A 46,902-nucleotide genomic window follows, 5' to 3' on the forward strand; every position below is an offset into this window, starting at 1 on the left:
GTTGAGTAGGGCTGTAAAAGCTGATGAAATCAGCGTAGTAGAGCCCACTCAACCACTGCGTCTTGCTCGACAATCCAAAGACAATTTAGAGGCTAGGACTTTTGTCCCAGCCTCCTTTTGTCAGCTATCTTCCTTTGAAAAGTCTGAAAGTTTAATTTACATTCTATTTTCATAATGCTATAATAAATAAAGCTAAGTATAGAAAAATAGCATAATACATTACTTCTTGGCAGTGCTGGATTTTGCCCATGCCGAGGAAAGTTGCTTTAATAAACAACTAGTTTTCCTAGGAAGAAAGCTTATCAAGGATGCTAGATCTACAAACCTTGCTAGAACTTCCTCCTGCAGGAAGGATGGCAAAGCATGAAATGCGCATTTGCACGTATCAAGGATATAGCTATCAATAGTTTTATGAAGTTTTAACTTCAAAATTAGAAAGGATTCGATAATGACATCGTTAACACTGAAAGAGTTGAAATGGACGGGAGTCTTTGCTTTGCTCTACTTTCTCTGTGTCGGACTAGGAGTACTAGTAGGGCACTTTTTTGACAATGCTGGCAATATGCTCTATGCTCCAGTATTTGCTGCAGTTTTTGGCGGAAGCGTTTATATGTTGCTGCAAAGCAAGATTAAAAAATTTGGAGCGATCAGCTTAGTAGGCCTAATAATGGGAGGCTTTTTCCTCCTGTCTGGTCATTTTATGATTGCTGGTTTGCCGGGCTTGGTGTTCGGTCTCTTGGCGGACACGATTGCAGGCTTGGGCAAATACGAAAATAAATTCTGGAGTCTGCTTTCCTTTGTTTGTTTCTCTTTTGTTAATTCAGGCCCTATTATCCTCATGTGGTTAGCGCGTCAAGCTTATATTGATAGCTTGGTGGCGCGTGGGAAGACAGCGGAATACATCAATCGGATTTTGCTGCCGTTGGATTTTCCGACCATCGCTAGTTTTATCGTGATGGTAGTGGCAGGTGCTTTAATCGGTGGCCTGCTCGGTCAATATCTGGTAAAAAAGCGCAGTGCAAAAGCTGCCTCTCAGTCATAAAAAGTCAAGCCAGATGAAAGTTGCTGGATTTTCCTATCCTAGCTTGCTCAAGGAATTGTTCTGGCATAAGTTTGATCCAGAAATGCCCTAGCTTGCGTGCTATATCTTTGAGAAATAGACGGTTATAAAAAAATTCTATGCCTCCAGCTCTAGCGAAAAGAGCCTAATTTTGGTAAGATTAGAAGACTTGGAGAATATCAGGCTTAGGGCCTGGGAGGATTAAGATGAACAACATATTAGTGCTGCAGTCGGACTTCGGTCTGGTAGATGGAGCAGTGTCGGCTATGATTGGAGTGGCTTTGGAGGAATCACCAACGCTGAAAATCCATCATTTGACCCATGATATCACCCCTTACAATATTTTTGAGGGTAGTTATCGTCTCTTTCAAACGGTAGATTATTGGCCAGAGGGAACAACTTTTGTTTCAGTCGTGGATCCGGGAGTGGGCTCCAAGCGGAAAAGCGTGGTTGCTAAGACCAGCAAAAACCAATATATCGTGACACCTGATAATGGTACTCTGTCCTTTATCAAAAAGCATGTCGGTATCGTAGCTATTCGTGAGATTTCAGAAGTGGAAAATCGCCGCAAGAATACCGAGCATTCTTATACCTTCCACGGGCGAGATGTCTATGCCTACACAGGTGCCAAGCTGGCTAGCGGCCATATCAGTTTTGAGGAAGTTGGCCCAGAGCTGAGTGTCGAAGAAATTGTTGAAATCCCTGTTGTCGAAACAAGGCTAGCAGATAATTTGGTCAGCGGAGCTATTGACATTTTGGATGTTCGCTTTGGTTCCCTTTGGACTTCGATTACGCGCGAGGAGTTCTGCACCTTGGAGCCAAGCTTTGGCGACCGTTTCGAAGTCACTATTTACAACAATGATATGCTGGTTTATCAAAACCAAGTGACCTACGGTAAGTCCTTTGCGGATGTCCGTATCGGTCAGCCGATTTTGTACATCAATTCCCTCTATCGGGTGGGCTTGGCTATCAACCAAGGTTCCTTTGCCAAGGCTTATAATGTTGGTGTCGGTGCTCAATGGCATATTGAGATTAAACGTATAGAAAATTAAAGGAGAACATTATGAAAAAGAAATTGTTAGATACAAAGTTTACCATTAAAGAAGTCGTTGCAACAGGGATTGGAGCTGCACTTTTTGTAGTTATCGGAATGATTAGCATTCCAACACCTGTTCCAAATACCAGCATTCAGCTGCAATATGCGGTTCAGGCCCTCTTTAGTGTCGTTTTTGGTCCCTTTGTTGGCTTCCTGATGGGCTTGATTGGTCACGTTATCAAAGATGCTATGGCTGGCTACGGTCTCTGGTGGTCATGGATTATCGCTAGTGCCTTCTTTGGTTTCATTCTTGGTTTGTTTAAAAATCGCATCCGTGCAGCAGAAGGTGTTTTTGAAGTGAAGGACATCGTCAACTTCAATATCTTCCAGCTTTTGGCCAATGCTTTTGTCTGGCTCTTGGTCGCTCCGATTGGCGATATCTTGATTTATAGCGAGCCGGTCAATAAGGTCTTTGTGCAAGGCTTTGTGGCAACTCTGTCCAATGGAGTGACAGTTGCTGTAGCAGGAACCTTGCTCTTACTAGCCTACGCCCGTACTCAGACTCGCTCAGGCAGCCTTAAGAAAGATTAATCAAATTAGATAATTAAAGATTGGGAAAGTCCCAATCTTTTTTTATACAAAATAAAAAACAAAATGTAATTTATATATTGCATTATTTAAAATATATTGTATAATGTACTTATAAAGACGAAAGGAGCGCAAATATGAATAAGAAAGTGAATGCTCAGTTTATTTGTCTTGTATCGGCGATAGTTCTACTAGTTGTTGGCATAACTCAGAAAAATCAAAGCTTTATCATACTTGCTTGTACTGATGTCGTCCTTGGCTCTATTTTCTACGCCATAGGCGGGCAAAAGAAATACGAAAAGGATGGTGACTATGGCAAAAAATCTTAGGTTAAAAATGGCAAGGGCTGAGCATGATATGACTCAAGGCGACTTGGCTGATGCTATTGGCGTGACCCGTCAGACCATTGGCCTGATTGAGGCAGGCAAGTACAATCCCAGTCTTAGTCTATGCTTGGCCATTTGCAAATGTCTCAATAAAACGCTGGATCAGTTGTTTTGGGAAGAATAGGAAGAAAGTGAGAAAGAAAATGAAGGACAAACCACAAAAAGTCTATACAGACGAGCGGACTCTACAACTTGAGCGAAAATTAGGCAATGAAGTTGCATTTTTTGCGATCATTTTACTCCTTATTTCTATTTTTATCAAAATCATGATTTGGCATGTGCCAGTCGAAGGCTACTTACCAGAAATTCTGATTATTTTGAGTATGGAAATTTATGCTGGCATTCGTAGCTGGCAGTTGGGCCTCGATATCAGACGCTACAAGCCATCTGTTGGGCTTAAGAGTTTTAGAAGTCGTTTGGTTAACGGAGCTAACCTAGCGATTATAATCGTAGCTGCTCTGATGTGGAGTGGAAATTCAGTTATTCGACTATTCTTTCAACATTACCCAATTTTGCAATTTATTTTTATTGTAGCTTTGCTAACTGCCTTTTCTAGTATATTTGATCAGTTGGTCGATTATTTTTATCAGAAGAGACAGGTTTTATTAGACCAAGAACTAGAAAATGATGAGAATTAGAATCAATGAATCTTCAACTTATAAATAAGAAAGGGAGTAAAAAATGAAGAAGCAGCCTGTTATAAAAGATGAACGAACAGAAAAATTGGACGGCAAAGTTGCAGGAGAGTTAGTACTAGGAATGTTTCTCTTCTTAGCTATCTCTGTATTTTTCAAAGCCTATATCCTCCGTCTAAGCTTGCTGGCCTATCTGCCAGAAGGGATTCTGCTTACCCTAGTAGGTCTATATGCCTTGCTTCGTCGCATAAGCCTAGGCGTTGATGTTGGTGATATGGTGAGAGAGGAAAAATGGCCAGAGCGTTTTGGCGGTGGAATTGTCTTTGTTCTGATCGTTATAGGCATTGATTTCTTGGGTCAGCGAGAAAGTCTGGCTAGCATGTTCAGCATTTTGTATCTGCTCAAGCTGGCTCTTGCAATGATACTGTTTATGCTTGGAAGCTTGACCATGGACAAGATCAGTCTTTATCTAAACAGTAAGCGTCAGGCGAAGCTAGATCAGGAATTGGAGGATGAAGAATGACTTGGTGGAAACGATTGATCTGGGGTAGTTGCGCTTTCTTAGCCTTGGCTTTGTATATCCTCCCTATGCTGTTTCAGCAGCTAGCAATAACTTATCAATTTTCCAAACAGTGGACCATTGGTCTTGGGCTTTTGCTGATAATCTTCATTTTACTGGTCTTTGTCGTGGCAGCAAAGGAAACTGCCATCGTATCTCTGTCTGGAAAAATTTTTCAAAAAGGAGATGGGAAGCGAATTGCTCTAGGCCTCTTAGGCATGATGCTCATATCTGTCCTTGGAACGGTACTACTACGGTGGCTACATGGAGAAGTGACAACGGCTAATCAGGCATCTTTGATAGAGGAGTTTCGAAGAGGAGATATCATTTTATTGTCCATCATGCTTGGAGTTTTAGCGCCTATCGCAGAAGAAATTATTTTCCGTGGCATCATTCCTCTAAAAATCTTTAAAGGCTATGAAAGCTGGGGCTACATCATAGGCGGACTGCTCTTTGCGATTTTTCATGGCTCAACCAATATCATGTCTTTTGTGATTTATGGTGGTGCCTCTGTGATTTTGACCTTGCTGGCTTATCGAACTCGGCGCTTGGAAGTCAGTATCGCAGTTCACATGATCAATAACGGACTTCCTGCCATTCTTATGTTATTAATCCCTATTTTTGGAGTAGAAGTATAGGAGCTTGAAATGAAAATGAAACTTATTAAACGTCAAATCTTAGACGAACGGGAAGAGCAGCTGGTCAACAAAGCTGGTATGGAGAGTTTCAGTCTCATGCTATGTGACAGTTTAGCTTTATATATGGGTTCTGTAGCTATGAATGGGGGAGTCGTTCACTATCAGCCCTTCTTGATTTTGATTCTCATCAGCAGTTTTTAGTTCATGTGTCGAACTCAGTATTTGGGAGCCAATTATTACAATAGTTTCAGTCTGACTATCTGGGGGGGTACTGGTTGCGACAGGCTTTCTGACCCTTTTGATTGCCTGCCAGAATTTCCAGCTCAATCATACTATTTATCATAATAGTATTTTTCACCCCATGTTTCTTTTGGTCATTTTGGTTACATTTTGCATTCATCTTCCCTTGATGCTGCTGGTCAATATTCTCTTGGAGAGTCTCAGCAAGTGGCAGAAGAAGCGCTTGGAGAAGTATTTGGAAGAATTGGAGAAAGAGGGCTAACCTGCTTTTCTGCGTAGAGATTCCAGCTCTGCTATTTTCCAAACAAATTTTTTGCCCAGTTTTTTCAATCAGGTTATAATAAATAGATGAATTAAAAAATTCAGAAAATTTATAGAGAAATGAGAGTTGAAATCTTATGGCAAAAGATATTCGCGTCCTACTTTACTACAAATATGTTCCGATTGAGAATGCTGAGAAATTTGCAGCTGATCATCTGGCCTTCTGTAAATCTATCGGTCTGAAAGGCCGTATCTTGGTGGCAGATGAGGGAATCAACGGAACGGTTTCTGGTGATTATGAAACCACTCAAAAATACATGGATTATGTGCACAGCCTTCCAGGCATGGAAGACCTTTGGTTCAAGATTGACGAAGAAAACGAGCAAGCTTTCAAGAAAATGTTTGTTCGCTACAAGAAAGAAATTGTGCACTTGGGCTTGGAAGACAATGACTTTGACAACGACATCAACCCACTGGAAACGACAGGAGCTTACTTGTCTCCAAAAGAGTTCAAAGAAGCCCTTCTTGATGAAGACACTGTTGTCCTAGACACTCGTAACGACTATGAGTACGATCTAGGTCACTTCCGTGGAGCCATTCGCCCAGACATCCGCAACTTCCGCGAATTGCCGCAATGGGTTCGTGATAACAAAGAGAAGTTCATGGACAAGCGCGTGGTTGTTTACTGTACCGGTGGTGTTCGCTGTGAGAAATTCTCAGGCTGGATGGTCCGTGAAGGCTACAAGGATGTCGGTCAGCTTCATGGCGGTATCGCGACTTATGGCAAGGATCCAGAAGTTCAAGGTGAGCTTTGGGACGGTAAGATGTATGTCTTTGATGAGCGTATCTCGGTTGATATCAACCATGTTGATCCAGTTGTGATTGGGAAAGACTGGTTTGACGGTACTCCTTGCGAGCGCTATGTCAACTGTGGCAATCCAGAGTGTAACCGCCGCATCCTGACTTCAGAAGAAAACGAAGACAAGTACCTCCGTGGCTGCTCTCACGAATGCCGTGTTCACCCTCGCAACCGCTATGTGACTGAAAACGGCCTGAGCCAAGCTGAAGTGATAGAGCGCCTGGCTGCGATTGGAGAAAGCTTGGAAACACTAGTAGCTCAGTAATTGAATCGTGAAGATGAAAAACTTTAGGCGGATAGCGTCTAAAGTTTTTTCATTATTTATTTGCAGCTTAGCTCTTCTTTATTCAGGTTTTGATTTTTTGTCCTTTCTTTTTGATGTGATATAATGGGCTTAAATAAATGGGAAAGGAGCAAGTCTATGTCTAAAGCTATCATGGAAGAAGTGGCAGCCTATCTGCGTCAGCATGCAGATGAAGAGTTGAGTCTGACTGATTTGGCTCAGTATTTCCATTATAGTCCTTCCCATCTATCCAGAACTTTCAAGAAAAAGATGGGCTTTTCTATCAAGCAATATGTGGAAGCTCTTAAGATGGAAAAAGGTATTCAGGAGATTGTAGAAGGTCGGCAAAATGTGACCGAGACCTCTATGGAAGCTGGTTATGATAGTCTAGGCAGTTTTTCCAATACTTTTAAGCGGCATACTGGACTTTCGCCTAAAAAATATTATCAGGAATCAACCAAGGCTTATGATTTCATGATTAAACAGCTAGATGAGAAGGGAGCTTTGTTGCATCAGGATCCCGACTGTAAAAGTAGCAATCGGTTGACTGTGGCGCTATCTTATCCTGAGGGGTATGAACCACGCATTAGCTGTATTGGGCTTTTTAAAACCCGCATACCTAAAGAAGAGCCAGTTATCGGAGTAGCACTGAGTCAGGAGGGACAGTTTACTTTTGAAAATGTACCCGATGGTCACTACTATCTTTTGGCCTGTGAATTGCTGGAGGATTTACGCCTGTCTAAAAATTATATCTTGAAGCATAACTTTCGCTGGGGCAGCGATGAGCCTCTCACTTTTTCAGGCGATAGCATCTATCAGGAGGAAATCAGCATGCGCAGGCCCTTGCCCAGCGATCCACCTATTACAGTTAATCTTCCAGTTTTAATCATGCGTTCCCTAGCCAAACAAGCGCAATTGAGAATAAGAAAATTTTTATCTTAATTGATAAACTGATACTAGAGATTTATTCTCAGTTATAAACAATTGGAGGAACAATAATGAAATTAGACGTGTTTTTAAGTTTTAATGGTCAGGCCGAAGAAGCTTTTCGTTTCTATGCAGATCTTTTTCAGACAGAGATAAAGGGACTTGTCCGAGCCAGTGAGATGATGGATCCAGCTGACCTTCCTGCAGAAAAACGGGATAAGCTTGCCTGGATTGCCTTAGATTCGGGAAACTTGACCCTGAATGGAGAGGATGTAGGTGTTTTTAATGAGCTATCTATTCCTAGCAATCATCAGCCCAATCAATGGTTGGTTCTGAGTCCAGATAGTAGAGAAGAAGCCGATGAGCTCTTTGCTAAGCTTGCTGAAGGTGGTCAAATTCTCTATCCTTTAGAGGAACAAGCTTTCGCAGAGTTTTATGGCCGCTTGATTGACCGTTTTGGTATCGGCTGGGATGTGATGAAATGAGGTAGAAGGATGGCTTATAGTGAATCCTTAGCCCAGCAAGTCCGTGCCATTTTAGCTACTGAACTTCCTCCTCATGTTTTTGAAGAAGAGGTAGAAGAGAAGAAGATGTTTGGTGGCTTGGCTTTTATGGTCCGTGGTAAGATGACCGTTACTGTGAGTTCAGAAAGAGGACAGGAGCTTGTCATGGTGCGCATCGGTAAGGAAATGGAAAAGCAGGTTCTGCCTAAAAATGGTGCTAGTGTGACGTTAATGAAGGGCAGGCTTTACCATGGCTATATTGATTTAGATGGCGAGGGACAAAAGGAACTGTCTTACTGGATCAAGCTAGCTTTGGACTACAATCAGGAGCTGACGCAAAAATGAAGTGATAGAGCGCCTGGCTGCGATTGGGGAGAGCTTAAATGAAGTAAGTCCTGCATAAAGAATCAAAAACAGTCCACTGGGGCTGTTTTTGATATGGAAAGATAACCTGTTTAGTAATGGGGCTAAGCGTTATGTATTTTAGGATGATGGTATGGCAAGCTAGTATTTTTAGAAATAAATCTAGAAAATCTCTTATAGTTCTATTTTTCTAGTTATAGGTCTTTATTTTACATTCTTGTAGCATATGTTATAACATAACAAGATAATATAAGGATGTTTGCTTTATGAGTATTACATTTTCCATTCCAAATAAACGGGGTTTTCTAGGATTTCAGAAAGTTTTAAAAATCAGTGAATTGCTTGGATTTGTTGATGGACTTGAACCCCACCCTATACAGAAAGAGTTTGTGTACCTTGGACTAGATAAGCTTGCTCCATTGAGATGCTGGGTTCCTGCAAAGTCTGGCCGCTATATTGACTTGGAATATGATAAGACTCAACAAACTTACAATGTGCGGATTCTGACTCCTTCAACACTTGCTGATTGGTCTCAGGCCCTTACTTTGATTTCTAAGTTATCAAGTCGTTTGGGGACAAGCATCCGTGATGAACATGGTAGAGAATATAGCAGTTCAAGTGTCTGGGACTACCCTTATCAAGAGGACATAATTTTTGGCTTGGAGGACTTTCTAAAATCAGGCTATGAGCTTGTGTATCAAGATGGTATTCGGAGAACGCTTGCCCTGAGTCCACATCTGGTGGAAGGTTTCTTGAAGGCAGATAATCCTGCTCAGAGTTATAGCGATTTTTTCACCACTCGACAGTATATTGGTGCCTATGACGCTCAAAGTAAATTTTATGGAAGTGAGCAGAATGAAAAAATTTTAGGGACCTATACGCTAACTGCTGGTGTTGATACAATCCTTCCTCTCGTACCTACCCTCGCACCAGAAGATACTGAATATATTGATGAATCAAAACTTAGCTGGTGCTGTAATCTGGTCGGATGTGATGATGCAGACCCGGACAATCTGGAGAAATTCTTTATTTACAAGAGAATTTCATATTCAGATTTTTTGGACAAGCTTCCTGAAAATATGACACAATTATTTGATGCTGATAAAGTTCTTGTTTCTGCTATGACTTTTGCCCAAATGAAAGCTCTCTTTGAAGATTGCCAGGAGCTTATTTACTAGTCTTTGTTCATGCCAAGACTGGACTCAGCCAGTTTAGCTTCCATTTATGGATGAATAATCTTTTTATGTGAAAACTCTCATTCAGATTGAATGCCCTCCGATAGCTAGATATTAATCTAGCGCTTGGGGGGCAGTTGCTTTATCCCAATCTTTTTTGTTTTAAAATACATTTGACCCCATCCTTGCTATAGAGTCTGCCTATATCCTTGGCTAGCTAGAAAATATGCTGGTGATAGTCAGTAGACTGCCTTTTTATGATACAATAGTAGGATAGAGTCAGTGGACATTAGCTGGCTATTTCATGCTAAAGAAAGGGACAAAACAAGTCGATGATTCTTGAAGAGTTTGACCAAAATTGCAAGGCCATCATCAATCCAGAGGATTTGATAGAGCCTATTGAAGGCTTCCCACAGACGGCAGTGTCCTGCTTTGCTCGGGAGACCTTTGCCCGAATGCTGGCGGATTTTGACCATGAGTTGATTACGACGACATCTATGGCCAACATTGAAATTCCTATCTATCGGGTTTTTGCAGATGGGCAGGAGCTGGCTCTTTTCAATGCACCAGTTGGAGCTTCCGCTTGTGTGGCTATTCTGGAGGATTTGATTGCTTTTGGTATGAAGAAGCTGGTTCTCTTTGGGACTTGTGGTGTGCTGGACGAGGATATCAAAGCAACATCCGTCATTATTCCAACAGCAGCCTTGCGTGATGAGGGGACTAGCTATCATTACCAGCCGGCTAGTTCGGAGATAGCGGTCAATGTCGGTTTGCAGGATTTTCTGGTAAATTTCCTTGAGCAGCGAGGGATTTCCCATAGCTTGGGCAAGGTTTGGACGACCGATGGTATTTTCCGAGAGACTGCGGACAAGCTGCGCAGGCGAAAAGAGGCGGGAGCTATCTGTGTGGATATGGAGTGCTCGGCTGTAGCGGCTTTGGCGGCCTTTCGTGGCATTCGAGTTTGCCAGTTCTTTTATGCGGCGGATCATCTGTCTGAGGAGGCTTGGGATATGCGCAATCTGGCTAATCATGCGGACTTAGACGAGAAAGATAAGGTGGCCAATCTGGCGATTCAGATCGCTCTGGCCTTATAGAAAAACATGAAAAAACCAATTATTCAATTTGAAGATTTTAGTTTTCAATATCAGGCTCAGTCGGATCCAACTTTGAAGCATATTAATCTGACCATTTATGAGGGGGAAAAGGTGCTGTTGATTGGGCCGTCTGGCTCTGGTAAGTCAACCTTGGGTCAGTGTCTCAACGGCATTATTCCTAATATTTACAAGGGTCAGGCCAGTGGACAACTCTTAATTAAGGAGCAGCCAGCTTTTGACACCAGCGTTTATGACAAGTCAAATCTTGTCAGCACGGTCTTGCAGGACACGGATGGTCAGTTTATCGGACTCAGTGTGGCAGAGGATTTGGCCTTTGCCTTGGAAAATGATATGGTGGACCTGCCCTTGATGCGGGAGAAAGTCCTGCGTTGGGCCAAGCAGCTGGACCTAGAGCAGCTTTTGGATCACCGTCCTCAAGACTTGTCTGGTGGGCAGAAACAGCGGGTCAGTCTGGCGGGTGTCTTGATCGATGAGAGTCCAATTTTGCTGTTTGATGAGCCTTTGGCCAATCTCGATCCCAAGTCTGGTCAGGACACGATTGACTTGATTGATCAGATTCATAGAGAAGCAGCGACCACGACCATCATCATCGAACATCGCTTGGAAGACGTTCTTTATCGACCTGTTGACCGAGTTGTCCTCGTCAATGATGGGGAGATTCTCTTTAACGGTGCGCCGGATGATCTGCTCAAGACGGACCTCTTAGCAGAAAATGGAATCCGAGAACCTCTCTATATCACAGCCTTGCGGCAGCTTGGTTTTGATGTGGCAAGCGCGACTCATCTGGCTAATTTGACCAAGCTGGAACTTACAGGACTTTCGCAGAGACTGAGCGAGCAAAAAGCAGAGCAGGTTGACGGTAGGCACGAAGGTCTTTTAGAACTCGACCATGTTTCCTTTGCCTATCAGAGCAATCAACCTATTTTGCGGGATATCAGTCTGAAGATTTTCAAGGGGAAGCGGATAGCCATCGTTGGGAAAAATGGAGCTGGCAAGTCTACGCTAGCCAAGGCTCTCTGTTGTTTTATTGATACAGAAGGGGAGTATCGTTGGCAGGGACGGGATATCAAGGGCGACTCTATCAAGGAGCGAGCGGAGCGGATTGGCTATGTCCTGCAAAATCCCAATCAGATGATATCGACCACAATGATCTTTGATGAAGTAGCTCTGGGACTGCGGTTGCGTGGTTTGGCAGAGGCGGAAATTGAAGAAAGGGTTCATGCTGTTCTCAAAACTTGCGGTCTCTATGAATTCCGCAGTTGGCCGATTTCAGCCCTGTCTTTTGGTCAGAAGAAGCGGGTAACCATTGCTTCTATCTTGGTGCTAAATCCAGAGATTATCCTTTTGGATGAGCCGACAGCTGGTCAGGATCAGCGCCATTATACAGAAATGATGGACTTTCTCGATGAGCTAAACCAGCAGGGACACACGATTATTATGATTACCCATGATATGCAGCTCATGCTGGATTATTCGGATCGGGCCATCGTGGTGGTGGACGGTCAGATTTTAGCAGACCAGTCTCCTGCTCAGGTTTTGTCCAATCATGAGTTGATTGCAGCAGCCAATCTAAAGGAAACATCGATTTTTAGCTTGGCTGAGAAGCTGGGAGTGGATCCGCTAGCTCTGACCCAATTCTACATGCGAAAAAAGGAGGAAAGTCATGTTTAATCAACAGAAATTGATTGGCTACCATGCCGGAAAGACTTTTCTCCATGCTCTTTCTGGTGCTAGTAAACTAATCTTTTTTATCCTGGTTTCGGTGGCGGCCATGATGAGCTATGATACGCGCTTCCTCCTTCTTGTGGCGCTAGCTTCTCTAATTTTATTTAGAGTGTCTGAGATTCGGCTGAAAGATATTTCTTTCGTTTTGGCTTTTGCGGGAACCTTTGCAGCGCTGAATATTCTCATGGTCTATCTCTTTGCCCCTCAGTATGGGGTGGAAATTTACGGAGCCAAGAATCTGCTCTGGACAGGATGGGGAGCTTATAATCTCACGCTTCAGGAGCTCTTTTATCTCTTGAATCTTTTGCTCAAGTATTTCTCAACGATTCCCCTAGCGGTGATCTTTCTCATGACCACCCATCCCAGTCAATTTGCTTCCAGTCTGAATCAAATCGGCCTTTCCTATAAGATTGCCTATGCGGTCAGCCTGACCCTGCGTTATATTCCAGATTTGCAGGAGGAATTTTACCTCATCAAGATGTCTCAAGAGGCGCGTGGGCAAGAATTATCCAAGAAAGCTCCCCTCAGCAAGCGGGTCAAGGGCAATCTGCAAATCGTAATTCCCCTGATTTTCAGCTCGCTCGAGCGAATCAATACTATCGCGACGGCCATGGAGCTGCGCCGCTTTGGGAAAAACAAAAAGCGGACCTGGTATACCCAGCAAGCCTTCGGAAAACTAGACAAACTTGTAATCGTGGTGTCTGTCCTTCTACTAGCCCTCAGCCTTCTTCTTTTCGTTGTCAATCAAGGACGCTTTTATAATCCTTGGGCCTAAGCTAAAGGTGGAAAACAAGCCAGGTTTGGATTGAGAGGATAATTGGTGCAAGAAAAAATAAATGTTAAATTTTATAAGGAATTAGTTTTTCCTGTTTTTTGTGGTCTAGGGGCTTTCGTTTTGCTCTTAGCTTTGTCACAGACAGATGAAGTCGGGGGGAGAATGGCCCTGATTTCAATCATCTTGCTAATAGGGATGAGTGGTCTCTTTACTTGCCTTGCTATAGTCAATAGAGAAAAGAGTTTACGACGCTGTCAAGAGCTTTATTCTCACTTTCCAGAGCTGGAAAAGATTTTCAACTGATTTATAGCGATTCTCGTTATGCGCGTGAAAGTCTATCTCTCTATCTATACAAGGATGCCATCATACGGGTGGATGCTTATTTCCAATTTCTCATGCTTTCTGACTTAGCTGATCTGACCATTAAGATTGAGGAAGTGGAAAAAAAGAACCATGTAAAAGTTCATCACTTGTATCTGTATTACAATCCAATGAGTTCTAACAAAGATATTCGTCTGGCTTTTGGGCCTTATACGGATCAAAAATATATTGACTTATTACAGTTTTTAGATGTGATAAATCAAGTTGCTCCTTGGATTCGAATCTATAATGAAGCTGTGGAAAAATAATATGGTTTAACAAACATAAAAAATTAGGCAAGGATTGCCTGATTTTTCTTTTTATAATGGTCTTTTATTTGGCATACCGGCCTTGCGGGGGTATTTGTTGGGCGTTTCTTTCTTCTTTTCAACCACTGTGATAAAGCGGGGATCACCGTTTGGTAGGGCATAACTGAGGTTGTCTTGGACTTTGCTAAAGAGGAGACTCAAGGCATTTTTGGCTTCCTCTAGCTCCTCGGGGGCGTTGGAAGCCTTGAGTGCCAGCAGTTTACCCCCTACTTTCAGATAGGGAATGGTCAGTTCAGATAGGACCTGCATGCGAGCGACTGCACGGGCAGTGACTAGGTCAAATTGAGCTCGAAAGGCCTTGTCCTGAGCAAAGTCTTCTGCACGACCGTGGTAGAAGTGAACCTTGTCCAACCCGAGCTCCTCTGCCAGCAGTTTGAGGAAGTTGATGCGTTTGTTGAGGGAGTCAATGATAGTCACATCCAGCTGGGGACAGATGATTTTCATAGGGAGGCTGGGAAAGCCTGCACCTGCTCCGATGTCCAGAAGCTTAAGCTCTTGATTATCAATCAGACCTCGCAAAACGGGGGCAATTGAATCATAAAAATGCTTGAGATAGACTTCATTTTTCTCTGTGATAGCTGTCAGATTGATTTTTTCATTCCATTCGACCAAAAGTTCAAAATAACGCTCAAACTGGTCTTTCTGGCGGTCGGTCAGTTCAATTCCCTGCTGGCTCAATAGCTGATAAAATTCTTGCGGTGTCATAGTTTCATCCTTGTTTGTCAGTATTCATCCTATTATATCATAAAACGGGGTAAGGTGCTTCTGCCTATCAGCCTCTTGGGCCTCCAAGGATTAGATGATGACTTGCCCTGACTTATAGAGTTTGTTTTCTAGAAAAGTGAAGAAGCCAGCTCTAGATATTTGACCATTTTGGTGCTTGGATATTACTCAAGATAAAGCTCTTTTACTAGATGACATGTCAAGAAAGACAGGTTGGGCTTTTTTTGTTATAATAGGTGCAATCAAATCATAAGGAGTATCTTTATTATGTCCATGTTTTTTATTATTATTGCAGTTGTGGCAGTTGTAGCTATTTTCGTGATTTCTGTTTACAATGGTCTTGTTAAAAGCCGTATGCAGACTCAGGAAGCTTGGAGTCAGATTGATGTCCAGCTCAAGCGCAGAAATGACTTGATTCCCAACCTTTTGGAGACGGTAAAAGGTTATGGAAAATATGAGAAATCAACCTTGGAAAATGTTACTCGACTGCGTAACCAAGTAGCTGCTGCCTCATCACCTGCTCAAGCTATGGAGGCTAGTGACGCCCTGACTCGTTCAATTTCTGGTATCTTTGCGGTTGCTGAAAATTACCCAGACCTTAAGGCAAATACAAACTACTTGAAACTTCAGGAAGAGTTGACAAATACAGAAAATAAGATTGCTTATTCTCGTCAGCTTTACAATTCAGTAACCAGCAACTACAATGTCAAAATGGAAACTTTCCCAAGCAATGTCATTGCAGGTATGTTTGGCTTCAAAGCAGCAGACTTTTTGAAGACACCAGAGGAAGAAAAGGCTGTTCCTAAAGTGGATTTTAGCGATTTGGGGTAGGTGGCGACTATGTTGTTTGACCAAATTGCCAGCAATAAAAGGCGCACTTGGGTTCTCCTTGTCGCCTTCTTTGCTCTTTTAGCTTTAATTGGGGCAGCTGTCGGCTATCTTTGGCTCGATTCTCCCTTTGGTGGGATGGCCATCGCCTTTATCATCGGTGGTATTTATGCTGTCAGTATGATTTTTCAGTCCACAGAGATTGTCATGTCGATGAACGGTGCGAGGGAAGTTTCCGAGCAGGAAGCGCCTGAACTCTATCACGTTGTGCAGGATATGGCTATGGTGGCTCAGATTCCTATGCCTCGGGTCTTCATCGTAGAAGATGCGTCACCCAATGCCTTTGCGACTGGCTCAAAGCCTGAGAATGCGGCTGTGGCTGCGACAACTGGATTGCTTGCTCTCATGAATCGTGAAGAGCTTGAAGGTGTAATGGGGCATGAAGTCAGTCACATTCGCAATTATGATATTCGCATTTCGACGATTGCAGTGGCACTTACAAGTGCTGTCACGATGCTGTCTAGCATGGCTGGGCGCATGATGTGGTTTGGCGGTGGCAGCCGTCGACGAAGCGATCGGGACAATGACAATGGCTTAGGAATTGTTTTAATGATTGTCTCTCTACTAGCTCTTCTTTTGGCGCCGCTTGCTGCAACATTGGTGCAGTTGGCCATTTCTCGTCAACGTGAGTACCTGGCAGACGCTTCAAGTGTTGAGCTGACCCGCAATCCTAAGGGCATGATCAATGCTCTGCTGAAGTTAGACAATAGCCAGCCCATGGAGCACCATGTAGATGATGCCAGTGCAGCTCTCTACATCAATGATCCGAAGAAAAAGGGTGGCTTGCAAAAGCTCTTCTACACTCACCCACCAATTTCTGATCGGATAGAAAGATTGAAAAATATGTAAGAAGGAAACCTAGGCTTCCTTCTTTTTTTGTATGGAATTGCGACGATTTTTACTCTAGTTGTTTTTGAGGCTGAGCAGAAGGCAGACACCACCAAGCAGAGAGAAGAGCAACCAAGCGCTTCCCATGTTCCACAGACCAAGGCTGGTAAAAATCATGCTTCCTAGTGGAATGGAAAAGGAAAAGAGCATGGTAAGAAAGTTGGAGGTTTGGGCTAATACTTCTGGAGGAAGTTTACTCAGCAGCATGCTGTTGATTTTAGGATTGATTTTTCCAGAGATGTACATGAGAAAGGTCAGAAAGAAAATTCCCAAGAGAGCAGGAGCTTGGAGTAAATTGCTGATGCCTAAGAGGAGGAGAGCTAGCGAGCACCAAACGACGAGCCGCATCAGGGAGAGCTTGGAAAAATAATCATTTGAGAAGGCACTGGCAGAGATAATCCCAATCACTGTGCAGGACTCGATGACTAGTAGAGACTGGCTTAGGTTTAGCCCCCAAAATGGGTGATCCAATAAATAGAGATTGTAGAGTCCCATGATAGAGCCGGCCAATGCATTTAAGAGGAGGACTTGAAGCAGCACTAGCAGGAAGTTTCCGATTTTTTCTTGTTCAAAAATCATTTGGACATTCTGGTAAAGGTCTTTCATCTGAGCCTTGAAAGGAAGCTTTTCCTCTGCAACAGCAGGAGCATCATGGGTGAGTTTTTGGCGAATCAGATAAAGAGTGCTTGAGGAGAGTAGGAAGCAGAGGGCATTGATGAGGGCGACCACAGCGAAATTCTGCTGACTGATACTAAGTAACCAGACACCCAAGGCTTGCCCAGCAAAATTTCCTAAAAAAGTGAGAAGTTGAGTGAAGGAGTAAGCTTCCATCAAATCTTTCTCTTCTATATTTTTCTGTAAGATAGGCATCTGTAGGCCACTGCGATAGTCGCTGATAATGTCAGAAAAGATATTGAGAAAGCAGACGGTAGCAAAGGCTAGGTAGGAGGCAGACTTGGTTAGGAGGGCGACTAAGATGAAGAGGAAGGCCTGCAAATAACCTAGATGAATAAGCCAGCGAGCCTTTCGACGGGTTTTGTCAGCTTTCATCCCGATAAAGACTGTGAAAAAGGTAGGAACAAGAACGATAAAATTAGCAATACCGACTGCAAACTTGGGCTGGGGCATGCTAGAAGCAAATACGATAAAAACGATATTATAGATAGAAGAGCCTAGGATATTAAAGATCCGTGACAGACTGATAGAGGCAAATAGTCTATTTCTTAAAGCAAGTTTCATAATAAATCTCCTTTGGGGACGAATCAATTTCGGAATGGTAAGAAATTCCAACTCGCAATGCATTGGTAGTTATTATTATAGCAGAATATGGCATGCCCGCAAGGCCTTTTCGCTGACTGGTAGCAGCTTGTAGGCCAAGTGGTAAATATCTGAAAGTGACTTGCAAAAGCTATAAGGTAGCCTATCAAAAGCTGATATATTCTTTTAGATTTTTTTTTATACATGAATGTGATATAATGGATAGGATATGACAAAAGAATTTCATCACATTACTGTACTTCTTCACGAAACGATTGACCAGCTTGATGTTCGGCCAGATGGCATCTATGTTGATGCGACCTTGGGCGGAGCTGGTCACAGCGAGTATCTTTTGAGCAAGCTGGGAGACAAGGGGCATTTGTATGCCTTTGACCAAGATCAGACTGCGATTGACAATGCCCAAAAACGTCTGGCTCCCTATATTGAGCGGGGCATGGTGACCTTTATCAAGGATAATTTCCGCAATCTCAAGACTCGTTTGAATGAAGTAGGGGTCGAGAAGATTGATGGAATTTGTTACGACTTGGGCGTATCTAGTCCGCAGCTGGATGAGCGGGAGCGCGGTTTTTCTTATAAGCAGGACGCTCCGTTGGATATGCGGATGAATCAAGAAGCTGCCTTGACAGCTTACCAAGTTGTGAATCATTATCCTTACAACGATCTAGTCCGTATTTTTTTCAAATATGGCGAAGATAAGTTTTCCAAGCAGATTGCCCGTAAGATCGAGCAGGCGAGAGAAATTAAGCCTATCGAAACGACGACAGAGCTGGCGGAGATTATCAAATTGGCCAAACCTGCTAAGGAACTGAAGAAAAAAGGTCATCCAGCCAAACAGATTTTTCAGGCCATTCGGATTGAAGTTAATGACGAGTTGGGGGCGGCCGATGAATCCATTCAGCAGGCTATTGACTTGTTGGCTGTAGGTGGTCGTATTTCAGTAATTACTTTTCATTCGCTGGAAGATCGCCTGACCAAACAACTGTTTAAAGAAGCTTCGACCGTAGATGTTCCCAAGGGACTGCCTTTCATTCCAGATGATTTGCAGCCTAAGCTAGAGTTAGTTTCTCGCAAACCCATTTTACCAAGCAAAGAAGAATTAGAAGCCAATAATCGCGCCCATTCTGCGAAGTTGCGCGTGGCTAGGAAGGTGCATGAGTAAGTTTCATGGCAGAAAGAAAGCAACACCCTATTCAAAAACGGATTCGGAAATTTTCTCGAGTCGAAAAAGCCTTCTATGGCTCCATTATTTTAACAGCGATTATCCTTGCAGTCAGTATTGTGTTTATGCAGACTAAGCTGCTGCAGGTCAATCATGATTTGACTGAAGTTAATGCTCAGATTGAGTCAGAGCAGGCTGAATTGGATAATATTAAGCAAGAAGTGAATGAATTGACACGTTATGAAAGGCTGTCCCAGTTGGCCAGCTCTCAGGATATGAAACTCCAAAAGGGAAATCGTAAGACAGTGAGTACAACCAATGAGTAATAGATTTTTAAAAAACATTCAGCGATATGCTTTAAAAAACAGACAGACACCCGAATACAATCGAAGAAGAGTGGGAAAAAGCATGAGTGCCTTAGCCGTCTTTCTTTTTTTCATTTTCTTGATTAATTTTGCGACCATTATCGGAACAGATCAGAAATTCGGTGTTAATTTGTCAAAAGGTGCCAAGCAAGTGCACCAAAAGACGGTCGTCGTTGCTGCCAAGCGAGGAACGATCTATGACCGCAACGGTGTCCCGATCGCTGAAGATGCAACAACCTATAACATTTATGCTGTTATTGATAAAAATTACAAATCCGCCGCTGGCAAAATCCTCTATGTAGAGGAGTCCCAGTATGAAAAGGTTGCTGAGATTCTTAATCAACATCTAGGAATAGATAAGGACTATGTTAAGCAGCAGCTTGCGCAAAAGGATTTAAAACAGGTTTCTTTTGGTTCTCAAGGAAATGGAATCACCTATAGTACTATGAGCTCTATCCGACAAGCGATGGAGAAGGAAAAGATAGAGGGGATTGATTTCACAACCAGCCCTAACCGTAGCTATAGTAACGGTATCTTTGCTTCGCAATTTATCGGTCAGGCTCAGATGCAAGAGGATAAGGACGGCAATAAAACGCTTGTAGGGAAATCTGGTATGGAGGAGTCGCTAGACCGTATCTTGGGTGGTCAGAATGGTATTGTTACTTACGAAAAAGACCGCAATGGGAACATCATACCAGGCTCAGAGGAAGTGTCTGTCAAGACAGAGGATGGAAAAGATGTTTATACAACTCTTTCTGCCCAGCTGCAGACCTACTTGGAAACGCGAATGGATGCCTTCCAAGAAAAAGCTAAGGGTAAATTTGTCAGTGCGACTTTGGTCAGTGCTAAGACAGGTGAAATTTTAGCAACGACCCAGCGTCCGACTTATAATGCGGATACCAAAGATGGATTGAATGCTGAGCATTTGAAAACTTGGAATACCCTCCTCTATCAGACACAGTATGAGCCTGGTTCAACGATGAAAGTTATGACCTTGGCTTCAGCGATTGATAATGGAAGCTTTAACCCAAATGGAACATACGATAACTCAGAATATAAGATTGCAGATGCTACCATCCGCGACTGGGATGTGAACATGGGGTTATCAACAGGACAAGTCCTGACCTATGCTCAAGGCTTTATTTTCTCAAGTAACGTTGGTATGACACGCATTGAGCAGGATATGGGCAATGCCAAGTGGATCGATTATCTATCGAAGTTCAAATTTGGCTTACCGACTCGTTTTGGGATGGGCTATGAAGAATATGGTGCCCTGCCGGCAGATAATGCTGTAACCATTGCCATGAGTTCCTTCGGACAAGGGATTGGGGTAACCCAAGTACAGATGCTACGTGCCTTTTCAGCTGTGTCAAATGATGGTGTCATGTTAGAGCCGAAATTTATCTCTGCCATCTATGACTCAAAAACGGGTAGCGCTCGTAAATCTCAGCCAGAAATTGTCGGTCATCCAGTTTCAGAAAAAGCAGCGAAAACGACTCGAAATTATATGATTCAGGTCGGAACCGTTCCTTACTATGGAACCCTGAATATCGGTGGTGAGCCGGTTATCCAAGTTGCTGGGCAAGATGTGGCCGTAAAATCCGGAACAGCCCAAATTGCGACAGATAAGGGCTATTTGGAAGGGGAGAATAATAACATTTACTCCGTAGTAGCCATGACGCCGGCTGAAAGTCCTGATTTCATTATGTATGTTACTGTTCAGCAGCCTGAAGTTAAATTTTCACCACTTTTCTGGCAGGAAGTTGTCAATCCAGTCTTGGAAGAAGCTGTGGCACTTAAAGACAGCTTGAATCTGACTGGTGATAGTCCTGCTTTGGAATTGGTTGAAAAAGAAACAACCTATAAAATGCCATCTATCGATGGTTTGACCAAGCAACTGAAGTTGAAAAATCAAATCAGCCCAGGAGGCTTGGCTGACGAGCTTCGCCGCAATCTAGTGCAGCCCGTCATTTTAGGAACAGGTAGTGAAATCAAGAAGATTTCTGTAAAAGAAGGGCAAGAACTAAAAGCCAATCAACAGATTTTGATTTTAAGTGATAACTTTGAAGATTTGCCAGATATGTATGGCTGGACCAAGGAAAATGTGGAGCAATTTGCTGAATGGCAAGGGCTGGAAGTCAATTTTAAAGGCAAAGGCTCAAAAGTTGTCAAGCAGAAGGAAAAGGTCAATACAGACCTGAAAAAACTGAAAAAAATAACCGTTACATTGGGAGACTAGCATGTTAACAGCAATTATTGCAGGAATTCTGACCTTTATCCTAACACTTGTTGGGATTCCTGCCTTTATCCGTTTTTATCACAAGGCTCATATTTCAGGCCAGCAAATGCACGAGGATGTTAAGCAGCATCAGGCTAAGGCTGGAACGCCGACGATGGGGGGAACCGTCTTTCTAGTTGCTTCTGTTTTGGCTAGTTTTGTGACAGCTTTGCTTTCCCAACAACTGTCCAACGGCTTGATTATGATTCTCTTTATCTTGGTTCTCTACGGAATCGTTGGCTTTTTGGATGATTTCCTCAAGGTTTTCCGTAAGATCAACGAAGGCCTGAATCCTAAGCAGAAACTAGCTCTGCAGCTGGTAGGGGGAGTTATCTTTTACTTCTTCTACAATCAGCACGGGGCAGGTGACTCTCTCAATGTCTTTACGATTCCAGTGCAGCTGGGCTTCCTCTATATCTTCTTCGTCCTCTTTTGGCTGGTTGGTTTCTCCAACGCTGTCAATCTGACTGATGGAATTGATGGCTTGGCTAGTATCTCCGTTGCAATCAGCTTGGTGGCTTACGGAGTCATTGCTCTGGAGCAGAAGCGCTTTGACCTTCTGATTGTCATTATCAGCATGATTGGTGGTTTGCTAGGCTTCTTTGTCTTTAACCATAAGCCAGCTAAAATCTTTATGGGGGATGTTGGAAGTCTTGCCTTGGGTGGTATGCTTGCAGCCCTCTCCATTGCCTTGCACCAAGAGTGGACCTTGCTTCTCATCGGAATTGTCTACGTCTTTGAAACGACTTCTGTTATGATGCAGGTGACTTATTTCAAGTTGACGGGTGGCAAGCGGATTTTCCGTATGACGCCAGTCCATCACCACTTTGAGCTTGGTGGCTTTTCTGGTCATGGCCAGCCTTGGAGCGAATGGAAGGTCGACTTCTTCTTCTGGGGTGTAGGCCTCTTAGCCAGCTTGCTGACTTTAGCCATTCTATATTTGTAATATGAAGGTGGGTGTAAGCCCGCCTTTTCTTGTCCTGAGCCGAGCAGAAAAGATATTTTTTTGGTATAATAGATAAGATTAAGAGTAAACAGAGGAAAAAATGAAATTTACAGAATTTAACTTTAAAGATTATATTCAGGAAGCTCTCAAGGACCTGAACTTTGTGGAGGCGACAGAGGTTCAAGAAAAGCTGATTCCGGTGGTATTATCTGGCCGAGACTTGGTCGGGGAGTCCAAAACCGGATCAGGTAAAACTCACACCTTCTTGCTGCCTATCTTCCAGCAATTAGATGAAGAGGCGGACAGTGTCCAAGCGGTGATTACAGCACCCAGCCGAGAATTAGCAACTCAGATCTATCAGGCAGCGCGTCAGCTAGCTAGCTTTTCTGAGCAAGAGATTCGGGTGGCTAACTATGTCGGCGGAACTGACAAGGCTCGTCAGATTGGCAAGCTAGAGTCCAGCCAGCCCCATATCGTCATTGGAACGCCGGGGCGGATTTATGACTTGGTTGAGTCAGGGGATTTGGCTATCCATAAGGCTCATACCTTTGTAGTGGACGAGGCTGATATGACGCTTGATATGGGCTTTTTGGAGACGGTAGATCGGATTGCGGCTCGCTTGCCTAAAGACCTGCAGTTTTTAGTTTTCTCAGCTACCATTCCACAGAAGCTCCAGCCTTTCTTGAAAAAATACCTATCTAATCCGGTCATGGAGCAGATTAAGACCAAGACTGTGATTGCCGATACCATTGATAACTGGCTTCTGTCAACCAAGGGGCGAGATAAGAATGCCCAGATTTATGAGATCAGTCAGCTCCTCCAGCCTTATCTGGCGATGATTTTTGTCAATACCAAGACTCGAGCGGATGAATTGCAGGCTTATCTGACTGCGCAAGGTCTAAAAGTGGCCAAGATTCACGGTGATATCCCGCCGCGGGAGCGCAAGCGTATCATGAATCAGGTCAAGAATCTTGATTTTGAGTACATTGTTGCAACGGACTTGGCAGCTCGAGGGATTGACATCGAGGGGGTCAGTCATGTCATCAATGATGCCATTCCGCAGGATTTGTCTTTCTTTGTCCATCGGGTTGGTCGGACTGGACGAAATGGCCTTCCCGGCACAGCCATTACCCTTTATCAACCGAGTGACGATTCAGATATTCGTGAGTTAGAAAAACTGGGCATCAAGTTTACTCCTAAGATGATCAAAAATGGCGAATTTCAAGATACCTATGACCGAGATCGCCGTGCTAATCGGGAGAAGACCAAGGAAAAGCTGGACACAGAAATGATTGGTCTGGTCAAGAAGAAAAAGAAAAAAATCAAGCCAGGCTATAAGAAGAAAATTCAGTGGGCGGTTAATGAGAAGCGCCGCAAGACCAAGCGAGCTGAAAATCGTGCACGTGGTCGGGCAGAACGCAAGGCTAAGCGCCAGACATTCTAGCCATAAATTCTTTTTATGGACGATATAGAAAAATTATATTTTAAAGACCAGTGAAACTATGATAGACTAGGATTACTGGTCTATTTTATTGTCATTTCCCATCTATCTATTAAAGGTTTAAAGATTACCTATTCTTGATGCCAAATAGTTTGCATCTGGGCCAAATTATGATAGAATAATGCATTATCGAGAAAGAGAAGTAATTAAAATGTTTACAACTTATATCCTAGCTGCAAACTGGTATGAAGAGCTTTTGAAGCTCCTCCCAGACGGCAAATTATTTAGTTTACGGGCTGTTTTTGATGCCATTCCAGCGATTTTGAAAACCTTGCCTGTCACACTTTTGTTGACGCTGGGTGGGGCATTTTTCGGCATTATCTTGGCCATGATTTTCGCAGTGGTCAAGATTAACCGCACAAGAATTTTGTATCCTATTCAGGCTCTCTTTGTGAGCTTCCTTCGTGGGACGCCCCTTTTGGTCCAGCTCATGTTGACCTATTTTGGAATTCCGCTCCTGCTGAAAGCCATCAATCAAAAGTATGGGACAGCTTTTAATATCAATGCCATCCCGGCCTCAGTCTTTGCAATTATTGCCTTTGCTTTTAATGAAGCGGCTTATGCCAGCGAGACGATTCGGGCAGCCATTCTTTCGGTGGATCCGGGTGAGATTGAAGCAGCTCGCAGTCTGGGCATGACCAATCGCCAAGTTTATCTGCGGGTCATCATTCCTAATGCAGCAGTTGTGGCAACACCGACTTTGATCAACTCCCTCATCGGCTTGACCAAGGGAACCTCTCTGGCCTTTAGTGCGGGTGTCGTGGAAGTCTTCGCTAAGGCTCAAGCTATCGGTGGCTCCGATTATCGTTATTTTGAGCGCTTTATTTCCGTTTCCATTATTTACTGGATTGTCAATATCGTGATTGAGCAAATCGGTCGTGCGATTGAAAAGGCTATGGATATCAAGGCGCCAGCCAATCTGGACAAAATGGAGCAAGCGCAAGGAGGTAGGATTTGATGATTAAAATTTCCCAGTTAAGTAAGGAATTTTCTGGCCAAAAGGTCTTGGATAACCTGAGTTTGGAAATTCAAAAAGGCGAAGTCATTGCTCTAATAGGCTCCTCAGGTGCTGGTAAATCAACCTTCCTGCGCAGCCTCAACTATCTGGAGCAGCCAGATAGCGGAAGGATTGAAATTGATAACTTCAAGGTGGATTTTTCAACTATTTCACCAGATGAGATTTTGACGCTACGTCGAAAATTGGCCATGGTTTTCCAACAGTTCAATTTATTTTCCCGTCGGACGGCTCTGGAAAATGTCAAGGAAGGTCTGCTGGTAGTCAAGAATTTGTCTGACCAAGAAGCGACTAAAATCGCCAAGGAAGAGTTGGCAAAGGTTGGCCTGTCTGATCGTGAGAATCATTATCCCAAGCATTTATCAGGCGGTCAAAAACAGCGGGTGGCTTTGGCGCGGGCCTTGGCCATGAAGCCAGATGTTCTATTGCTTGATGAGCCGACCTCAGCCCTTGACCCAGAGCTAGTCGGTGAGGTAGAGAAATCCATTGCCGACGCTGCTAAAGCAGGACAAACCATGATTCTGGTCAGCCACGATATCTCTTTTGTTTCCCAAGTGGCAGATCGGGTGCTTTTCTTGGATAAGGGCCATATTATCGAGTCAGGCAGTCCAGAGGAGATCATCAATCATCCCAAGGAAGCTAGAACCAAAGAATTCTTTGCTAGTTACAAACGGACTTATATTTGATATAATAGAAAAAGTGAAAGCTCAGTTGGCTAGACCAGCTGGGTTTGTTTTCGACTAAAACCTTTTTAAGGCAACTGATTATTGAGGAGCTGACATGTTAATTAAGATTTTTTCTCTCTATATCCAAAGTCTCATCTATACGACGATTCTGGTAGGCCTTGCCGATGGTTTGTGGCTTTTATTGCAGCGGCTCGGTCGCAAGGATCGAACTCTTGCGGTAGGCCAAAGCCAAATTTACGATCTTCTTTTGATTACAATTATGACGATTCCAATCTTGTCTTTTGCGATTTTTGGATTACTGGTTGTTCTCAAAGCTTAAATACTTGTAAAAGATTAGTTAGTTTGTTAGAATAACAGTAGTTACAACAAAGAGAAAGGAAAAAGATGATGTACGATACAATGATTATTGGAGCTGGTCCTGCGGGAATGACAGCAGCCCTCTATGCAGCTAGAAGCAACTTAAAAGTGGCCTTGCTTGAACGCGGTATTTACGGCGGCCAGATGAATAATACTGCGGAGATTGAAAATTATCCCGGTTATGCTCGTATCAGCGGACCAGAGCTGGCTGAAAAGATGTTTGATCCCCTAGAAAATCTAGGCGTAGAGCATTTGTTTGGTCAAGTTGAAAAAATTGAAGACCATGGCGACTATAAGAAAATCATTACTGAGGATGAAGTATTTGAGACCAAGACAGTGATTTTGGCTCCTGGTGCCAACCATCGTCATCTAGGAGTTCCTGGCGAGGAAGAATACAATAGCCGCGGCGTTTCCTACTGTGCGGTCTGCGATGGTGCCTTTTTCCGTGATGAGGATCTCTTAGTGGTCGGAGGCGGCGATTCTGCCGTTGAAGAAGCGATTTTCCTCACGCGCTTTGCAAAGTCTGTGACTATTGTTCACCGTCGTGACCAACTGCGGGCACAAAAGCTCTTGCAGGAGCGGGCCTTTGCTAATGAAAAAATCAGCTTTATCTGGGATTCCGTCGTAAAAGAAATCAAAGGGGACGACCGTAGGGTAACCAGTGTGGTTTTTGAAAATGTAAAAACGGGGCAAAACAGCGAGTCAGACTTTGGTGGCGTCTTTGTTTATGTCGGCCTAGATCCTGTTAGCGATTTTGTCAAAGATCTGGGTATTTGCGATGAAGCTGGTTGGGTTGTCACGGATCAACATATGAAAACGGCTATTGACGGTATTTATGCCATTGGTGATGTCCGTCAGAAAGACCTACGCCAAATCACCACAGCCGTTGGAGACGGAGCAGTAGCAGGCCAAGAAGTTTATAAATACATCATAGAGCATTAAAGAGGAAGAGGTTGGGAATAAGAGCAAATTTGATTTGTTTTTGGTCCAGTTCTTTCTATTATGGGACTGATTTTGAATTGTAGTGGATTGAAGAGAAGTCATAATATGGAGAAGATCAACTTGGTCTTCTCTTTTTTATGGCTGGATTGTAAATATCGTACAAGAAAAAAACTCACAGAGCCTCAATTAGTGTGAACGGTAAGTCATCAGACTAACAGTTCCACTGGGAGATTCTATGAGTTTTTATCGTCGCACACTTCCCCAATAATATTTCCATCTTGTTTTTTCAAGGTATTTTTTGAATGCGATTAATTCATCGGACTTATTCTTCAGCACCTCGTCACATACAAAAGGATACAACTTAAATGCCAAATAACTAATTTGGTCCCCTTTCTGTAGCCCTTTGGCACTAGTTAGGAGTTCTTCTCGTAACTTTGAGCTAATGATGATACTATCGTTATTATAGATCCTGTCAATCTGTTGGTAGTATTCATCTCTCTTCTTGCGATTTTTAGTAAAGATCATAACTAACATCTCCTTACAATTTTAAATATATAATTAGCCAGATAAAAACAAGAAAACTAGATAGTGGAGCTCACAATCCTTGGATCGTATCATTCCACAGTGGATCACATAATAATAGTATTGTCCTAGCAGATTTGAGAGTTTCCTGCACTTCATAAGGCAGGGGTGAACATTTGATTTTATGTCATTATAGCAAATATTTCATTACTTATCAATTTTAAATGTGTAATCGCCAACCAAATTTAGATAATAGAAGTAATAGACCTATAGTGTTTAAGGAGAATAAGCTGCCAGTCATTCGCTGCTATCAAAAGCTAGTATAAACGAAGGAAAAAACGTTTTTAGCCCCGCTAAAAGAGCTTTAAAGAATTGGTCTGGATGGAGTGGATTGCAAATTAAGCCGAGTGATTTAGTCCATGAACCTTTTTCTTTAAGTGCGATTCCCTGCTTCTGCAATTAGCATTTTAAAAAATTCTCTTTTAGTGGTATAATAAGGGTAATATCTTAGAGAAAAGAGTTCATTTATGACAAATTATGCCGTTATTTTGGCTGCGGGTAAGGGTACTCGCATGAAATCAGATTTACCAAAGGTCTTGCACAAGGTGGCAGGGATTTCCATGCTAGAGCATGTTTTCCGCAGTGTCAGTGCTATTGAGCCTGAGAAGACTGTCACTGTTATCGGGCACAAGGCGGAGCTGGTCGAGCAAGTCTTGGCAGGTCAGACAGAGTTTGTCCGTCAGACCGAGCAGCTGGGAACGGGCCACGCGGTCATTATGGCTGAGCCTGTTTTGGAAAATCTAACTGGTCAAACATTAGTTATTGCTGGCGACACTCCCCTGATTACGGGAGAAAGTCTGAAAAATCTGATTGACTTTCATATCAATCACAAGAATGTTGCGACAATCCTGACAGCAGAAGCGGACAATCCTTTTGGCTATGGCCGGATCGTGCGCAACCAGCATGGAGAAGTCATCAAAATTGTCGAGCAGAAGGATGCTTCTGACTTTGAGCAACAAATCAAGGAAATCAATACAGGGACTTATGTCTTTGATAATGCCCGTCTCTTTGAGGCACTCAAAAATATCAATACCAACAATGCTCAGGGTGAATACTATATCACAGATGTGATTGGCATTTTCCGTGAAAATGGTGAAAAAGTTGGTGCCTATACGCTGAAAGACTTTGACGAAAGTCTCGGTGTCAACGACCGCGTGGCTTTGGCGACAGCTGAAAGCATTATGCGTCGCCGAATTAATCAGCAGCATATGGTCAACGGTGTCAGCTTTGTCAATCCAGATGCGACCTATATCGATGTGGATGTGGAAATTGCGCCTGAGGTTCAAATCGAAGCCAATGTGACTCTGAAAGGTCACACCAAGATTGGGGCAGAGACGATTCTGACCAATGGGACTTATATTGTGGACTCTGTCATTGGAGAGCGAACTGTCATTACCAGCTCCATGATTGAAGAGTCTAGCTTGGCAGATGGAGTGACGGTTGGGCCTTACGCTCACATTCGTCCAGGTTCTAGTCTGGCTAAGGACGTCCATGTCGGAAACTTTGTTGAAGTTAAGGGGTCTTCTATCGGCGAAAATACCAAGGCTGGTCATTTGACCTACATTGGAAACTCTGAAGTTGGTGCTAATGTCAACTTTGGTGCGGGTACGATTACAGTCAATTATGATGGTCAGAAGAAGTACAAGACTATCATTGGAGATAATGTCTTTGTCGGTTCCAATTCGACTATTATTGCTCCAGTTGAGCTGGGTGACAACTCACTGGTCGGTGCGGGTTCTACGATTACGAAGGACGTACCAGCAGATGCCATCGCTCTGGGACGTGGCCGTCAGATTAACAAGGAAGATTATGCTAAGCGTCTTCCTCATCATCCTCAAAATAAGTAGGTTCAGTCATGGAATTTGAAGAAAAGACCGTCCAACGGACGGAAATTTATCAGGGGCCAATTTTTAAAGTGGTTCAGGATCAAGTAGAGTTGCCAGAGGGTAAAGGTCAAGCCCAACGGGATTTGATTTTTCATAATGGTGCGGTGGCTGTGATTGCTATCACTCCGGAAAATAAGATGATTTTAGTCAAGCAGTACCGCAAGGCGATTGAAGCGACTTCTTACGAGATTCCAGCTGGCAAGCTTGAGCTAGGAGAGAATGCAGATCCTCATGCAGCTGCCCTCCGAGAATTAGAAGAAGAGACCGGCTACACAGGACAGCTGGAGTTGGTCTATGATTTCTACTCTGCCATCGGTTTTTGCAATGAAAAAATCAAGCTCTACAGCGCCAGCCATTTAACAAAGGTCGAAAACCCTCGTCCTCAAGACGAGGATGAAACATTGGAACTTTTTGAAGTCAGTCTGGAGGAGGCACATCAGTTGCTGCAAAACGGTGACATCTGCGATGCCAAGACCATCATGGCCCTTCAGTACTGGGAACAAAAAAATCTGAATAAATAGGAACGTAGATCAATGGGAAAAGCTTTATTAACAGATGAAATCATTGAGCGGGCCAATCGTGGAGAACATATTGATGGTCCCTTGCTGATGGACGATGAAGAAACTAAGGTCATTTCTATTGCTAGAAAAGGAACTTTTGGTTATGCTGCTCCACGGCAAGCTGTCAATCAGGATACTCTGCAGATTGAAGTTGAACCGACAGTTATCAAAAGTCGTCGAATCGAAAATCAAAAACGAAGTATTTTTCAGGCTAAGTTAAACAAAATCCTGTTCTGGATTGTGCTTCTTTTGATTGGTTTAATTGCGGCCATTATTTGGCTATGATAAAGAAGGGGAGTGACGGAAACGAGAAAATGAAACTCTGCTTCCTCTCCCTCTTTTTAATGTAAAAAAGGAAAGAATAAATCATGAAAATCGGAATTATCGCGGCTATGCCTGAGGAATTGAAGCAGCTGGTGGAGCATCTGGAGATGGCTGAGAAACACCAGCGCCTAGGGCATGTCTACCATACTGGTCGGATTGGCCATCATGAGGTCGTCTTGGTGGAAAGTGGAATCGGCAAAGTCATGTCAGCCATGAGTGTGGCTGTGTTAACCAATGACTTTGAGGTGACGGCGGTCATCAATACGGGTTCCGCTGGAGCAGTAGCTTCGGGCTTAGAAATTGGAGATGTAGTGGTGGCAGATCGTTTGGTCTACCATGATGTGGATGTGACAGCTTTTGGCTATGACTATGGTCAAATGGCACGGCAACCCCTCTACTATGAAGCCAGTCGCTACTTGGTTGAGGAGATGAAAGCAGTGCTGGAAAAGACCCAGCAGACGAGCCAAGTCGGCTTGATTGCAACGGGAGATAGCTTTATCGCTGGGCAGGACAAGATTGACCAAATTAAGGAGCATTTTCCTGATGTTTTGGCAGTTGAGATGGAGGGAGCAGCCATTGCTCAAGCCGCTCATTCTCTTGGATTGCCTTTTATGGTCATTCGTGCGATGAGCGATACAGCCAGCCATGATGCCAATATCACTTTTGATGAATTTATCTTAGAAGCAGGGAAGCGCTCAGCTGAAACCCTCATTCAATTATTGAATACCTTAGAGTAAAAAAGACTTCAGAATGATTATTCATTCTGAAGTCTTTTTGTATATGATAAGTCTATTTGACGATAGGCTGTTTGTTAGAGTCTAAGGTAAAGCCTTCTCCTAAGATTTCATGGGCTTCTGTAATAGTTGTAAAGGCAAATGGATCGATGTCATTGATGAGTTTCTTCATTTGCTGCATTTCGTTACGAGAGACAACACAATAAACGATTTGCAAATCCCGCTTGCTATAGAAGCCCTGTCCTTGCAGATAGGTGACCCCTCTTCCAAGTTTTTCATTGATGGCTTCAGCTAGTTCTATTGGTTTGCTGGTGACAATCAGGAAGCCTTTGCCCGCGAAACCACCTTCAGCAATCAAGTCAATAACACGAGAGGTGATAAAGACAAACATGAGTGTATAAGAAACCATGCGCAGATCTTTAAAGACTAAAAGAACCAGAGAAATCACGATAAAGTCCACTGTCAGCATGAGGCGGCCCATGGAGATGCTGGTATATTTATTGAAGATACGAGCTACGATATCAGTACCACCAGTCGTTCCTCCAGCATTGAAAATGATGCCTAGACCAACCCCAAGAATAATTCCCGTTCCAAGGCAGGCCAGTAAGACGTCGCCATCTAAGGAAGAAAAGAAATAGTCTTGTAAATGTTTGGAGGTAGGTAGCAACTCGAATAGTTTCAGCCAAGCTGATACAGAGAAAGTCCCTAAAATACTAAGGTAAAGGGTGCGATTTCCCAGTAATTTCCAAGCGAGAATAAAGAGTGGAATATTGATGACCAAATTGGTGGTTGATACAGGAATCTTGAAGAGGTAGTAGACAATCAAGGTGATCCCCGTTGCTCCGCCTTCATACAAGTGAAAAGGAATCACCAAATAATGAATCCCAAAAGAAAAAATTCCAGCCCCCAGAATGATGGCCAGTATATTTTTAAATTTAAACATCAGACTCTCCTAAGAATTTTCTGACTCTATTTTATCAAAAGTTTTCATTTTTGAAAATAATATGAAATAGTTTTCGATAAATTCTTCTATGGGCTTTTGGGATAATTTTTGGTACAATAAAGCATAGACTAAAATAGGAATTTCTGTATCCATTGGCAGAATGAATGTAAAAGGAAAACGATGAAAAAAGGTATTTTTATATCGCTAGAAGGGCCAGAAGGTGCTGGGAAAACCAGTGTTTTAGAGGCTTTGCTTCCTCAGCTGAAAGAGATGGGCTGTGAGTTGCTGACGACGAGAGAGCCTGGCGGTGTGGCTATTTCTGAAAAAATCCGCGAGGTGATCCTAGATAAGAGCCATACACAAATGGACTCTAAGACGGAGTTGTTGCTTTATATTGCTAGCCGACGTCAGCATCTGGCGGAGAAGGTTCTGCCTGCTTTGGAGCAAGGGACATGGGTCTTGCAAGATCGGTTTATTGATAGCTCGGTGGCTTATCAAGGCTATGGACGGGGCTTGGCAGTTGACGATGTGGAATGGCTTAACCAGTTTGCGACTGATGGACTCAAGCCAGATTTGACCCTTTATTTCGATATTGATGTCAAGGAAGGTCTGGCTCGCATTGCTAGAGACCAAGAGCGCGAAGTCAATCGTTTGGATCTGGAAGGTCTCGACTTGCACGAGCGCGTGCGCCAAGGCTATCTGACTATTTTAGAAAAGGAACCAGAACGTTTCGTCAAGATAGATGCTAGTCAGACGCTGGAGCAAGTTGTGGCCGACAGTTTGGCAGTTATCAAAGAGCGTTTTATCAAAGAAAAATGACAGTAGAAGATTTACGTCAGGCCCAGCCTAATCTTACAGAAACTTTTCAGCAAATATTGGAAGCAGAGCGGCTCAATCATGCTTATTTATTTTCGGGGAATTTTTCTAGTTTTACCATGGCTTTGACCTTGTCTCAGAGTCTCTTTTGTGAAAATCGTCAGGGAGTTTGGCCCTGCGGTATTTGTCGGGCTTGTCGCTTGATTGAGAGTGAGGACTTTTCGGATGTGACGGTTGTCCGACCGGTGAATGGCATTATTAAAACCGAGCGCATTCGTGAGCTGGTGAGAAGTTTTTCCCAGAGCGGTATGGAGGGCAACAAACAGGTCTTTATCATCTGTGATGCAGATAAGATGCATGTCAATGCTGCTAATTCCCTCCTCAAGGTCATCGAAGAGCCCCAGAGTGAGATTTACATCTTTCTTTTGACGGCCGATGAGCATCTGATCCTGCCCACCATCAAGAGCCGAGCGCAGATTTTCCACTTTCGGAAGAATCAGGCCACTCTCCAGCACCAGCTGGAAGAGTCTGGCTTGATCAAAAGTCAGGCTGAGTTACTGGCTACATATAGCCAGACCCAGGAAGAGGCTGACCAGCTGGTGTCCAACAAGCCTTTCTTTGAGCTGGTCAGTGAGAGTCAGCGATTTGTCAAAGCTGCCCTGACCAATGAGAATCAGGCTTATCTCCAAGTGGCTAAGCTGGCTAAACTAGCTGAGGACAAGGATAAACAGGAGCAGGTCTTTAAAATCTTGGAAGTCTTGCTGGCCAAGGAACTTGGAAGCGAGGCAGGTCGCACGAAACTGGAAGATCTCTTAGAAGCAAAGAAGATGTGGCGAGCCAATGTGTCTTTTCAAAATGCTCTGGAATACATGATTTTAAAAGCCAGTGCCCAAGCAAGATAGGAGCAGACAATGAATAAAAAAGAACTATTTGATGCCTTGGATGATTTTTCTCAGACGCTTTTAGTGACCCTTGCCGAGGTAGAGGCCATCAAGAAAAATCTTAAGAGTGTCGTCGAGGAAAATATCGTCCTCCAGCTAGAAAATGCCAAGCTGAGAGAGCGACTAGGTGAGGTAGAGCAAGCAGCACCGGTTAAAATCAATAAAAATCGGGACAATCTTCGCAAACTGTACTACGATGGTTTTCATGTGTGCACAGATTTCTATGGTCAACGCCGAGAAAATGATGCGGAGTGCATGTTCTGCGACGAGTTGTTATTCAGGGAGTAGAAATGCAGATTCAAAAGAGTTTTAAGGGACAGTCGCCCTACGGTAAGCTGTATTTGGTGGCGACTCCCATTGGAAATATGGACGACATGAGCATTCGCATGGTCAATACCCTCAAGGAAGTGGATGTCATTGCAGCTGAAGATACTAGAAATACGGGCCTTCTGCTCAAACACTTTGGGATTGAGACGCGGCAAATCAGCTTTCATGAGCACAATGCTCAAGAAAAGATACCGATCTTGCTGGACTTGCTCAAGTCAGGTCAAAATCTAGCCCAGGTATCCGATGCTGGCTTGCCTAGTATTTCGGATCCAGGTCATGATTTGGTCAAGGCGGCTATTTCTGAAGACATTGCTGTGGTGACGGTTCCGGGGCCCAGTGCTGGGATTTCCGCTCTGATTGCCAGTGGTTTAGCGCCTCAGCCTCATGTTTTTTATGGTTTCTTGCCTCGTAAGTCTGGACAGCAGAAGGAATTTTTCGAGAGTAAAAAGTCTTATCCAGAGACACAGATCTTTTACGAATCTCCTCATAGGGTCAAGGCTACGCTGGAAAATATGCTAGAAGTTTACGGCGACCGCTCGGTGGTCTTGGTTCGGGAATTAACCAAAATCTATGAAGAATACCAACGAGGAAGGATTTCTGAGTTGATAGACTATCTGGCGGAGAATTCTCTTAAGGGCGAGTGCCTCCTGATTGTGGCTGGTGCAAGTCTAGAGAAGGAAGACAAAGCGGATGCGGATCTCTTGGCTGAAATTGACAGCTTGGTCCAATCCGGCAGCAAGAAAAATCAGGCCATCAAAGAAGTAGCCAAAAAATACGGGCGTAATAAAAGCCAACTCTATGCCCTTTATCATGAAGAAGACAGGAACTAGTCCTATTCGACTAGTTTTTTTGTGCAAAATCCTCCTTTTGTTCGGGAATTTCCCCAAAAGATAAATATCTTTGAAAGAATTATAGAAATTTTCTGAACATTGTGATATGATAGACAAAATACATTTTTGGAGGTAGGATATGACCATTTACAATTTTTCTGCTGGACCGGCAGTATTGCCCAAGGAAGTCTTGAAAAAAGCTCAGGCTGAGTTTTTAGACTATGCCCAAAGCGGCATGAGCGTGATGGAGCTATCCCACCGATCCAAAGAATTCGACGATATTATCAAAGAAGCTGAGAGCTTGCTGCGTGAGCTCATGGCTATTCCAGACAATTACCGCGTCCTCTTCCTGCAGGGGGGAGCTTCTACTCAGTTTTCTATGATTCCGCTCAATCTAGCCAAGGGCGGCAAGGCCTATTACCTAGTGGCTGGTTCTTGGGGCAAGAAAGCCTACACAGAAGCAGTCAAGCTGGCTAAGACCGTGCCTTTTGAGCCTATTCTCTTGGCTTCGTCAGAGGATTTAAATTACACAGAAATTCCTTCTTTTGATGAAAAGGAGATTGATCCGCAGGCGGCTTATGTGCACCTGACAACCAATAATACTATCGAGGGAACTGCTATCTACGACCTGCCAGCGACCAATAGCGTGCCGATTGTGGCGGATATGTCTTCTAATATCCTGGCTGCTCAGTACCGAGTAGAGGATTTCGGATTGATTTATGCTGGGGCTCAGAAGAATATCGGACCTGCCGGCGTGACAGTGGTAATCATTCGTGAGGATTTGCTCAATGATGAGCCAGTTCTGTCTAGCATGCTGGACTACCGCATTCAGGCGGACAATGACTCTCTCTACAATACACCACCGACTTTCGCCATCTATATGGCCAAGCTGGTCTTTGACTGGGTCAAGGAGCTGGGTGGCGTAGCAGAAATGGAAAAGCGCAATCGTGAAAAATCTGGCCTTTTGTACGACTTCATTGAGCAGTCTGACTTTTACCGCAGTCCAGTCCGTTACAAGGAGCAACGCTCAGTCGCCAATATTCCCTTTGTGTCTCCTAGCCCAGAGCTGGACGCCAAATTTAACAAAGAGGCTGCAGCAGCGGGATTCAAGAATATCAAGGGGCACCGCAGCGTAGGCGGCATGAGAGCTAGTCTCTACAATGCTTTTCCGCTTCAAGGTGTCAAGGACTTGATTGCCTTTATGCAGAAATTTGAAGAAGAAAATTCTTAAGAGAGGGAAATTATGGTCTTTAGTGTCAAAACCTTTAACAATATCAATCAAATCGGGCTTAAGGAGCTGGGCAATGCTTTTCAGATTGACGGAGATAAGTCGGACAATCCAGATGCTTATATCCTGCGCAGTCAAAACCTGCATGGACAGGAATTTCCAAGCAAGCTCAAAGCCATCGCGCGGGCAGGCGCAGGAACCAATAATATTCCTGTTGACCAGGCAACAGCGCAGGGAATTGTGGTCTTTAACACACCAGGAGCTAATGCCAATGCGGTGAAAGAAGCGGTCTTGGCTTCCATTCTCCTGTCTGCCCGTGACTATATCGCTGCTAACAGCTGGGCTAATGGCCTTTCTGGTGATGATGTTCCCAAGCAAGTGGAAGCTGGTAAGAAGCAGTTTGCTGGGACAGAGATTGCAGAGAAGACTTTGGGAGTCATTGGGTTAGGAGCTATCGGTGGCCGTATTGCTAACGATGCCTATCGTCTGGGAATGAATGTCCTTGGCTATGATCCTTATGTATCCATTGAAACAGCTTGGAATATCTCTAGTCATGTCAAGCGGGTAGCAGACATTAAGGAAATCTTTGAAAAGAGCGACTATATAACTATCCATGTGCCCCTGACTGATGATACACGCGCTACTTTTGATCAGGCTGCTTTTGGTCTCATGCAAAAGGGAACAACCCTCATCAACTTTGCTCGTGGCGAGCTGGTGGACAACGCTGCCCTCTTTGAAGCCTTGGAAGCAGGTGTTATCAAGCGCTATATCACAGACTTTGGTGTAGATGAGCTGCTCCGTCATCCGCAGATTACAGTCTTTCCGCATCTGGGCGGCTCAACAGAGGAAGCTGAGCTCAACTGTGCTATTATGGCTGGGAAAACTATCCGACGCTTCATGGAAACGGGCGAGATTATCAACTCAGTGAATTTCCCTAATGTCCGTCAGGCTCTCTCAGCGCCTTATCGGATTACCCTGATTAACAAAAATGTACCGAATATTGTAGCTCGGATTTCAACAGCGGTCAGTGATTTGAATATCAATATTGACAATATTATCAATCGTTCCAAGGGTGATTTTGCCTATACTTTGCTGGATCTGGATGAGTCGGATGAAAGCAAGATTCAGGACTTGGTTGATAAATTTGAGAATAGCGACAATATTGTGCGCGTGCGTTTAATTAAAAAATAACCGAGAAATAGACGGTGTTTCTTTATGGAATGTATCTGTGCCTGCCGATAAGCCTTTCGCTTGTCGGCTTTTTCTAATGAGTCTCGGCTTGACAAGAAGGAACCAGCTGGGCTATTATAGGGACGGAGGAAAAACCATGTTACAATTTATCGAATACCCAAAATGCTCTACCTGCCGCAAGGCCAAGGCTGAGCTCAATCAATTAGGAGTGGACTTTGAAGCGGTGGATATTGTCAAGGAAACGCCTAGCCAAGAGCAACTTTTGAAATGGATGACTCATTCTGATTTGGAGATTAAGTCTTTCTTTAATACTAGTGGTATCAAGTACCGAGAATTGGGGCTCAAGGATAAGGTGCCTCAGTTTTCTGCTGAGGAGGCAGCCGCACTTTTGGCGACAGACGGCATGCTGATTAAGCGACCGCTGCTAGTCCAAGATGGTCGGATTGTGCAAGTCGGCTACCGAACAGAATACAAGGAATTAAACCTTTAATCAAAGATGGGAAATTTCCTGTCTTTTTATATTTTTCTGAAACAATTGAATTTGGCTAATCCATAGAGGCGCAGTATTTGATATGATTTCTAAGAAAGTTCCAATCAAAATCCTATAAAAGTTCTTCTTTTTATGAGAAAATAGAGGAAAAGATTGGAGGGATGTTTATGGCAGAAATTTATCTAGCGGGCGGTTGTTTCTGGGGCTTGGAGGAATATTTTTCTCGGATTGAAGGGGTTGAGGAGACGACAGTAGGCTATGCCAATGGACAAGTAGAGTCCACCAACTACCAGCTCATTCACCAGACCGACCATGCGGAGACGGTGCAGTTGATTTATAATGAGGATAAAATCAGCCTGCGGGAAATTTTGCTCTACTATTTCCGAGTCATTGACCCCTTATCCATCAACAAACAGGGTAATGATATTGGCCGTCAGTATCGGACAGGTGTTTACTATGTCCGTGAGGAAGATCGCGCCACTATCGAGCAGGTTTTTGCTGAGCAGGAGGAGCAATTAGGACAAAAGTTGGCTGTAGAGCTAGAGCCCTTGCGCCATTATATCTTGGCCGAGGATTATCATCAGGACTATCTCAAGAAAAATCCGACGGGTTATTGCCATATCAATGTCAAGGATGCTGAGCAGCCCTTGGTAGATGCGGGCCATTATCCTAAGCCTAGCCAGCAGCAACTCAAAGCAGTGCTAAGTGAGGAGCAGTATCAGGTGACCCAGCAGAGCGCAACGGAGCGCCCCTTCCATAATGCTTATAATAGCACTTTTGAGGCGGGGATTTATGTGGATGTGACGACGGGGGAGCCACTCTTTTTTGCGGCTGACAAGTTTGAGTCTGGCTGCGGCTGGCCTAGCTTTGCTCGTCCTATCGCTCGTGAGGTTATCAAGTATTATCAAGATTTAAGCCATGGCATGGAGCGAATCGAAGTGCGGAGTCGCTCAGGAAATGCCCATTTGGGTCACGTCTTTACCGACGGTCCGCAGGAGTTAGGTGGCCTGCGCTATTGCATCAACTCAGCAGCTCTGCGCTTCATTCCTAGAGAGCAAATCGAAGAGGAAGGCTACGGCTACCTGCTATCCTATATGGACTAATACTCACTTTTGTCGCTTGTCAACCTTTTCAAAATCTAGCTAAACTAGACAGAAATAATCAGCCAATTTCCTCTTTTTTAACGCTCCAAGCATTTATATATGTAAATACCATAGAAAAGTGTATAATGGTTAGGAAAAGATAAATGTTATGGAAGGAATGCAAAATGGAGAAATTGGATATTACTACAATGTCTGATTATAAAAAGGTAGAAGCTGTTATTCAATTACTAATCGATGGAGTTTTGACCAGCTATCGTGTGGCGACAGATGCCAACATCAGCAAAATGAGTATCTTGACACTGGTCAAAGGTAGCAGCAAGATTAAGAATATTACTTATCAAACGGCTATTGCTCTGATTAATTGGTATGAAGAAAATCATGAAAAATACGGTATTACTATTCAATAAGTAGCCGATTTTACAGGGATATATATAACTGGAATTCTATGAGTGCTTGCTTGTGGGATTCTTTTACTGAAGGAAAGAATGACCTTTCTATTATTGCAGGAAAAGCAAAAATTTCATATAATGGAAATAAGAAAAATGAGCGTAGGAATGTCTGCTGGTTGTAGCAGCCCGCTAAATTTTTTATAAGGAGAATTCAATGTCACAATTATCTGTTAATGCCATTCGCTTTTTAGGAATTGACGCGATTGAAAAGTCTAAGTCAGGTCACCCCGGCGTCGTTATGGGCGCTGCGCCAATGGCTTACGACCTGTTTACCAAACAATTGCGTATCAATCCAGAAGAGCCAAATTGGATTAACCGCGATCGCTTCGTTCTGTCTGCAGGACACGGCTCTATGCTGCTTTATGCCTTGCTCCACCTGTCTGGCTTTAAAGATGTCAGCATGGAGGAAATCAAAAACTTCCGCCAATGGGGCTCTAAGACACCAGGTCACCCAGAGTTTGGTCATACTGCTGGAGTTGATGCGACGACTGGACCATTGGGACAAGGGATTTCTACAGCGACTGGATTTGCTCAGGCAGAGCGTTTCTTGGCTGCTAAGTACAACCGTGATGGCTATCCTATTTTCGACCATTACACTTACGTAATTTGTGGTGATGGCGATTTGATGGAGGGAGTTTCAGCTGAGGCGGCTTCTTACGCTGGCCTGCAAAAGCTGGACAAGCTGGTTGTTCTCTATGATTCAAATGATATCAACCTAGATGGAGAGACTAAGGATTCCTTTACAGAAGATGTTCGTGCCCGCTATGAAGCCTACGGCTGGCATACTGCTTTAGTCGAAGAGGGAACAGACCTTGCAGCGATTGATGCAGCTATCAATGCGGCTAAAGCTTCTGGCAAGCCATCTTTGATTGAAGTCAAGACGGTTATCGGCTACGGTTCTCCAAACAAGCAAGGAACCAATGCAGTTCACGGTGCGCCTCTGGGAGCAGAAGAAGCGGCAGCTACTCGTAAAGCCTTGGGTTGGGACTATGCGCCATTTGAGATTCCTGAGGAAGTCTATGCAGATTACCGTACAAATGTAGCAGAGCGCGGTGCAGCAGCTTATGATGAATGGAAGCAGCTAGTAGAGGACTACAAGCAAGCCTATCCAGAATTGGCGTCAGAAGTAGCGGCTATTATCGCTGGTCAGGATCCAGTAGAAATCAAACCAGAAGATTTCCCAGTGCTTGAAAATGGCTTCTCTCAAGCGACCCGTAATTCTAGTCAGGATGCCCTCAATGCAGCAGCTAAGGTGCTTCCAACTTTCCTCGGCGGTTCTGCTGACTTGGCTCATTCTAATATGACCTACATCAAGGAAGACGGCCTGCAGGATGATGCCCACCGTCTCAACCGCAATATCCAATTTGGTGTGCGCGAGTTTGCTATGGGAACGATTCTCAACGGTATGGCGCTTCATGGTGGACTTCGCGTTTACGGTGGTACCTTCTTTGTCTTCTCAGACTATGTTAAGGCAGCTGTCCGTTTGTCTGCTTTGCAAGGCTTGCCAGTGACTTATGTCTTCACTCACGATTCTATTGCAGTTGGTGAAGATGGACCGACTCACGAGCCAATTGAGCATTTGGCTGGTCTGCGTGCCATTCCAAACTTGACTGTTCTTCGCCCAGCAGATGCGCGTGAAACTCAGGCAGCTTGGTACTTGGCCCTTAAGAGTCAATCCACTCCGACTGCTCTGGTCTTGACCCGTCAAAATCTGACAGTTGAAGAAGGCACAGACTTTGACAAGGTAGCTAAAGGAGCTTATGTGGTTTACGAAACAGGAGCAGATTTCGATACTATCTTGTTGGCTTCTGGTTCTGAGGTTAATTTGGCTGTTGCAGCTGCTAAAGCACTTGCAGCAGATGGCGCTAAAATTCGCGTGGTCAGCGTGCCATCAACAGAGCTTTTTGACGCTCAAGATGTAGCCTACAAAGAAGAAATTCTGCCAAATGCAGTTCGTCGCCGTGTAGCGATTGAGATGGCAGCTAGCCAGCCTTGGCACAAGTATGTCGGTCTGGACGGCGCAGTTATCGGAATCGACCAGTTCGGTGCATCTGCCCCAGCAGGCAAGGTTCTGGAAGAATACGGCTTTACAGTTGAACACGTAGCAGAAGTTGTTAAAAATCTTAAATAAAAAGACATAAAATCAGGGTGCTAGGCATCCTGATTTTTTGGAAATTATTTTCCTACCTTGTCAAACGGGCCAAAATCTGCTATAGTAATTAGTAGATGAATTCCAAAGGAGAAGAGAAATGAATCCAACAATGATGATTATTTTTTTTGTTGTACTAGTAGGAATGATGTATTTCCAAGTACGGACACAGAAAAAGCAAGCTGAAAAACGGATGGAAAGCCTTAATAAACTGCAAAAAGGCTATGAAGTCATTACTATTGGTGGTCTTTACGGAACTGTTGATGAAGTTGATTCAGAGCGTAAGACAGTTGTCTTGGATGTAGACGGTGTTTTCTTGACATTTGAATTAGCAGCCATTAAGACTGTTTTGCCATTGACAGAAGGTATTCCAGCTGCTGCGGGAGTGGAAGGCGATATCGCTGTGTCTGATGAAGATACTGCCATTGAAGAATAGGATACAGGACAGTCGAGAGGCTGTCTTTTTTATTCTAAGGACATATTGTAAACCCATCTTTTACAATATTATAGTTGTGCGATACAAGCGAAACCTGCCTGCATACACTACCAGCTATTCATCATCAGCTCTGATAGACGAAAAATCAGCTCTCCTGCCCACATTTAAAGGATTTATGATATAATGAAATGATAAAACTTTAAATAGGATAAAAAATATGTTTAGTTTTAAGAAAAAAGAAAAGTTCGATGAGGCCTTGCTTGTTCCCAAGCATATAGGAATTATCATGGATGGCAATGGTCGTTGGGCTAAAAAACGTATGCAGCCACGCGTCTTTGGACATAAGGCAGGTATGGAAGCCTTGCAAGAAGTGACGATTGCAGCTAAGGAGATGGGTGTGCAGGTCTTGACAGTCTATGCCTTTTCAACGGAAAACTGGGCGCGGCCAGAAAAAGAAGTGTCCTTCATTATGAATTTACCGGTTGAGTTTTATGACCGCTATGTGCCAGAATTGCACAGAAACAATGTGAAAATTCAAATGTTTGGCGACACGAAGCGACTTCCTAAAGCTACTTTTGAGGCCTTGGAGAAGGCTGAAGATCTGACTCGCTTGAATACAGGGCTGATTTTGAACTTTGCCCTAAACTATGGCGGACGAGCTGAAATCAATCAAGCGGTTCAGAAGCTTGCCCAAGATGTTTTAGAAGCGAAAGTCCAACCAGCGGATATTACAGAGGAAATGCTTGGAGCTTATCTCTACACCAGCAGTCTGCCTGCAAGTTTACGGGATCCTGACTTGGTCATTCGTACGAGTGGCGAGCTGCGCCTTAGCAATTTCCTGCCTTGGCAGACAGCATATAGCGAGTTGTATTTTACAGATATTCTTTGGCCGGATTTCGATGAGAAGGCTTTGAAGGATGCGATTGTAGAATATAATCGTCGCAATCGACGCTTCGGCGGTGTATAAAGGAAGGAGAAAAAGATGAGTTTAGATTTACAAAGACGTCTTCTTTTTGGAGGAATTGCTCTAGCTATTTTTATTCCTTTAGTGAAGATGGGAGGGCTTCCCTTCCAGATCAGCGTTGGCCTTCTAGCCATGCTGGCAGTGCATGAATTGCTTAAGATGAAGGGGCTTCCGACAGCGACCTTAGAGGGTGGCTTGGCTATGCTGGCAGCTTTTGTCTTAACCCTGCCACTTGAGAACTACCTGAAATTTTTACCTGTGGACGGCAATGTGATGGCTTATGGCTTGGTCGTTTTCGTCTTGCTAGGAGCGACTGTTTTAGGTTCCTCTTATAGTTTTGAAGATGCGGCTTATCCGATTGCTTCTAGTTTTTATGTTGGTCTAGGTTTTAATGCTTTGATCGATGCCCGTTTGGTGAATGTAGACAAGGTTTTGCTGGCCCTCTTTATCGTCTGGGCCACAGACAGTGGAGCCTATCTGGCCGGTACTCGTTACGGGCGGAGAAAATTATTACCTAAGGTATCGCCAAATAAAACGATTGAAGGCAGTATTGGAGGAATTCTGTCAGCGGTGCTGGTTTCGGCGATTTTTATGTTCATTCGTCCCCAAGTTGCCACTCCGTATAGCTTTGTGACCATGCTGCTCTTGACAGTTGTCTTTAGTATTGCTGGCCAATTCGGTGACTTGGTAGAGAGCGCCATCAAGCGTCACTTTGGTGTCAAAGACTCAGGGAAGTTTATTCCTGGTCACGGCGGCGTTTTGGATCGCTTTGATAGCTTGCTTTTTGTCTTTCCACTGATGCACCTCTTTGGCCTGTTCTAAGGAGTTTGGTGGCCAAGCAGCCGAAAGCCTTCTTGGCTTAATGAACAATCTTAAGAGAAAGATTACACTTATGCAGATTATTACATTTATTATTATTTTTGGGATCATCGTGGTGGTTCATGAGTTTGGACATTTCTACTTTGCCAAAAAATCAGGCATTCTAGTTCGTGAGTTTGCCATTGGGATGGGCCCGAAAATCTTTGCTCATATTGGCAAGGATGGAACAGCCTACACGATTCGGATTCTGCCGCTAGGAGGCTATGTCCGCATGGCTGGATGGGGCGAGGATTCGACAGAAATCAAAACAGGTACGCCAGCAAGTCTAACTCTGAATGAAGAGGGAAAAGTCGTACGCATCAATCTGTCTGGTAAGAAAATCGATCAGACGGCTCTGCCTATGAATGTGACCAGTTTTGATTTTGAAGAAAAACTGGAGATTACAGGGCTGGTCTTAGATGAAAGCAAGACTTATTCTGTCGATCACGATGCGACTATTGTTGAGGAAGACGGAACGGAAGTTCGGATTGCTCCGCTGGATGTCCAGTATCAAAATGCGACTATCTGGGGACGTCTCATCACCAATTTTGCAGGTCCCATGAATAATTTCATTTTGAGTATTCTAGTTTTCATGTTCTTGGCCTTTCTGCAAGGCGGCGTCCAAGATGAAAACAGCAATCATTTTCAGGTGCTGGAAGGTGGCGCCGTTGCCAAGGCAGGGGTGAAAAGCGATGACCAGATTCTGAAAGTCAACAATTATGAGATTGCAAACTCGGATGACCTAACAAAAGCAGTGTCAGCAGCGACGAAAGATAAGGCAGATGCACCAAAATTGACCATCACTTATAAGAGCGAGGGTCAGACTCGCAAGGTGGACATTGAACCCCAAAAAGAGGGGGATCGCTATCTATTGGGCGTTTCGCCTGCTATCAAGACTGGTTTTTGGGACAAGGTGATCGGAGGCTTTACCGCTACGTGGACGACCACAGGTCGGATTTTGACAGCCTTGAAAGATTTGATTTTGAACTTTAATTTAAATAAGTTAGGCGGTCCAGTTGCTATTTATAATGTCAGCAGTCAAGCGGCTCAGCAAGGTTTGCCGGCTATTCTGAGTCTTTTAGCCATGCTATCCCTTAATATCGGGATCTTTAATCTAATTCCGATTCCGGCCTTGGACGGTGGAAAAATTGTCCTCAATATCCTTGAGGCTATCCGTCGCAAACCCTTGAAACGGGAAACAGAAAGCTATGTTACCCTTGCAGGGGTGGCTTTCATGGTTGTTCTCATGATCGCTGTGACTTGGAATGATATTATGAAATTGTTCTTCTAACATTTTAAAAGACTGAAAAATATTCTATGAAGGAGTTTTGTTTTTATGAAACAAAGTAAAATGCTAATCCCAACGCTGCGCGAAATGCCAAGCGATGCTCAGGTTATCAGCCATGCCCTTATGTTGCGGGCTGGCTATGTTCGCCAAGTTTCTGCGGGAGTATATTCTTATCTGCCACTGGCTAACCGTGTCATTGAAAAAGCTAAAAAAATCATGCGGGAAGAATTCGATAAGATTGGTGCGGTTGAAATGCTGGCGCCTGCCCTGCTCAGTGCGGATCTCTGGCGCGAGTCAGGTCGTTACGAGACCTACGGTGAAGACCTCTATAAATTGAAAAACCGTGAAAAGTCAGACTTTATCCTAGGTCCGACACACGAAGAGACCTTCACTTCCATTGTCCGTGACTCTGTTAAATCTTACAAGCAATTGCCGCTTAATCTCTATCAAATCCAGCCTAAGTACCGCGACGAAAAGCGTCCACGTAATGGACTTCTTCGTACCCGTGAATTTATCATGAAAGACGGTTATAGTTTCCATGCCAACTATGATAGTTTGGATGTAACTTATGATGAATACAAATCTGCTTATGAGAAAATCTTCACTCGCAGTGAGCTAGATTTCAAAGCCATTATCGGTGACGGTGGTGCCATGGGTGGTAAGGACAGTCAGGAATTTATGGCGATCACACCTACTCGTACAGACCTTGACCGTTGGGTCGTTTTGGACAAGTCAGTTGCTTCATTTGAAGAAATTCCTGCAGAAGTACAAGAAGAAATCAAGGCAGAATTGCTCAAATGGATGGTTTCTGGGGAAGATACCATTGCCTACTCAAGTGAGTCTAGCTATGCAGCCAACTTAGAAATGGCAACCAATGCTTACAAACCAAACAAAAAAGTAGTGACTGAAGCAGAGTTGGTGCGTGTAGAAACTCCTGACTGCAAGACCATTGATGAGGTAGCAGCTTTCCTACAAATTGATACAGAAGAAACAATCAAGACCTTGGTTTACATGGCTGATGAAAAGCCTGTCGTAGCCCTCCTTGTCGGCAATGACCAACTCAACGAAGTCAAGCTGAAAAACCATTTGGGTGCAGATTTCTTTGAAGTCGCTAGTGAAGAGGAAGTTCGTCAGCTCTTGGGCGCAGGTTTTGGCTCACTAGGTCCAGTCAATCTGTCAGAGGATGTGACCATTATTGCGGATCGTAGAGTTCAAGACCTTTCTAACGCCGTGGCAGGAGCTAACGAAGATGGCTACCACCTGACTGGTGTTAATCCAGGCCGTGACTTTAGCCCAGAGTATGTGGATATCCGCGAAGTTCGTGAAGGTGAAGTGTCTCCGGATGGCCAAGGTATCCTCAAGTTTGCTCGTGGGATTGAGATTGGGCATATCTTTAAATTGGGAACACGCTATTCTGACAGCATGAATGCCAATGTCTTGGACGAAAATGGCCGTGCCGTACCGATGATTATGGGCTGCTACGGTATCGGTGTCAGCCGTCTTCTTTCAGCCGTTATGGAGCAACACGCTCGCCTCTTTGTCAATAAAACTCCTAAGGGTGAATTCCGCTATGCTTGGGGTATCAACTTCCCGAAAGAGCTGGCACCATTTGACGTTCACCTGATTCCAGTCAATGTCAAGGACGAGGAAGCTCTTGCTCTCACTGATCAAATCGAGGCTAACTTGCTAAGTGCTGGTTATGAGGTCTTGGTGGATGATCGCAATGAGCGCGCGGGTGTTAAGTTCAGCGACAGCGATTTGATTGGTCTCCCAATCCGCGTGACAGTTGGTAAAAAAGCCGCAGAAGGCATTGTCGAAGTCAAGATTAAGGCTACGGGCGATACCATTGAAGTCCACGCTGATAATCTGCTCGAAACTCTGTCTATTTTGACAAAATAAAACAAGAGTTTAGGACAAAAGTCCTAGCCTCTCAATTGTCTTTGGATTGTCGAGCAAGACG

Annotated in this window: 50 protein-coding genes and 3 pseudogenes; 50 read left to right on the top strand and 3 right to left on the bottom strand. The window is 43.9% G+C overall.

Annotated features, from left to right (window positions below):
• Window positions 1-448 precede the first annotated feature (448 nt).
• The 20 genes and pseudogenes from A0765_RS06990 (at window position 449) to A0765_RS10675 (ending at window position 13,757) form a co-directional block, all read left to right on the top strand.
• On the top strand, window positions 449-1,042 hold the full coding sequence (locus A0765_RS06990; RefSeq protein WP_062005580.1) for an MptD family putative ECF transporter S component: 594 nt from the start codon (window positions 449-451) through the stop codon (window positions 1,040-1,042).
• A 224-nt stretch (window positions 1,043-1,266) separates the two neighbouring features.
• On the top strand, window positions 1,267-2,112 hold the full coding sequence (locus A0765_RS06995; RefSeq protein WP_062005582.1) for an SAM hydrolase/SAM-dependent halogenase family protein: 846 nt from the start codon (window positions 1,267-1,269) through the stop codon (window positions 2,110-2,112).
• An 11-nt stretch (window positions 2,113-2,123) separates the two neighbouring features.
• Window positions 2,124-2,687 carry an ECF-type riboflavin transporter substrate-binding protein gene (locus tag A0765_RS07000; protein WP_061910022.1) on the top strand — a complete coding sequence of 188 codons (564 nt, stop codon included), beginning with the start codon at window positions 2,124-2,126 and terminating at the stop codon, window positions 2,685-2,687.
• A 134-nt stretch (window positions 2,688-2,821) separates the two neighbouring features.
• Window positions 2,822-3,013 carry a hypothetical protein gene (locus tag A0765_RS07005; protein WP_062005584.1) on the top strand — a complete coding sequence of 64 codons (192 nt, stop codon included), beginning with the start codon at window positions 2,822-2,824 and terminating at the stop codon, window positions 3,011-3,013.
• Window positions 2,997-3,194 (top strand): helix-turn-helix transcriptional regulator, encoded by a 198-nt coding sequence (locus A0765_RS07010; protein ID WP_005591814.1) that lies wholly within the window; start codon window positions 2,997-2,999, stop codon window positions 3,192-3,194. Before A0765_RS07005 ends, A0765_RS07010 begins: the two co-directional genes overlap by 17 nt.
• 19 nt (window positions 3,195-3,213) lie before the next feature.
• Window positions 3,214-3,708 carry a DUF6773 family protein gene (locus tag A0765_RS07015; protein WP_062005585.1) on the top strand — a complete coding sequence of 165 codons (495 nt, stop codon included), beginning with the start codon at window positions 3,214-3,216 and terminating at the stop codon, window positions 3,706-3,708.
• 43 nt (window positions 3,709-3,751) lie between these two features.
• The gene (locus A0765_RS07020; protein ID WP_062005587.1) at window positions 3,752-4,228 is read left to right on the top strand and encodes a DUF6773 family protein; all 477 of its coding nucleotides are present in this window, start codon (window positions 3,752-3,754) and stop codon (window positions 4,226-4,228) included.
• Window positions 4,225-4,902: a CPBP family intramembrane glutamic endopeptidase gene (locus A0765_RS07025; RefSeq protein ID WP_062005589.1), complete on the top strand. Its 678-nt coding sequence runs from the start codon at window positions 4,225-4,227 to the stop codon at window positions 4,900-4,902. Before A0765_RS07020 ends, A0765_RS07025 begins: the two co-directional genes overlap by 4 nt.
• Window positions 4,903-4,911: 9 nt before the next feature.
• A pseudogene (locus A0765_RS07030) lies at window positions 4,912-5,404 on the top strand (DUF6773 family protein).
• 136 nt (window positions 5,405-5,540) lie between these two features.
• Window positions 5,541-6,527, top strand: a complete 987-nt coding sequence (trhO, locus tag A0765_RS07035; RefSeq protein WP_062005591.1) for an oxygen-dependent tRNA uridine(34) hydroxylase TrhO — start codon at window positions 5,541-5,543, stop codon at window positions 6,525-6,527.
• A gap of 156 nt (window positions 6,528-6,683) precedes the next feature.
• Window positions 6,684-7,487 (top strand): helix-turn-helix transcriptional regulator, encoded by an 804-nt coding sequence (locus A0765_RS07040; protein WP_062005593.1) that lies wholly within the window; start codon window positions 6,684-6,686, stop codon window positions 7,485-7,487.
• Window positions 7,488-7,543: 56 nt separating this feature from the next.
• Window positions 7,544-7,957, top strand: a complete 414-nt coding sequence (locus tag A0765_RS07045) for a VOC family protein (protein ID WP_062005595.1) — start codon at window positions 7,544-7,546, stop codon at window positions 7,955-7,957.
• 9 nt (window positions 7,958-7,966) lie between these two features.
• Window positions 7,967-8,320, top strand: a complete 354-nt coding sequence (locus A0765_RS07050; protein WP_062005598.1) for a TfoX/Sxy family protein — start codon at window positions 7,967-7,969, stop codon at window positions 8,318-8,320.
• 284 nt (window positions 8,321-8,604) lie between these two features.
• Window positions 8,605-9,516, top strand: coding sequence for a DUF4299 family protein (locus A0765_RS07055; protein WP_062005600.1), 912 nt, complete (start codon window positions 8,605-8,607; stop codon window positions 9,514-9,516).
• 329 nt (window positions 9,517-9,845) lie between these two features.
• The gene (locus A0765_RS07060; protein ID WP_062005602.1) at window positions 9,846-10,607 is read left to right on the top strand and encodes a nucleoside phosphorylase; all 762 of its coding nucleotides are present in this window, start codon (window positions 9,846-9,848) and stop codon (window positions 10,605-10,607) included.
• Between the two features lie 6 nt (window positions 10,608-10,613).
• A pseudogene (locus A0765_RS10760) lies at window positions 10,614-11,468 on the top strand (ATP-binding cassette domain-containing protein); the annotation flags it as partial.
• A 27-nt stretch (window positions 11,469-11,495) separates the two neighbouring features.
• A pseudogene (locus tag A0765_RS10765) lies at window positions 11,496-12,299 on the top strand (energy-coupling factor ABC transporter ATP-binding protein); the annotation flags it as partial.
• Complete coding sequence (locus tag A0765_RS07070) at window positions 12,292-13,128, top strand: energy-coupling factor transporter transmembrane component T family protein (protein ID WP_062005605.1); 837 nt, start codon at window positions 12,292-12,294, stop codon at window positions 13,126-13,128. The pseudogene A0765_RS10765 and the gene A0765_RS07070, both read left to right, overlap by 8 nt.
• 42 nt (window positions 13,129-13,170) lie before the next feature.
• The gene (locus A0765_RS10670; protein WP_257000837.1) at window positions 13,171-13,431 is read left to right on the top strand and encodes a hypothetical protein; all 261 of its coding nucleotides are present in this window, start codon (window positions 13,171-13,173) and stop codon (window positions 13,429-13,431) included.
• Between the two features lie 68 nt (window positions 13,432-13,499).
• Window positions 13,500-13,757 carry a hypothetical protein gene (locus tag A0765_RS10675; protein WP_257000838.1) on the top strand — a complete coding sequence of 86 codons (258 nt, stop codon included), beginning with the start codon at window positions 13,500-13,502 and terminating at the stop codon, window positions 13,755-13,757.
• 51 nt (window positions 13,758-13,808) lie between these two features.
• Here A0765_RS10675 and rsmG read toward each other — a convergent pair whose 3' ends face one another.
• Window positions 13,809-14,522: a 16S rRNA (guanine(527)-N(7))-methyltransferase RsmG gene (rsmG, locus tag A0765_RS07080; RefSeq protein WP_062005606.1), complete on the bottom strand. Its 714-nt coding sequence runs from the start codon at window positions 14,520-14,522 to the stop codon at window positions 13,809-13,811.
• 291 nt (window positions 14,523-14,813) lie between these two features.
• On the opposite strand from rsmG, the gene A0765_RS07085 reads away from it, so the two are divergent.
• Together A0765_RS07085 and htpX are read left to right on the top strand one after the other, a co-directional pair.
• Window positions 14,814-15,371, top strand: a complete 558-nt coding sequence (locus A0765_RS07085; RefSeq protein ID WP_062005658.1) for a LemA family protein — start codon at window positions 14,814-14,816, stop codon at window positions 15,369-15,371.
• A gap of 9 nt (window positions 15,372-15,380) precedes the next feature.
• Complete coding sequence (gene htpX / locus A0765_RS07090) at window positions 15,381-16,277, top strand: zinc metalloprotease HtpX (protein WP_062005608.1); 897 nt, start codon at window positions 15,381-15,383, stop codon at window positions 16,275-16,277.
• Window positions 16,278-16,331: 54 nt separating this feature from the next.
• Here htpX and A0765_RS07095 read toward each other — a convergent pair whose 3' ends face one another.
• On the bottom strand, window positions 16,332-17,555 hold the full coding sequence (locus tag A0765_RS07095) for an MFS transporter (RefSeq protein WP_062005610.1): 1,224 nt from the start codon (window positions 17,553-17,555) through the stop codon (window positions 16,332-16,334).
• Between the two features lie 247 nt (window positions 17,556-17,802).
• Here A0765_RS07095 and rsmH point away from each other — a divergent pair, with 247 nt between their 5' ends.
• The 13 genes from rsmH (at window position 17,803) to A0765_RS07165 (ending at window position 30,932) form a co-directional block, all read left to right on the top strand.
• A complete protein-coding gene (rsmH, locus tag A0765_RS07100; protein WP_062005612.1) occupies window positions 17,803-18,753 on the top strand; it encodes a 16S rRNA (cytosine(1402)-N(4))-methyltransferase RsmH in 951 nt (316 codons plus the stop codon).
• A gap of 5 nt (window positions 18,754-18,758) precedes the next feature.
• Window positions 18,759-19,079: a cell division protein FtsL gene (ftsL, locus tag A0765_RS07105; RefSeq protein ID WP_005591835.1), complete on the top strand. Its 321-nt coding sequence runs from the start codon at window positions 18,759-18,761 to the stop codon at window positions 19,077-19,079.
• Window positions 19,072-21,357: a penicillin-binding protein PBP2X gene (pbp2x, locus tag A0765_RS07110; protein WP_062005614.1), complete on the top strand. Its 2,286-nt coding sequence runs from the start codon at window positions 19,072-19,074 to the stop codon at window positions 21,355-21,357. Before ftsL ends, pbp2x begins: the two co-directional genes overlap by 8 nt.
• 1 nt (window position 21,358) lies before the next feature.
• Entirely contained in the window at window positions 21,359-22,342 is a 984-nt protein-coding gene (gene mraY, locus A0765_RS07115; protein ID WP_048764978.1) for a phospho-N-acetylmuramoyl-pentapeptide-transferase, read from the top strand.
• A 100-nt stretch (window positions 22,343-22,442) separates the two neighbouring features.
• On the top strand, window positions 22,443-23,786 hold the full coding sequence (locus tag A0765_RS07120; RefSeq protein ID WP_062005616.1) for a DEAD/DEAH box helicase: 1,344 nt from the start codon (window positions 22,443-22,445) through the stop codon (window positions 23,784-23,786).
• Window positions 23,787-23,994: 208 nt separating this feature from the next.
• On the top strand, window positions 23,995-24,801 hold the full coding sequence (locus A0765_RS07125) for an amino acid ABC transporter permease (protein ID WP_062005618.1): 807 nt from the start codon (window positions 23,995-23,997) through the stop codon (window positions 24,799-24,801).
• A complete protein-coding gene (locus A0765_RS07130; protein WP_015605309.1) occupies window positions 24,801-25,544 on the top strand; it encodes an amino acid ABC transporter ATP-binding protein in 744 nt (247 codons plus the stop codon). Before A0765_RS07125 ends, A0765_RS07130 begins: the two co-directional genes overlap by 1 nt.
• Before the next feature lie 94 nt (window positions 25,545-25,638).
• Window positions 25,639-25,863 (top strand): DUF4059 family protein, encoded by a 225-nt coding sequence (locus A0765_RS07135; RefSeq protein WP_045500825.1) that lies wholly within the window; start codon window positions 25,639-25,641, stop codon window positions 25,861-25,863.
• A gap of 68 nt (window positions 25,864-25,931) precedes the next feature.
• Entirely contained in the window at window positions 25,932-26,843 is a 912-nt protein-coding gene (trxB, locus tag A0765_RS07140; RefSeq protein WP_062005620.1) for a thioredoxin-disulfide reductase, read from the top strand.
• 1,049 nt (window positions 26,844-27,892) lie between these two features.
• A complete protein-coding gene (gene glmU, locus A0765_RS07150; RefSeq protein ID WP_062005624.1) occupies window positions 27,893-29,272 on the top strand; it encodes a bifunctional UDP-N-acetylglucosamine diphosphorylase/glucosamine-1-phosphate N-acetyltransferase GlmU in 1,380 nt (459 codons plus the stop codon).
• Between the two features lie 8 nt (window positions 29,273-29,280).
• On the top strand, window positions 29,281-29,832 hold the full coding sequence (locus A0765_RS07155) for an NUDIX hydrolase (protein WP_062005626.1): 552 nt from the start codon (window positions 29,281-29,283) through the stop codon (window positions 29,830-29,832).
• Window positions 29,833-29,844: 12 nt separating this feature from the next.
• Window positions 29,845-30,156: a cell wall synthase accessory phosphoprotein MacP gene (gene macP / locus A0765_RS07160; RefSeq protein ID WP_045500835.1), complete on the top strand. Its 312-nt coding sequence runs from the start codon at window positions 29,845-29,847 to the stop codon at window positions 30,154-30,156.
• An 83-nt stretch (window positions 30,157-30,239) separates the two neighbouring features.
• Window positions 30,240-30,932 (top strand): 5'-methylthioadenosine/adenosylhomocysteine nucleosidase, encoded by a 693-nt coding sequence (locus A0765_RS07165; protein ID WP_062005629.1) that lies wholly within the window; start codon window positions 30,240-30,242, stop codon window positions 30,930-30,932.
• Between the two features lie 52 nt (window positions 30,933-30,984).
• Here the strand turns inward: A0765_RS07165 and A0765_RS07170 are convergent, their stop codons facing one another.
• Complete coding sequence (locus A0765_RS07170) at window positions 30,985-31,872, bottom strand: YitT family protein (protein WP_062005631.1); 888 nt, start codon at window positions 31,870-31,872, stop codon at window positions 30,985-30,987.
• 180 nt (window positions 31,873-32,052) lie between these two features.
• On the opposite strand from A0765_RS07170, the gene tmk reads away from it, so the two are divergent.
• From tmk to A0765_RS07245, 15 genes are all read left to right on the top strand, one after another.
• Entirely contained in the window at window positions 32,053-32,691 is a 639-nt protein-coding gene (gene tmk / locus A0765_RS07175; RefSeq protein WP_062005633.1) for a dTMP kinase, read from the top strand.
• Window positions 32,688-33,590 carry a DNA polymerase III subunit delta' gene (locus tag A0765_RS07180; RefSeq protein WP_062005635.1) on the top strand — a complete coding sequence of 301 codons (903 nt, stop codon included), beginning with the start codon at window positions 32,688-32,690 and terminating at the stop codon, window positions 33,588-33,590. The genes tmk and A0765_RS07180 overlap by 4 nt, the downstream gene beginning before the upstream one ends.
• Before the next feature lie 9 nt (window positions 33,591-33,599).
• The gene (gene yabA / locus A0765_RS07185; RefSeq protein WP_062005637.1) at window positions 33,600-33,917 is read left to right on the top strand and encodes a DNA replication initiation control protein YabA; all 318 of its coding nucleotides are present in this window, start codon (window positions 33,600-33,602) and stop codon (window positions 33,915-33,917) included.
• A gap of 2 nt (window positions 33,918-33,919) precedes the next feature.
• Complete coding sequence (gene rsmI, locus A0765_RS07190; RefSeq protein ID WP_062005639.1) at window positions 33,920-34,786, top strand: 16S rRNA (cytidine(1402)-2'-O)-methyltransferase; 867 nt, start codon at window positions 33,920-33,922, stop codon at window positions 34,784-34,786.
• A 139-nt stretch (window positions 34,787-34,925) separates the two neighbouring features.
• On the top strand, window positions 34,926-36,017 hold the full coding sequence (gene serC / locus A0765_RS07195) for a 3-phosphoserine/phosphohydroxythreonine transaminase (RefSeq protein ID WP_062005641.1): 1,092 nt from the start codon (window positions 34,926-34,928) through the stop codon (window positions 36,015-36,017).
• Window positions 36,018-36,029: 12 nt separating this feature from the next.
• Complete coding sequence (locus A0765_RS07200; protein ID WP_062005643.1) at window positions 36,030-37,205, top strand: 3-phosphoglycerate dehydrogenase family protein; 1,176 nt, start codon at window positions 36,030-36,032, stop codon at window positions 37,203-37,205.
• 136 nt (window positions 37,206-37,341) lie between these two features.
• Window positions 37,342-37,695 carry an arsenate reductase family protein gene (locus A0765_RS07205; RefSeq protein ID WP_062005644.1) on the top strand — a complete coding sequence of 118 codons (354 nt, stop codon included), beginning with the start codon at window positions 37,342-37,344 and terminating at the stop codon, window positions 37,693-37,695.
• 167 nt (window positions 37,696-37,862) lie between these two features.
• A complete protein-coding gene (gene msrB / locus A0765_RS07210) occupies window positions 37,863-38,798 on the top strand; it encodes a peptide-methionine (R)-S-oxide reductase MsrB (RefSeq protein ID WP_062005646.1) in 936 nt (311 codons plus the stop codon).
• Window positions 38,799-38,962: 164 nt separating this feature from the next.
• Complete coding sequence (locus A0765_RS07215; protein ID WP_005592291.1) at window positions 38,963-39,205, top strand: hypothetical protein; 243 nt, start codon at window positions 38,963-38,965, stop codon at window positions 39,203-39,205.
• Window positions 39,206-39,401: 196 nt separating this feature from the next.
• Window positions 39,402-41,378, top strand: coding sequence for a transketolase (tkt, locus tag A0765_RS07220; RefSeq protein ID WP_062005649.1), 1,977 nt, complete (start codon window positions 39,402-39,404; stop codon window positions 41,376-41,378).
• Between the two features lie 118 nt (window positions 41,379-41,496).
• Window positions 41,497-41,832, top strand: coding sequence for a preprotein translocase subunit YajC (yajC, locus tag A0765_RS07225; RefSeq protein WP_005591861.1), 336 nt, complete (start codon window positions 41,497-41,499; stop codon window positions 41,830-41,832).
• A 217-nt stretch (window positions 41,833-42,049) separates the two neighbouring features.
• On the top strand, window positions 42,050-42,799 hold the full coding sequence (gene uppS, locus A0765_RS07230; protein ID WP_062005650.1) for an undecaprenyl pyrophosphate synthase: 750 nt from the start codon (window positions 42,050-42,052) through the stop codon (window positions 42,797-42,799).
• A 15-nt stretch (window positions 42,800-42,814) separates the two neighbouring features.
• Window positions 42,815-43,618 carry a phosphatidate cytidylyltransferase gene (locus A0765_RS07235; protein ID WP_062005652.1) on the top strand — a complete coding sequence of 268 codons (804 nt, stop codon included), beginning with the start codon at window positions 42,815-42,817 and terminating at the stop codon, window positions 43,616-43,618.
• Window positions 43,619-43,688: 70 nt separating this feature from the next.
• Window positions 43,689-44,945, top strand: a complete 1,257-nt coding sequence (rseP, locus tag A0765_RS07240; protein ID WP_062005654.1) for an RIP metalloprotease RseP — start codon at window positions 43,689-43,691, stop codon at window positions 44,943-44,945.
• Window positions 44,946-44,990: 45 nt separating this feature from the next.
• The gene (locus tag A0765_RS07245) at window positions 44,991-46,841 is read left to right on the top strand and encodes a proline--tRNA ligase (protein ID WP_062005656.1); all 1,851 of its coding nucleotides are present in this window, start codon (window positions 44,991-44,993) and stop codon (window positions 46,839-46,841) included.
• The last annotated feature ends 61 nt before the right edge of the window (window positions 46,842-46,902 follow it).

It is taken from the genome of Streptococcus cristatus (assembly GCF_001588905.1).
GTDB classification, from domain to species: Bacteria; Bacillota; Bacilli; order Lactobacillales; family Streptococcaceae; genus Streptococcus; species Streptococcus cristatus_N.

Excerpts from the sequence above, each read along its gene's own strand:
- A0765_RS07165 (WP_062005629.1), top strand. The coding sequence starts at position 30,240 with ATGAAAATCGGAATTATCGCGGCTATGCCTGAGGAATTGAAGCAGCTG.
- yabA (WP_062005637.1), top strand. The coding sequence starts at position 33,600 with ATGAATAAAAAAGAACTATTTGATGCCTTGGATGATTTTTCTCAGACG.
- A0765_RS07170 (WP_062005631.1), bottom strand. The coding sequence starts at position 31,872 with ATGTTTAAATTTAAAAATATACTGGCCATCATTCTGGGGGCTGGAATT.
- pbp2x (WP_062005614.1), top strand. The coding sequence starts at position 19,072 with ATGAGTAATAGATTTTTAAAAAACATTCAGCGATATGCTTTAAAAAAC.
- A0765_RS06990 (WP_062005580.1), top strand. The coding sequence starts at position 449 with ATGACATCGTTAACACTGAAAGAGTTGAAATGGACGGGAGTCTTTGCT.
- A0765_RS07000 (WP_061910022.1), top strand. The coding sequence starts at position 2,124 with ATGAAAAAGAAATTGTTAGATACAAAGTTTACCATTAAAGAAGTCGTT.
- A0765_RS07120 (WP_062005616.1), top strand. The coding sequence starts at position 22,443 with ATGAAATTTACAGAATTTAACTTTAAAGATTATATTCAGGAAGCTCTC.
- trxB (WP_062005620.1), top strand. The coding sequence starts at position 25,932 with ATGTACGATACAATGATTATTGGAGCTGGTCCTGCGGGAATGACAGCA.
- msrB (WP_062005646.1), top strand. The coding sequence starts at position 37,863 with ATGGCAGAAATTTATCTAGCGGGCGGTTGTTTCTGGGGCTTGGAGGAA.
- rsmH (WP_062005612.1), top strand. The coding sequence starts at position 17,803 with ATGACAAAAGAATTTCATCACATTACTGTACTTCTTCACGAAACGATT.
- A0765_RS07085 (WP_062005658.1), top strand. The coding sequence starts at position 14,814 with ATGTTTTTTATTATTATTGCAGTTGTGGCAGTTGTAGCTATTTTCGTG.
- A0765_RS07205 (WP_062005644.1), top strand. The coding sequence starts at position 37,342 with ATGTTACAATTTATCGAATACCCAAAATGCTCTACCTGCCGCAAGGCC.
- glmU (WP_062005624.1), top strand. The coding sequence starts at position 27,893 with ATGACAAATTATGCCGTTATTTTGGCTGCGGGTAAGGGTACTCGCATG.
- A0765_RS06995 (WP_062005582.1), top strand. The coding sequence starts at position 1,267 with ATGAACAACATATTAGTGCTGCAGTCGGACTTCGGTCTGGTAGATGGA.
- A0765_RS07040 (WP_062005593.1), top strand. The coding sequence starts at position 6,684 with ATGTCTAAAGCTATCATGGAAGAAGTGGCAGCCTATCTGCGTCAGCAT.
- trhO (WP_062005591.1), top strand. The coding sequence starts at position 5,541 with ATGGCAAAAGATATTCGCGTCCTACTTTACTACAAATATGTTCCGATT.
- A0765_RS07235 (WP_062005652.1), top strand. The coding sequence starts at position 42,815 with ATGAGTTTAGATTTACAAAGACGTCTTCTTTTTGGAGGAATTGCTCTA.
- macP (WP_045500835.1), top strand. The coding sequence starts at position 29,845 with ATGGGAAAAGCTTTATTAACAGATGAAATCATTGAGCGGGCCAATCGT.
- mraY (WP_048764978.1), top strand. The coding sequence starts at position 21,359 with ATGTTAACAGCAATTATTGCAGGAATTCTGACCTTTATCCTAACACTT.
- A0765_RS07025 (WP_062005589.1), top strand. The coding sequence starts at position 4,225 with ATGACTTGGTGGAAACGATTGATCTGGGGTAGTTGCGCTTTCTTAGCC.
- serC (WP_062005641.1), top strand. The coding sequence starts at position 34,926 with ATGACCATTTACAATTTTTCTGCTGGACCGGCAGTATTGCCCAAGGAA.
- A0765_RS07055 (WP_062005600.1), top strand. The coding sequence starts at position 8,605 with ATGAGTATTACATTTTCCATTCCAAATAAACGGGGTTTTCTAGGATTT.
- ftsL (WP_005591835.1), top strand. The coding sequence starts at position 18,759 with ATGGCAGAAAGAAAGCAACACCCTATTCAAAAACGGATTCGGAAATTT.
- A0765_RS07095 (WP_062005610.1), bottom strand. The coding sequence starts at position 17,555 with ATGAAACTTGCTTTAAGAAATAGACTATTTGCCTCTATCAGTCTGTCA.
- A0765_RS07155 (WP_062005626.1), top strand. The coding sequence starts at position 29,281 with ATGGAATTTGAAGAAAAGACCGTCCAACGGACGGAAATTTATCAGGGG.
- A0765_RS07070 (WP_062005605.1), top strand. The coding sequence starts at position 12,292 with ATGTTTAATCAACAGAAATTGATTGGCTACCATGCCGGAAAGACTTTT.
- A0765_RS07045 (WP_062005595.1), top strand. The coding sequence starts at position 7,544 with ATGAAATTAGACGTGTTTTTAAGTTTTAATGGTCAGGCCGAAGAAGCT.
- A0765_RS07050 (WP_062005598.1), top strand. The coding sequence starts at position 7,967 with ATGGCTTATAGTGAATCCTTAGCCCAGCAAGTCCGTGCCATTTTAGCT.
- rseP (WP_062005654.1), top strand. The coding sequence starts at position 43,689 with ATGCAGATTATTACATTTATTATTATTTTTGGGATCATCGTGGTGGTT.
- A0765_RS07060 (WP_062005602.1), top strand. The coding sequence starts at position 9,846 with ATGATTCTTGAAGAGTTTGACCAAAATTGCAAGGCCATCATCAATCCA.
- tkt (WP_062005649.1), top strand. The coding sequence starts at position 39,402 with ATGTCACAATTATCTGTTAATGCCATTCGCTTTTTAGGAATTGACGCG.
- A0765_RS07015 (WP_062005585.1), top strand. The coding sequence starts at position 3,214 with ATGAAGGACAAACCACAAAAAGTCTATACAGACGAGCGGACTCTACAA.
- A0765_RS07010 (WP_005591814.1), top strand. The coding sequence starts at position 2,997 with ATGGCAAAAAATCTTAGGTTAAAAATGGCAAGGGCTGAGCATGATATG.
- yajC (WP_005591861.1), top strand. The coding sequence starts at position 41,497 with ATGAATCCAACAATGATGATTATTTTTTTTGTTGTACTAGTAGGAATG.
- htpX (WP_062005608.1), top strand. The coding sequence starts at position 15,381 with ATGTTGTTTGACCAAATTGCCAGCAATAAAAGGCGCACTTGGGTTCTC.
- A0765_RS07200 (WP_062005643.1), top strand. The coding sequence starts at position 36,030 with ATGGTCTTTAGTGTCAAAACCTTTAACAATATCAATCAAATCGGGCTT.
- A0765_RS07130 (WP_015605309.1), top strand. The coding sequence starts at position 24,801 with ATGATTAAAATTTCCCAGTTAAGTAAGGAATTTTCTGGCCAAAAGGTC.
- rsmG (WP_062005606.1), bottom strand. The coding sequence starts at position 14,522 with ATGACACCGCAAGAATTTTATCAGCTATTGAGCCAGCAGGGAATTGAA.
- A0765_RS07245 (WP_062005656.1), top strand. The coding sequence starts at position 44,991 with ATGAAACAAAGTAAAATGCTAATCCCAACGCTGCGCGAAATGCCAAGC.
- A0765_RS07180 (WP_062005635.1), top strand. The coding sequence starts at position 32,688 with ATGACAGTAGAAGATTTACGTCAGGCCCAGCCTAATCTTACAGAAACT.
- A0765_RS07215 (WP_005592291.1), top strand. The coding sequence starts at position 38,963 with ATGGAGAAATTGGATATTACTACAATGTCTGATTATAAAAAGGTAGAA.
- tmk (WP_062005633.1), top strand. The coding sequence starts at position 32,053 with ATGAAAAAAGGTATTTTTATATCGCTAGAAGGGCCAGAAGGTGCTGGG.
- A0765_RS07125 (WP_062005618.1), top strand. The coding sequence starts at position 23,995 with ATGTTTACAACTTATATCCTAGCTGCAAACTGGTATGAAGAGCTTTTG.
- uppS (WP_062005650.1), top strand. The coding sequence starts at position 42,050 with ATGTTTAGTTTTAAGAAAAAAGAAAAGTTCGATGAGGCCTTGCTTGTT.
- rsmI (WP_062005639.1), top strand. The coding sequence starts at position 33,920 with ATGCAGATTCAAAAGAGTTTTAAGGGACAGTCGCCCTACGGTAAGCTG.
- A0765_RS07135 (WP_045500825.1), top strand. The coding sequence starts at position 25,639 with ATGTTAATTAAGATTTTTTCTCTCTATATCCAAAGTCTCATCTATACG.
- A0765_RS07020 (WP_062005587.1), top strand. The coding sequence starts at position 3,752 with ATGAAGAAGCAGCCTGTTATAAAAGATGAACGAACAGAAAAATTGGAC.
- A0765_RS07005 (WP_062005584.1), top strand. The coding sequence starts at position 2,822 with ATGAATAAGAAAGTGAATGCTCAGTTTATTTGTCTTGTATCGGCGATA.